We start from the raw sequence: 57,671 nt of genomic DNA, 5'->3' as shown, positions 1-57,671 counted from the left end.
CCGTCGTGGAGAGGGCCGGAGCGGTTGGCGCCCGCCCACCCGGCGAAGTTCGTCCCGCCGTGCGCCATGTAGAGGTTCACGGACGCGCCGCACTCCAGGATCTCGCGCAGCGCCGCCGCCGCTTCGGCCGGATCGCGCGGCACGGGATCGGTACCCCAGTGCGTGAACCAGCCGCACCAGAACTCCATGCACATCAGCGGCCCCAGCGGCTGGTGCCGCCGCAGCGCCGCGAAGGCTTCCCCGGCGCCCGAGCCGAAGTTCGCCGTCGCCAGCACTCCCGGCACCGAACCGCCGGTGAGCATGTGGTCCTCGGGACCGTCGGAGGTGAACAGCGGGACTGTGACGCCGCACCGCACCAGCAGGTCCCGCACCTGCTGGAGATAGACCTGGTCACTGCCGTACGAGCCGTACTCGTTCTCGATCTGCACCATGATCACCGGGCCGCCCCTGTCCACCTGCCGGGCCACGACCTCCGGCAGCAGCCGTGCGAACCAGGCGCTCACCGCTCCCACGAACTCCGGGTCGCGGGTGCGCACCCGTCGGCCCAGCGGACCCGTCACCCAGTGCGGCAGCCCGCCGTTCTCCCACTCGGCGCAGATATACGGGCCGGGGCGCACGATCGCCCACAGCCCGGTAGCGCGGACCGCGTCCAGAAACCGGCCCAGCGCCCCCACATCCCGGAACCGCCCCGGCCGGGGCTCGTGGACGTTCCACGGCACATAGGTCTCCACGCAGTTGAGGCCCATCGCCCGCAGCATCATCAGCCGGTGCTCCCAGTGCCCCTCAGGCACCCGGAAGTAGTGCAGCGCCCCGGACAGCAGCCGCACCGGCCGTCCGTCCAGCTCGAACCGCTCATCCGTGATCACGAACTCCGCCACGCCCCGCCCCCGCCTCTCGCTTCCCTCACACGCAGATCACGATCACCTTCACCCTCTGGCGGGTGGCCGGTCCATGGACAAAGATCGGCGTTCATTGGACGGAGAAGCGCGGAGCAAACGCGGAGAAGGCACAGGGAACAGCACGGGGAAGTACAGAGAAGGCACAGAGAGAGCCCAGAGAAAGCACAGAGAAGGCACAGCGGCGGGCTAAGGAAGGTGCGGGGAAGGCGCGGAGTCGGCCGGCGTACCGTCGTGGACGGTCGGCGATCGGCACGCGGCTCGCAGACGGCCCGACGGCGGTGCCGGGCGGACATCGATGAGGGCGGGGGGCGAACCATGGGAGAGCACGTGTACCAGACCTGGATGCGCTACTTCACACCCAGTCCCACGCATCACCGGCTCGGCCTGGTCTGCCTCGGCGTGGGCCTCCAGCACGGTGCTCTGCCCACGGTCGGACCGCGCACCCTCGACCACCACGTCGCCGTCGTCGTCAGCGCGGGCGGCGGCTGGTTCCAGGCGGCGGACGGTCGCCGCCAGCCGGTCACCGCGCCCGCCCTGATCTGGCTCGTCCCCGGGGTGCCGCACCACTACGCCCCCGACCCGGCCACCGGCTGGGACGAGAGCTTCGTCGACTTCACCGGGCCCGCCGTCTCCGCGTACACCGAACTGGGCTGTATCGACCGTGACCGGCCCGTCGTACCGCTGACGGACACGGTCACCGCCCGCGCCGCCATCGGCCGCATCACCCGGGCCGCCCGGCACGGCAACCCGCTCCTCGAAGTCGAGACCTCCGCCGCCGTCCACGAACTCCTGGTCGCCCTGCGGCGGGCCCGCGCCGATGCGGGCGGTGACGTGGACCCGGTGCTCCAGGCGCTGGCACGGGACGCGTTCCAGCCGCTCTCGGTCGCCGAACACGCCGCCCGGCGTGGCATGACCGCCGCCGAACTCCGGGCGGCCGTGCGCCGCGCGGCGGGCTCCAGCCCCAAGGACTACCTGCTCGGCATACGTCTGGGCCGGGCCAAGGAACTCCTCGTCGGCACCGAACTCCCGGTCGCCGCTGTCGCCCGCCGCGTCGGCTACGACGACCCCGCGTACTTCAGCCGCCTGTTCACCCGCCGCGTCGGCACCGCGCCAGGCCGCTTCCGCGAGCAGCAGGGCCGCGCCGCCCCCGGCGACTGGAGCGATCAGATCCCGGACCCCGGCGACCCACCGATGATCAGCCCAGCGACTTCGCAGTCGCAGTCGCAGCCGTCGCCGCAGCCGGTGGAGTCGCAGACCTTGGGTTCGTAGCTGGTGGTCTCACGGCCGGTGGACTCGCAGCGGGCGGAGTCCCCACACCCGTCGCCCCTCCCCGCGCCCGCCGGTACGTCCCCGCGCCCGCTTCGTACGTCCCCGCACCGCGTCGGTCACGTCGCCTGGTCACGCGGAGGGGTGGCCTGGTCCCGACGGCGGCGGCCATGCGGCCAGGCGGCCGAGGAGGGCGTGGCCGGGGCGGGGGGCCGACGGCCTCGCCAGCCCTGTTAGCGTGGCGCATCGCCGCCCGTGACCCGTGTCGGGAGATCCCCTCGATGACAGACCAGCCTGAGCCGCCCGCGCAGCACACGCGCTCCCCCCAGCCCGACCGGTCAGCGCCGCCGGTGCCGCAGGTTCCTGCCGTTCCGGGCACCGACACCTCACACCTGGACGAATCGGCCGTACACGCCGAGCTGGCCCGGCTGCGCGAGAGCATCGACAACATCGACGCCGCCGTCGTGCACATGCTCGCCGAGCGGTTCAAGTGCACCCAGCAGGTCGGCCGCCTCAAGGCCGACCACAAGCTGCCCCCGGCCGACCCCGCGCGCGAGTCCCGGCAGATCACCCGGCTGCGGGAACTCGCCGAGAGCGCGAAGCTCGACCCCGCGTTCGCGGAGAAGCTGCTCAACTTCATCATCGCCGAGGTCATCCGCCACCACGAGACGATCGCCCGCGGCTGACATTCCGGCCCGGCCCGGCACAGCACGGGGCCCTGCCGCCGCCTCATCCCCGTGCCGCCAGGTACCGCGCGCGCCGCTCCGGGTCGGCCGCCAGGGCGATGCCCGCCCAGGCCATCGCCCGCGCGGCCGCGAGCACCGCGTCGTCGGCCGCCTCGCCGCCGGTCCAGTCGGCGAACTCGCGGGTGTGCGGGACGCCTTGTGCGCCCAGGATGCCCAGGTGGGGGTGGATCGAGGGGAGCGCCTGTGTCACGTTCCCCATGTCCGTGGACGCGCCGAGGCGCCTCGGCTCGCCCGTCGGCTCCGGCACCGTGCGCCCCGCCGCCGTCCGCAGCCCGTCCGCGTAGCGTTCCATCAGCCAGGCGTCGTTGCGCAGGTCCAGGTAGTCCGGCTGCGTCGGCCTGAAGGCGACCTCGCAGCCCGTCGCCAGCGCCGCGCCCTCGAAGCACGCCGTCACCCGGCCCCGCAGCTCTGTCAGCTCCTCCGCCGTGGGCGTGCGCACCTCCCACTCCATGACGGTGCGCTCCGGAATGATGTTCGTGCGCTCGCCGCCGTCGCGGACGATCCCCGCCACCCGGTAGCCGTCGGGCAGCTGCTGCCGCAGCTGCCCCACCGCCACCTGTGCCACCACGGCGGCGTCGGCCGCGTTGACGCCGAGATGGGGTGCCAGCGCCGCGTGGGAGGCCCGGCCGGTGAACGTCACCTCGAAACGCGAGACCGCCGTGGTGGACGAGCGCGGATCGACGTCGTCGTACGGGCCGGGGTGCGCCATCATGGCCACCGTCACCTCGTCGAACGCCCCGCGCTCCAGCATCAGCACCTTGCCGCCGCCGTCCTCCTCCGCGGGCGTGCCGAGCAGCAGGACGCGGAAGCCGAGCGCGTCGGCGGCTGCCGCGAGGCCGATCGCCGCGCCCGCGCTCGCCGCGCAGATCACGTTGTGCCCGCAAGCGTGCCCGATGCCGGGCAGCGCGTCGTACTCGGCGCACACCCCGATCGTCAGCGGCCCGCTCCCGTACGAGGCGGTCAGCGCCGTGGGCAGCTCGTACGGCCCGCGCCGCACCGCGAACCCCGCCGCCTCCAGCAGCTCCGCCAGCCGGTCGGCGGCGCGGTGCTCGGCGAACGACAGCTCCGGGTCCGCGTGCAGGCTCCGGCTCAGCTCCCGCAGCCGCCCCGCGAACGCGCCGATCCGGGCCTGCGCGTCCTCGTTCGCCGCGGCGGCCGCGCCACTGAGGCCGGGGGAGTGCCGGGTGCCCGCTTCGGTGCCGGGGGCTGGGCCGCCGCCCGCCGGGGCGTCGGTACCCATGTCGGTCTCGCTGGCGTCGGCGCGCTTCATTGGTTGCTCCCGGAACGTACGGCAGTGGTCATGTCCCACCCTGCCGTACCGGGACGGATCTCGCGTACCCCCGCCCACCTGCGCGGTGACAGTGGCGTGAGGCAGCATGGCGGCATGTCCGTACTGACGCGCGATGAAGCGCAGACCCGTGCCGGCCGTCTCGGCCTCCGCCGTTACACCATCGACCTCGATCTCACGCGGGGCGCCGAGCTGTTCGGCTCCACGACGACCGTCCGCTTCAGCGCGCGGGAGGCGGGAACCGACAGCTTCGTCCAGCTGGAGGCAGCGGCGGTGCGCCGTGTCGTGCTCGACGGGCGGGAGCTGGACACCGCGGCCTTCGCCGACGGCCGCTTCCCGCTCACCGGCCTCGGTGAAGGCGAGCACGACCTGCGCGTCGAAGCGGACATGCGCTACTCGCGCACCGGCGAGGGCATGCACCGCTTCACCGACCCGGCCGACGGCGAGACCTACCTCTACACGATGTGCTGCATGGCGGACGCCCCCAAGGTGTTCGCCTGCTTCGACCAGCCCGATCTCAAGGCCGTTTTCGAGGTCACCGTCACCGCTCCGCCGGAGTGGACCGTCCTCGGCAACGGCATCGCCGAACGCGTCGGCGACACCGCGGACGGCCGCTGGCGGATCGCCGCCACCCAGCCCATCAGCACCTACCTCATGGCTCTCGCCGCAGGCCCCTGGCACTCCGTGCGCACCCAGCACGCCGGGCTGCCCTTCGGGCTGCACGTGCGCCGCTCGCTCGCCGCGCACCTCGACGCCGACGCCGAGGAGATCTTCGACATCACCCGGCGCTGCTACGACCGTTACCACGAGATCTTCGACGAGCCGTACCCCTTCGACTCCTACGACCAGGCTTTCGTCCCCGAGTTCAACTCCGGCGCCATGGAGAACCCCGGCCTGGTCACCTTCCGCGACGAGTTCGTCTTCCGCTCCGCCGTCACCGACGCGGAACGCCAGACCCGCGCCATGGTCATCGCCCACGAGATGGCGCACATGTGGTTCGGCGACCTCGTCACCATGCGCTGGTGGGACGACGTCTGGCTGAACGAGTCCTTCGCGGAGTACATGGGCTTCCAGACACTCACCGAAGCCACCCGCTACACCGACACCTGGGCCGACTTCGGCATCCGCCGCAAGAACTGGGGCTCGGACGCCGACCAGCGGCCCTCCACCCACCCCGTCGCGCCCGCCCCCGAAGGCGTTCCCGACACCGCCGCCGCCCGCCTCAACTTCGACGGTATCTCCTACGCCAAGGGCGCCTCCGCGCTGCGCCAGCTCGTCGCCTGGCTGGGAGAGCGCGACTTCCTCGCGGGCATCAACGACCACTTCACACGGCACCGCTTCGGCAACGCCACCCTCGCCGACTTCATCGACTCCCTCGCCCACGCCTCAGGACGCGACGTCCACGCCTGGGCCGACGCCTGGCTGCGCACCACCGGCGTGGACACCCTCACCCCCGTCGTCCGCGAGTCCGCCGACGGCTGGGGACTGAGCCTGAAGCACGACGGCAGCCGCCCCCACCAGCTCACCATCGGGCTGTACGACAAGGACCCGGCGGTTCCAGGACGCCTCATCCCGCGCGAACCGCTGCGCTGGACCGCCCCCACCGACGACAGCCACACCGGGCAGGGGCCCCGCCCCGACCTGATCCTCGTCAACGACGGCGACCTCACCTACGCCAAGATCGGCTTCGACGCCAGGTCCTGGGACACCCTCGCCGACGCCCTGTCAGGACTGCCCGACGCGTCCTCCCGGGCCGTCGCCTGGAACGCGGCACGCGACCTCGTACGCGACGGGCAGCTGCCGCCGACCGCCTTCCTCGACGCGCTGCGCGCCCACCTCCCGTACGAAACCGAACTCCCCCTCGTACAGGGTGTCCTCGCCTTCGCCCGCACCCAGATCGCCGACCGCTACCTCCCGCCGCACTGCCGCGCCGCCGCCTTGGCCACCCTCGCCGACACCTGCCGCGACCTGATGCGGCGCACCGATGACGGCTCCGATCCGGGCCTGCGGCTGTGCGCCGTACGCACCCTCGCCGACAGCGCCACCGACCCCGCCGAACTCGGTGACTGGCTCGCCGCGGGCACCGTTCCCGGCGGCCCCGTCCTCGACCCGGAGCTGCGCTGGCGACTGCTGCTGCGCCGCTCCGTCCTCGGCGCCGCCACCCCGGCCGACATCGACGCCGCACTCGCCGCCGACTCCAGCGCCACCGGCCAGGAAGGCGCCGCCCGCTGCCGCGCCGCGCTCCCCGACGCGGAAGCCAAGCAGGCCGCCTGGACCGCGCTCTTCGAGCGGGACGAGCTGTCGGCATACCTGGCCACCGCCACTGCCGAGGGCTTCTGGCAGCCCGAACAGCACGACCTGCTCCGGTCCTACCTGCCGCGCTACTTCCCGGCCCTGGTCGACGTGTCGGCCCGGCGCGGCCCCGCCATCGCCCAGGCCGTCGGCCGCTTCGGCTTCCCCCACCACGCGGTGGACGCCGACACGCTGCGCTGGGGCGAGGACTGCCTGCGCGACAGCGAACCCATCCCGGCGCTGCGCCGCCGCCTCGCTGACGAACTGGACGACCTGCGGCGGGCCCTGCGGGTGCGGCAGGGCGCGGAGGGCTCAGCGCGTGGGCCAGTGGGCGGACCAGCCGGGGCGTAGGTCTTACGGCCGACCCATGCCGGTCCTCGCCGACGATCCGGCGGGCGGATGATCCACCTAGGCTCGTTGATCATGAGCTGATCAGGCGAACCGGTCACCGGGCGCCGCGATCGGCCACCAACGAACGGCCAGGCGGCCCACCGCCCGCCGGACAAGGAGCAACCGTGATCGTCGTGACCGGCGCCACCGGCAACGTGGGCCGCGCCCTGGTGTCCCAGCTCACCGCCGAGGGCCACAAGGTACGAGCCCTCACCCGCGACCCGCGGCGGGCCGACACGCCGCCGGGGGCCGAAGCCGTACGGGCCGACCTCGCCGACACCGCCGGGCTGCACGCCCTGTTCAGTGGTGCTACACGGCTGTTCATCAATCTGAGCGCGGTCGGCGACCGCACGGAGGACCTGCTCGCCGCCGCCGTCCCGGCGGGTGTCGAACGGGTCGTGCTGCTCTCCTCCGGCGCCGTCACGGACGAGGCCGACGAGAGCGACCCGCTCGTCGCCCACCACCTGACGCCCGAACGCGCTGTCCGCGCGAGCGGTGTCGCCTGGACGGTCCTGCGGCCCAACTCGTTCGCCACGAACTCCCTCCAGTGGGCGTCGCAGATCCGCGCCGGTGACACCGTGCGCGGCCCGTTCGCCGAGGTGAGCGCCGCGCCGATCCACGAGGCCGACATCGCCGCCGTCGCCGCCCGGGCGCTCGTCGACGACGGCCACAACGGTGCCATCCACCGCCTCACCGGCTCCGACATCCTCACCACGGCCGAGCAGATCCGGATCATCGGCGCGGCCATCGGCAGGGACGTGCGCTTCGAGGAGATCCCGGTGGAAAGCGTCACCCCGGAGATGTACCCGCACGTTGATCCGCACATCCTGCCCACGATCCTCGCCGCCTTCGCCGAAGCGGTCGGCAGCGTTCCCGAAGTCACCACGACGGTGCGGGAGATCACCGGCCGCCCGGCCCTGACCTTCGCCCAGTGGGCCGCGGACCACGCCGCCGACTTCCGCCGGGACGCGCGCTAGCCGCGTCCGCCGCCGCTACCCACCCCGCGGCTCATCCGCACCGTGCCTGGGCCGGGACCTGGACTGTGGTCCAGGGCCCGGCCCTCGGTGCGGATGGAGTGCGGGGTGAGACTGCGGCACCCGTGCCCGATCCCGGCTCAGGGTATGGCCGGGATACTTCTCTAGCAGATACGGCGCGCACACCAGCAACGCCTTACCACGTATGAGTGGTTTTGACCAGAGGGACGTCGTATTCCGCAACGCCGCAAGTAACTTAAGGCGGCCTCATCCCCTGCGACTTCCTTTTGGAGGGCACACCTGTGCCTGTGCCCGCTGCCGACGCCAGCCCCCTCCTCGCGGGCGGAGCCGAAGGCCCCCGCGCGCTGCGCCCGCTGCTCGACACCGCCTTGGCCGCGCTCGCCGCGGGCGCCGCCGACCGCGCGGGCCCGCTGCCGTCCGGCGGGCCCGACGCCGTCGCCCGGCGGGTACGGGAAGCGATCGGCAACCCGATCCCCCTCCACGGCACCGGCGCGCACGAGGCCCTGCGTGCTCTCATCCACGCCGTCGCCGTGGGCGCCGCGGACCCCGCCGACCCGCACTGCGCGGCCCATCTGCACTGCCCGCCCCTCGCCGTCGCCGTGGCCGCCGATCTCGCCGCCAGCGCCCTCAACCCGTCGATGGACTCCTGGGACCAGGCACCCGCGGCCTCCGAACTCGAAGCCCTCGTCAGCAGAGCGCTCGCCGCCCTCGTCTACGAGAACGCGTCCGCCCCCGACGCCCTCGTCACCACCGGCGGCACGGAGTCCAACCAACTCGCCCTGCTGCTCGCCCGCGAAGCGGCCGCGTCCCACGCCGCGACCCACGCGGCAGGCCGAACGGCCCTGCCCGCGCAGCCGACCGGTTCCCCCGAGCCCGGCCGCGCCACCGCCTCCGAGCCGGAGCGTGCTGCCGACCCCGAGCCAGGCGGCGGCGTCGCCCCGGAAGTCGCCTACGCCACCACCCACCCGCAAGCCACCCACCCCCAAGCCACCCGCGCACCACGGGCAGCACGCGTCGCCCCTGCCCTGGCAACCAGGCCCAGCCATGTCCTTCCGCATCAGCGCGCCCGCCATCCTCAGACCCCACGCGCCCTGCGGATCGTCTGCGGCGCCAACGCCCACCACAGCGTGCACCGCGCCGCATGGCTGCTCGGCCTGCCCGAGCCCCTCGTTCTCGCCACCCCGCGCGGCGTCCTCGACCCCGCCACCGTCCACGCCGCTTTAGCCGAACTCCCCGGCCCCGCCCTCGTCATCGCCACCGCGGGCACCACCGACACCGGCGCCATCGACCCGCTGCCCGAGCTCGCCGACATCACCGCCGCGCACGGCGCCCGGCTGCACGTCGACGCGGCCTACGGCGGCCCCCTGCTGTTCAGCGACGCCCAGCGGCACAAGGTCAGCGGTCTTGAGCGCGCCCACAGCGTCACCCTCGACCTGCACAAACTCGGCTGGCAACCGGTCGCGGCGGGGCTGCTCGTCGTCCCCGCCACGTGCGACCTCGCCCCGCTCGGCCACCGCGCCGACTACCTCAACGCCGACGACGACACCGAAGCCGGGCTTCCCGACCTCCTCGGCCGCTCCCCGCGCACCACCCGCCGCCCCGACATCCTGAAGATCGCCGTCACCCTGCGCGCCCTCGGCCGCAGCGGCCTCGCCGGCCTCATCGACCGCACCTGCGCCGCCGCCCAGCGCCTCGCCGACCTCATCGAGAAGCGGCCCGGCCTCGAACTCCACTCGCGGCCCACCATCAGCACCGTTGTGTTCCGCCCCACCGGAGCGGACGCGCCCGCCATCGCCGAGGTCCGCCGCAGGCTCCTCACCGAAGGCCGCGCCGTCCTCGGCCGCGCCACCGGGCCCGACGGCCTGTGGCTCAAGGCCACCCTTCTCAACCCGCACACCCAGCCCAGCGACCTCGAAGCCCTGGTGCAACTCGTGGAAGGCCACCCCACCGCATGAGAACCACCCCCACCACCAGCCCCGACGAGCCCCTCGACCTCGCGGGCGTCGGCATCGGCCCGTGCAACCTCTCCCTCGCCGCACTCGCCCACGGCATCCCCACCCTCCGCACCGCCTTCTACGACGAGCACTCCGCCTTCCGCTGGCACCCCGGCCTCCTCGTCGACGGAGCCACCCTCCAAGTCCCCTTCCTCGCCGACCTGGTCACCCTCGCCAACCCCGGCAGCCCGTGGACGTTCCTGAACTACCTGCACAGCCGCGAACGCCTCTTCCCCTTCTACTTCGCCGAGCGCTTCCACATCCAGCGCGCCGAATACGACGCGTACTGCCGCTGGGTCAGCGAGAACGTCCCCGGACTCCACTTCCGGCATCGCATCGACGCCGTCCGCTGGAACACCGACCTCGAACTCTTCGAACTCGACTTCTCCCAGGTCGGCGAAGAGGGACAGGCCGACGAGCTCGGCCGCGCCTACGCCCGCAACCTCGCCCTCGGCGTCGGCACCACCCCCCACGTCCCCGACCCCTTGCGCCCCCTCGCCGACGCGCCCGGCGTCCCCGTCGTGCACTCCGCCGACTACCTCCACCACCGCGACGTCCTGCTCGCCGCCGACCACATCACCGTGGTCGGCTCGGGCCAGTCGGGCGCCGAGGTCTTCCTCGACCTGCTGCGCCACCGCCCGCACGGCAAGGAACGCCTGCACTGGCTGACCCGCACCCCCGCCTTCGCGCCCATGGAATACAGCAAGCTCGGGCTCGAGCAGTTCACCCCCGACTACACCCGCTACTTCCACTCACTCCCCGAGGCCGTCCGCGACCAGCTGCTGCCCACCCAGTGGCAGCTCTACAAGGGCATCGACCACGCCACCATCGCGGCCATCCACGAGGAGCTGTACAACCGCAGCCTCGACGGCGGTTGGCCCGAGACCGTCCTCACCCCCGGCGTCCGTGTCCGCACCGCGGGGCGCGTCGCCACCACCCGCGTCGAACTCCACCTCGAACACGACCAGCAGCAGACCCGCAGCCGCCTCACCACCGACGCCGTCGTCCTGGCCACCGGCTACCAGGAGCGCTGCGTCAACACCCTCCTCGCCGACCTCTACCCTCAGCTGGAGCGCGACAGCGCGGGCCGCCCCCGGGTCGACGAGCACCAGCGGCTCGTCCTCAACCCCGGGATCAGCGGCGCCATCTACGTGCAGAACGCCGAACGCCACACACACGGCGTCGGCGCCCCCGACCTGGGCCTCGCCGCCTGGCGCGGCGCCGTCATCCTGAACTCACTCACGGGCGAACCGGCGTTTCCGCTTCCGCGCAGGACCGCGTTCACGACCTTCGGCCTCGAACCCGTCCCCGCCCCGAGCACCGGCCCCGGCACCAGCCAGCTGCGCAAGCTCCCCGATCAGCGCGACCGGCGCCCCGCCGCGCGGACATGACCACACCGCTTCCCCCTGCCGCACCCCGGCGGCCAGCGGATGCGTATCCGGGTGAGTGGGGCACTCGGGCCACACGGCGGGCCCGAGCGCCGCGCAGAGGGCCTCCACCACCGAGGTCTGCGCCTGGTCGGCGAGGTCAGCGGTCTGCTCGGCCCGGTCAAGGCCGAGCATCACGGAAAGGCCCACCCCGCTGCCGTCCTCGTCGTAGAGCATCACTCCGGCACAGCCGTCCTCGGTCAGTCGCCGGGACCAGTCATCCTCGACGAACCGCATCGGCACGGCACACGAAGCGGCCACGTCCCGGCGTACGGGCTCCAGCGCGGCGGCGAACTCCTCATCCATTCCGCCATTGTGCTGGCCCTGCGGGAAACAGCCGAACGGTTTACGCGAAGACCGGCGTACCGTCCCGGGTCAGCTTCCAGTCGACCGAGGCGAACTGGGCGCCGTCGATCGTGCCCTTGGCCCGCACCCACGAAATGATCGTGTTACGGATCTCATCCGAGTCCGACCACACCTGCTTCGCCCCGGCGACATGCGGGAAATTGCCACCGCCGCTCGCCCGGTAGTTGTTCACCGCCAGCACGAACAGCGCGTCGTCAGCGAGCGGCCTTCCACCGAAGCTCAGTTTCGCGATCCGCTTCCCCGGCTCCTTGGCGATATCCACCTCATACGACACCCCACTGACCGCGTCGTAGTTGTAGTCCGGTATGCCGTCCGCGTTCGTCAGCTTCGCCGGATCGACGTCACCGCCCGCCGGAGTACGTACGTAATACCGTGCCGAGAACTCCAGGTATTCCCTGAGCTGCGCGCCGGTCAGCACCCGCGCCTCCAGCGTGTTCTCGAACGGATACAGCCCGGCCACCTCGCGGATCGTCACCTTCCCCGCCGGAACCGCGGCCGTACGCGAGAAACACGACGCCTGCGAGAGCACCGGCAGCTTCGCGTGCTCCGTTCCCGCGAGCGCCGCCTTCACCGTCTCCGCCTGCACATGGTTGATGAAATCGATGATCGGGGTGTCCTTGTACGGCGCCTCAGCCGCCGCCATCCTCGCCGTCGACGTCCCGATGACCTGGTTCACATACGCCACGACCTTGGCGTGCTCATCCGCCAGCAGCCCGGTGACGCTCCGGTCCTCCGCCGCCTCGTTGGAGTTCAGCACCTTCGCCGAGACCGACTCCACCCGCCAGCGCCCCCGGCCCCAGACCAGCGCGAAGTCGAAGAGTGTCAGCCGCTGCCCCCACTTCAGCGGCTCCGACAGGACGACCTCCTGCCCGGTCTCCTTGTTCACCACGCGGTGTTCGGGAATCTCCTTGTGCGCGTGCCCCACCAGAATGGCGTCAATGCCCGGCACCTGCTCGGCCACCAGCGCCGCGGCGTTCTCCACATGCGGCAGCTGGTCACCGTAGGAGGATGTTCCGCTGCTCCCCGAATGCGCGGACACGATCACCACGTCAGCGCCCATCGACCGCAGCCGGGGCACGTACTTCGCGGCCTGCTCCTCAAGCCCGGGAAACGTCATCTTCCCCCGCACATGGGCCTTGTCCCAGATCGCGATCCCCGGATTCGTCAGCCCGAGCACCGCCACCCGCACATCCCGCCCGCACGGTGTACGCAGCCGTGTCATCCAGTACGGCGGGAAAGCGGGCCGCGAGGTCTTCGCGTCCAGCGCGTTCGCGCCCAGCAGCGGGAAGTCACACTGCTCCTCGAACTTGCGCAGCACCGGAATGCCGTAATTGAACTCGTGATTGCCCAGCGCCGCCGCGTCATAGCCGATCGCGTTCATCGCCTGCGCCATCGGATGCACAGGACCGCCGGGCCCGGTGATCGGATCGACCTTCGCGTAGTAGTACGACAGCTGGGTGCCCTGGATGGTGTCGCCCGCGTCGATCAGCAGGGTGTTCTCCCGGCCCTTCGCCGCCCGCACCTCGTTCACCAGTGTGGCGATCTTCGCCAGGCCGACGTCGTTGTGGTCCTTGTCGTCGAACTCGGCGTCGGTGAAGTAGTCCCAGTTGAAGACGTTGCCATGCAGGTCCGTCGTGCCCATGACGGTGAACGAGTACCGCTTGCGCCGCCCGCCCGGGCCCTGTCCCCGCGCCTCGGCCGGAGCTGCGGCCGCCGCCCCCGCCAAGGCCACCACCGCTCCCGTGGCGGCGGAGCGTTCCAGGAACTTCCTGCGGTCGAGTGGCATCTCATCTCCCATGGGTGACTGCGCGGCGCGCGACGCACAGCGCGTAACGCGCGTAGATTCTGCACCGGAGCCCGCCCCTCGCAACACCCCTGTCAGGTTTCGATCACATGACTACCTGACCGCTCACCCGGCTGCGAGAGTGAGGCGCATGACCACATCCACACCCCTGTCCTACGGCACACCCGACACCCCCCGCGTCGCCGTACGCGGCGAGGCTCGCCTCGAAGTCGACCCCGAGATCGCCCGCATCGGCATCACCATCAGCGCCCGTGGCACCGACCGGCGTGCCGCGCTCGACGACCTCACACGCCGGAACGCCCAGGTCCTCGACCTCGTCAAGTCCTACGGGGAGGCCATCGAGAAGCTGGAGACGGGAGCCTTCAGCATCACCCCGCAGCTCTCCGACAAGGGCCGGGGCGAACGCATCCGCGCGTACCACGGCCGTGTCTACCTCACCGTGACCCTGCCCGACTTCAGCGCGCTCGGCGAGCTCACCACCCGCCTCGCCGACCTGGAGCTCACCCGCGTCGACGGCCCCTGGTGGGCCCTGCGCCCCGACTCGCCCGCCCACCGCGACGCCCGCCAGCAGGCCGTACGCGAGGCCGTCAAGCGCGCCAGGGAGTACGCCGAGGCGCTGGGCGCCCGGCTCGCCGCCATCGTGGAACTCGCCGACACCGGCGCGGAGAACTCTCCGGCCATGCCCGCCGCCCCCGGCGGTTTCCGCGGCGGTTACGGCGGAGCCCGCTCCGCGGCGGCCGAACAGGCCCCCGCCCTTGACTTGGAGCCGCAGCGTCAGACCGTGTACGCGCACGTCAACGCGCGGTTCACGATGACGCGTCCCGAACTGTGAGAAGAACGTGCGGAGGGCGCCGAAATCGCTCATCAGAGCGCCCTCGCGCACGTTTCACTAGTTGTCAAGAGCCTTTCATGTAAAGGTTGTTGGGCTGTAAGGAGTCCACGGTTCTCTACCGGCCGGTAGGTCATAGGCTCGGCTCATGCGCCGAGCGAAAATCGTCTGTACTCTGGGCCCCGCCACCGACTCGTACGAGCAGATCAAGAGGCTCGTAGAGGCCGGAATGGACATGGCCCGCCTCAACCTCAGCCACGGCAAGTACGTGGAGCATGAGGAGCGATACCACCGGGTGCGCGAGGCATCCAAGGAGACCGGCCGCAGCGTCGGCGTCCTCGCTGACCTTCAAGGTCCGAAGATTCGGCTCGGCCGATTCCGTGAAGGACCCGTACTCCTTGAACGCGGCGACGACTTCGCCATCACCGTTGAGGACATGGAGGGCGACCGCTACTGCTGCGGCACCACCTACGCGGGGCTGGCCGCCGATGTCACGCGCGGTGAGCGCATCCTCGTCGACGACGGCCGCGTCACCCTCGAAGTGACCTCCGTCAGCGGGCCGCGTGTCCACACCACGGTCATCGAAGGCGGCATGGTCTCCGACCACAAGGGCCTTAACCTGCCCGGCGTCGCGGTCTCCGTGCCCGCCCTGTCGGAGAAGGACATCGAGGACCTGCGCTGGGCGCTGCGCACCGGCGCCGACATCATCGCGCTGTCCTTCGTCCGCAACGCCGACGACATCCGGGACGTGCACCGGATCATGGACGAGGAGGGGCGCAGGCTCCCCGTCATCGCCAAGGTGGAGAAGCCGCAGGCCGTCGACAACCTCGAAGCGATCGTGGACGCCTTCGACGGCATCATGGTCGCCCGGGGCGACCTGGGCGTCGAAATGCCGCTGGAGGCCGTGCCGATGGTCCAAAAGCGCGCCATCAAGCTCTCCAGGCGCAACGCCAAGCCGGTGATCGTGGCGACGCAGATGCTCGACTCGATGATCGACGCCTCCCGGCCCACCCGCGCCGAGGCGTCCGACGTCGCCAACGCCGTCATGGACGGCACGGACGCCGTGATGCTCTCCGGCGAGACCAGTGTCGGCAAGTATCCGATCGAGACGGTCAAGACGATGGGCCGCATTGTCGCGGCGGCCGAGGAAGAGGTCCTGGCCAGAGGGCTTCCGCCGCTGACCGAGCGCAGCAAGCCCCGTACCCAGGGCGGCGCCGTGGCCAGGGCGGCGGCGGAGATGGGCGACTTCCTCGGTGCGAAGTTCCTCGTCGCCTTCACCCAGTCCGGCGACACGGTCCGCAGGCTCTCGCGCTACCGCTCACCCATCCCGGTCCTGGCCTTCACCCCGGACCCGCAGACCTACTCCCAGCTCAACCTCACCTGGGGCGTCGAGACCTTCCTCGGCCCCCGCGTCGAGTCCACCGACGCGATGGTGGCCCAGGTGGACGAGGAGCTGCTGCGCATCGGCCGCTGCCAGAAGGGCGACGTCGTCGTCATCACGGCGGGCTCCCCGCCCGGCGTCCCCGGCTCCACGAACCTGGTCCGCGTCCACCACATCGGTGACGTCGACCCGGCCGCGTAAGAGGGCGGCAACGGGGGATCGGCGAGAGTCAAGCCCTGGCTGTGCCGCCACGTAGTGAAGCGATGTTCGCCTCAGTGAGTGAAGATCGCCAACAGATGACAACCTTAGAAAGGAAGGTAGAGTGCCCCGGGTGGGATTCGAACCCACGCTGGCGGCTGTTTGAGAGCCGTGCCTCTTCCGCTGGGCTACCGGGGCATCCTTCGAAAGGAAGGTTAGCGGAGATCCGCCGTGCATCAAAGATACAGGAGCTAGGTAGGCTCATGGGGCACCACCTGCCTGATCCGAGGAGTCCCGTGAGCGCCGTCGAGCCCGAGCCCGTTGATGACGAGCAGCCGCACGTCCCGCCGCAGACCACACGCGTCGTCATCGCTGAGGACGAGGCCCTGATCCGCCTCGACCTGAAGGAAATGCTCGAAGAAGAGGGGTATTCCGTCGTCGGCGAGGCGGGCGACGGGCAGCGAGCCGTCGAGCTCGCCCGCGAACACCGCCCCGACCTGGTCATCCTCGATGTGAAGATGCCGGTGCTCGACGGGATCTCGGCCGCCGAGCAGATCGCGGCCGACAGCATCGCGCCCGTGCTCATGCTCACGGCGTTCTCGCAGCGCGAACTGGTCGAGCGGGCCAGGGACGCCGGGGCGATGGCGTACCTCGTCAAGCCGTTCAGCAAGAGCGACGTGGTGCCCGCCATCGAGATGGCCGTCTCGCGGTTCACCGAGCTCAAGGCGCTGGAGATGGAGGTCGCCGACCTCTCCCAGCGACTGGAGACCCGCAAGCTCGTGGACCGGGCGAAGAGCGTGCTGCAGTCGCAGTACGGCCTGACCGAGCCCGCGGCCTTCCGGTGGATTCAGAAGACGTCGATGGACCGCCGGATGTCCATGCAGCAGGTCGCCGAGGCGGTCATCGAGGACGCCGCGGAGAAGAAGGCCGCGAAGAGCGCGAAGGAAGCGTAGCCCGCGAGTTCGCGCAGCAGCGGGCAAGCGGCAGCAGACAAGTAACAGCGAAGGGGCCCGCGCCGTCGGCAGGACGGCGCGGGTCCCTTCGTCGTGACCTGCGGATGCACCGGGAGCGCAGTCAGGGAGCGTTCGGCGGATCATGCGTGCCCAGCACCGGGCGGGGCTGTGCCCCGTCAGGGGCGCGGGGAACTGCGCGACCGGCCACGACGCACCCGCACTCCGCGACACACGGACAGGGACACCCCGCCCCAGCACAGCCCGCCGGACGCCGGCCTAGTCCTCGCCCAGATACGCCTTACGTACCGACTCGTCGTGCATGAGGTGTTCGCCGGTACCCGACAGGACGATCCTGCCGATCTCCATCACATGCCCGTGGTCGGCGAGCGACAGTGCCGCCTGGGCGTTCTGCTCCACCAGGAGAATCGTGGTGCCGTCGGCCTTCAGCTCGCGGATGGTGTGCATGATCTTCTGCATCATGATCGGGGAGAGCCCCATCGAGGGCTCGTCGAGCATGAGCAGCTTGGGGCGGGACATCAGGGCCCGGCCCATCGCGAGCATCTGCTGTTCGCCACCGGAGAGGGTGCCCGCCGCCTGCTTGCGGCGCTCGCCGAGGATCGGGAACAGCTCGTACGCCCGCTGGATGTCCTTCTCGATTCCGGCGGTGTCCTTCCGCAGGAACGCGCCGAGTTGCAGGTTCTCCATGATCGTCAGCCGGGGGAAGATGTGCCGGCCCTCGGGGGAGTGGGCGAGGCCCAGTGCGACGATCTTGTGGGCCGGCGTGCCGGTGAGCGGCTTCCCTTCGAAGTGCACCGTGCCCGCCAGCGGCTTGAGCAGCCCGGACAGGGTGCGGAGGGTGGTGGTCTTGCCCGCGCCGTTGGTGCCGATGAGGGTGACGACCTCGCCCGCCTCGACACTGAACGAGATGCCCTTGACGGCCTCGATCTTGCCGTAGGCGACCCGCAGATCCTCAACTTCAAGGAGTGCCGTCACTGTCCGTCCTCCGTACGTGCGGTGTGCTGCTGCGCCTCGGCGGCTTCGACTTCGGCGGCTTCCTCATCCCCGGGGGCTCCCTCGAACGGCGTACCGAGGTAGGCGGCGATGACGCGCTCGTCGGCCTGGACGACCGCCGAGGTGCCTTCGACGAGTTTCTCGCCCTGGACGAGGACGGCGACGCGGTCGCACAAATTGAAGATGAACCGCATGTCGTGCTCGATGACGAGGACGGCCGTGCCCTGATCGCGTACGGCGAAGACGAGCTCCTCGGTCGCGCGGGTCTCCTGGGGGTTCATGCCGGCCGTGGGCTCGTCGAGCAGCAGCAGCCCCGGTTCGCTGGCGAGCGCCCGGGCGATCTCAAGCTTGCGCTGTTCGCCGTACGGGAGGTTGCGCGCCAGGTGGTCGCATTTGGCGGCGAGGCCGGTGAACTCAAGGAGTTCCATGGCGCGCGCCGTGGACTCGTTTTCGGCGCGCCGGAAGGCGGGCAGCCGCAACAGCGCCGACCACAGGCCCTCGTTGGTGCGGGTGTGACGGCCGACGAGGACGTTTTCGAGGACGGTCATGTTGGCGAAGAGGCGGATGTTCTGGAAGGTGCGGGCGATGCCCGCCTGGGTGACGAGGTGCGGTTTGGGCGGGAGTACCTTGCCCTCGTAGGAGACCTTGCCTTCGGTGGGGACGTACAGCCCCGTAAGGCAGTTGAAGAAGGTGGTCTTGCCCGCGCCGTTGGGGCCGATGAGGCCGACGATCTCGCCGGCGCCCACGGTGAGATCGACGGAGCGTACGGCGGTGAGTCCGCCGAAGCGCATCGTGACACCGGTGGCACTGAGGACCGGCTTGGCGGGGGCATCGCTCTTGGTGAGGCTGGTGGTCGTCATCTGTCTTACGCCTCCGCCTTGGTGACGCCGATGCCCTGGCCGGGGAGGCCGTCTTCGGGCACGTCCAGTTGGCCGGTCTCATGGAATTCGAGTTGCTTCCTGCGGTCGGCGACCAGGCCCTCGGGGCGGAAGCGCATGAGCAGGACGAGCGCGATGCCGAAGAGGAAGAGCTGGTAGTCGGCCATGAACTCCATCTTGGCGGGGATGAGGTAGAGCAGCGCCGCGCCGATGATGGGCCCGCTCAGGGTGCCCATGCCGCCGAGGATGACGGCGGCGAGCAGGAAGGCGGAGTTGGGCGGTACGGGGCCGGCGAACTGGTACTGCTCGGGCGTGACGGTGGTCGTCACATGGGCTTGTACGGTGCCGGCGAGTCCGGCGAGGGTGGCACCGAGGGCGAAGGCGAGCAGCTTGAGCCGGAAGCTGTTGATGCCCATGGCCGTGGCCGCTGTCTCGTCCTCGCGGATGGCGATCCAGGCACGGCCGATGCGGGACTCCGCGGCGCGCCGGAAGACGAGGACGACGACGGCGGTGACGAGCAGCATCAGCAGGTAGTAGTTGCCGAAGGGCCCGATGGGATAGCCGAGGATGTCGTGGTTCTCGCCGAAGTCGAAACCGAAGATGTTGAGACTGGGGACGTTGGGGATACCCATGGCGCCGTTGGTGACGTCGGGTCCCGTGGTGCCGTTGAGGTTGAGCATGGAGATGCGGAAGATCTCGCCGAAGCCGAGGGTGACGATGGCGAGGTAGTCGCCACGCAGCCGCAGGGTGGGGGCGCCGATGAGGACGCCGAAGACGAGTGAGGCGGCGGCGCCGGTGAGCATGGCGGCCCAGAACGGGAAGTGCACGCCGATGGAGGACTCCGGGGAGCCCGAGACGAGCGCGGCCGCGTAGGCGCCGACGCCGAGGAAGGCGACGTAGCCGAGGTCGAGGAGCCCGGCGAGGCCGACGACGACGTTGAGGCCGAGGGCGACGGTCGCGAAGATCAGGATGTAGGCGCCCACGGAGGTGTAGGTGTCGTTGTCCTGGGTGAACGGGAAGCAGGCGGCGGCGACGAAGGCTGCCGCGAGGGCGATGTTGTGGTGCTTGGCGGTGAGGGCGGAGAGCCGGGCGACGAGTCCGGCGCGGCTGAGGGCGGCGAACCCGAAGCCGGTGAGGATGAGGTAGCCGACGAACAGTTCGGCGTACTCGGTGTCGATGCCGTACGTGAAGAGGTAGAGGCCGATGCCGAAGGCGACGGCGATGATGATGATCTCCAGCCAGGTGGGGATCTTCTGGGCCCGCCCGGGAGCGGCGGCGGTGAGGGCGCGGCGGAACCGGTGCCAGACCGCCGGTCCCGGTGCCGGGACCGGCGTGGGCTCGGCGGCGCAGTCGGTGCGCAGCCCGAGGGCGCCGATGACGGCGATGAGCGAGGTGACGGCGGCGGCGTAGGCGCCGGGTTCGAGGTTGGCCATGCCGCCGAGGTCGGTGGCGATGGCGATCACCGTGTACCAGGTGGTGGCGAAGGTACCGAGGGCCAGCAGGAGGACAGCGGCGCTTGTTCCTGCCGGCGCGAGCCAGCGCAGACCACGGATGCCGTAGCCGACGATGACGTACACGGTGGTGAGGACCGCCCCGGTGAGGGTGATCATCTGGAGGCCGCCGGGGTAGCCGGTGACCGTGAGGTCGCCGGGGAAGGCGGAGGTCCAGGTCCAGGCGAGGAAGGTGGAGATGACGGCGCCGGCGGCGCCGGCGGCGGTGATGATCCGGGCGACGCCGTGCGGCATGGGGAGCGGCGCGGTGTGCTCGGCTGGGGTGGTCTTGGTGGTCATCGACATCACGCCCGATCCGCGACGCGTTCGCCCAGCAGGCCCTGGGGGCGCAGGAGCAGTACGAGGATGAGGAGGACGAAGGCCCAGACGTCCTTCCAGGAGCCGCCGCCGAACTGGGTCATACCGGGGATCTCCTCGATGTAACCGGTGGCGAGGGCTTCGGCGAGGCCGAGGACGACGCCGCCGAGCATGGCGCCGTAGATGTTGCCGATGCCGCCGAGGACGGCCGCGGTGAAGGCCTTGAGCCCGAGGATGAATCCCATACGGAACTGGACCTCACCGGTGCGCAGTCCGTACGCGACGGCGGCCACGGCGGCGAAGGTGGCGCCGATCGCGAAGGCCATCACGATGATGCGGTCGGTGTTGATGCCCATGAGCTTCGCGGTGTCCGGGTCCTGCGCCGTCGCCTGCATGCCGCGCCCGGTGCGGGTCTTGGCGACGAACAGGCCGAGGGCGAGCATGCACAGGGGTGCGGCGATGAGGACGAACAGGTCACCACGCTGGATGGTCATGTTCCAGAATTCGAAGGACTCGCCCTTGAACTGGGGGAACACCCGGGCTTTCTTGGCGTCCGGGTACCACTTCCATATCGCCTGCTGGAGCGCGATGGACAGGCCGATCGCGGTGATCAGCGGCGCGAGGCGGGGTGCGCCGCGCAGCGGGCGGTAGGCGAACCGTTCGGCGGCGACGCCGACGACGACGGAGGTGGCGATCCCGCCGAGGAGCATCAGGGGCAGCGCCAGCATGAGGGCGGTGTCCCCGGGAAGTGCGAGGTAGACGGTCAGCGCGCCGAAGCCGCCGACCATGAAGATCTCACCATGGGCGAAATTGATGAGCTGGACGATGCCGTAGACCATCGTGTAGCCGATCGCGATGAGTCCGTACATCGCGCCGAGGATGAGTCCGTTGGCCAGCTGTTGCGGCAGTTCGTGCACCGCAGGGCCTCCGTGGAGTGGGAAGGGCGTGGCAGGGCGGCCGGCCGGGCCGCGCGGATCGGTTGTGCCGGGCCGCGCGGCCGAGCCGGTGATGCGGTTGCTGGTGAGCGGATCAGTCCTTGTACTGCTCGCTGAACTGGGACTTCCAGGTCTTGCCCTCGACCTTGTACGCGGTGATCATCGTGTTGGTCGTGTCGCCGTACTCGTCGAAGGAGACGGGGCCTGTGACGCCGTCGAACTTCACGGTGCTGAGCGCTTCGACGATCTTGTCGCGGGGGTCGTCGGGAAGCTTGCCGTCGTTGTCGGCGACGACGGACTTCACGGCCTGGATGAGGGCCCAGGTGGCGTCGTAGGTGGAGCCGCCGTATGCCTCGTAGCGGTCCTTGTAACCGGCGGCCTTGTAGTCGGCGATGAACTTCTTGGCCGACGCCAGCTCCTCGACGGGCTTGCCGACGGAGGTGGCGTAGTCGCCCTGCGCCTTCTTGTTGAGGCTGATGAAGTCGGCGCTGTACATGCCGTCGCCGCCCATCAGCGGCACGTTGACGCCGCCTTCCTTGAGCTGCTGGCTGAGCGGCGCGGACGCCGGGTACTCGCCGCCGTAGAAGATCAGGTCGGGCTTGGCGCTGCGGGCCTTGGAGACGATGGCCTTGAAGTCCCGGTCCTCGGGGTTGACGTGTTCGGTGCCGACGACCTTGCCGCCGAGCGAGGTGAACTTCTCCTGGAATGCCGTGGCGAGACCGACGCCGTACGTCTTCTGGTCGTCGATGACGTAGACCCGCTTGGCCTTGATCTTCTCCCAGGCGTACTTGCCGCCGAAGGCGCCCTGCACCTCATCCGTGGTGGCGGTGCGGAAGTACGTCTTGAACTGGCGCTTGCGATCGTCTTTCTTCCAGTCCTTGCCCTGGGAGAGGTCGGGCGTGGTGTTCGCGGGGGAGATCAGCGGCACGCCATTGGTGTCGGCGACCTTCTGCATCGACTGGGCGACGCCGGAGTTCAGCGGGCCGACGACACCGACGACCTTGTCGTCACCGGCGAGCTTGGTGACGTTCTGCTGGCCCGCGCTGGGCTGGGCCTTGTCGTCGAGAGCCCGTAGTTCGAACTTGACGCCCGGGACCTCGCCTATCTTGTTGGCGTTCTTGACGGCGAGGTCGCCGGAGTTCTTGATGCCCTGCCCCAGGGCGGACAGTTCGCCGGTGAGCGGCGCGTCAAGACCGATGACGACGGTGGTTTTGCCACCGTCTTCGTCATCGTTGTTGTCGTCGTCGCGTGATCCGCACGCGCTCAGGGTGAGTGCCCCTGTGGTGAGAACGGCGGTGAGTGCAAGCAAGGAACGGTGACGCACGATCAGTCCTTTCCCCTGGCGCGGCCGCTTCGGCGTAAGCGGCCGTGTCGCGCGCCGGGCCGTACAGGGGTCGTACAGAGTCCGTGCTGTGTCGGCGCCCGGCGGCGCGGTGACTGGCGGTGACTCTAAGCCGGTGGGCGTGCGGTCGGCAGAGGTGCTGGCCAGGATGTGACGCTCTTGTTATGACGTGCGTGTCTCTGTAGCGTCGAAGAGTGTGTAAAAGGTGCGTATGCTGACAAACCCCATCGTCCGGATAGTGAGAACTCGCAGTTCCGCTAAGGGGTTGACGGGCTCTCCATATGCGGAGCGTGGCGTGTCACTTGTCTTTCGGTGGCGTAGATCACTAATGACCGAACCGTGCTGTGACGCCTGTCATAGCCAAGATCACATCGGCGTTACGCAGTGTTACGGCCGGAAAATCGCGGCTGTCGGCCGCTTGTTCGTCCGGGCCTTGGTGATCTCGCTGGAGAGGCGGGAGGTGGTTTTGGGCACGGGTGGGGTTCGGTCGCGGGCCCCGGTTGCGGGCCGGGGGGCGTGGTGGGGGTGCGGCGGTGTCGGCCGGGTGGTGTGGGGGTGCGGGCCGGGCGGAGCGGGGTGTGGTGGTGCGGGTCGGGGCGGAGCGGGGTGTGGCGGTTGCGGGCCGGGGCGGAGCGGGGTGTGGTGGTGCGGGCCGGAGCGAAAGGGTCGGCGCCGAGGGCTCCGAGGGGGCGCGGGACCGGATATTTACGGCCCGGTGCCCCGATGCGCGGAGTTGGCCTCTCGTTGGCCACAAATATCCGATAGCGTCCCGACCCCCTCTGCGCCCTCGCCGCCTTCCGTCTGTTCGGCTGAGCCGAGCGCCGAGCGCCGAGCGGGGAGCGGGGAGTGGGTGGCGTGCGGGTGGGTGGCGTCCCCGTCCCCTCTGCGTCCTTGTCGCCTTCCGTCGGCGTCGGCTGAGCCAGCGCGCCACGGCGGGGAGTGGGTGGCGGGGCTGTGGCGGGTGGAGGCCCGGTGGTGGCGCCGTCCCGTGCCTCTGTGCCCTCGTCGCCTTCCGTGCGGGTCGGCTGAGTCGGTCCGTCGTGGGGGTGGCCGGGTGGGGGTGGGGCCGGCGAACCCCTCTGTGCCCTCGTCGACTTCCGTGCGGGTCGGCTGAGCCGGTTCGTCGTGGGGGTGGCCGGGCGGCCGGGTGGCGTGTGGGTGGGGGGAGGGCGTGTGTGGGCTGGCTCGCTGTGCTCGGGGGGCTGTTGTGGCATCAGTTGGCGAGTCGTCAGGGTGACTCGCCGTCAAATGAGTCCAGGCCGCGAGAAGTCACTTCGCAAGCGGGTGGTCAGCGGGTTTCCGGCGGTTCACTCGTGCCCGGCATCGGGCTGCGCGTGGAGCCTCCTCAGGCCGCCAGGCCCAGAGGAGCAGCCCTGGCACAGCGAAGGGGCGCGCCCTGTCGGGGGCGCGGGGAACTGCGCCACCAGCCACAGCGCACCCGCAGAATGCGATGCACGGACAGGAGCTCACCCTCGCTGGCGTGACCCGCCGGACACGGTCCAGGTAAAGAACAGGGGTGCGGCGGGCTGGCCGCCGCCCCCTGCGGAGCCGGTGGCGTCCTCAGCTGGCGGCTTGGGTCACGTCGACGTCGCGCAGCAGGCAGGTCAGCCGGGCGGTGCACACCCGCTTGTCGTGCTCGTCGGTGATGACGATCTCGTACGTGGCGGTGGTCCGGCCCCGGTGTACGGGCGTGGCCACGCCGGTGACCAGGCCGGAGCGGACGCCACGGTGATGCGTGCAGTTCAGGTCGACGCCGACCGCGATCTTGTGCGGTCCCCCGTGCAGCATCGAGCCCACCGAACCCAGAGTCTCGGCCAGCACGGCGGACGCCCCGCCGTGCAGCAGGCCGTACGGCTGGGTGTTGCCCTCGACGGGAAGGGTGCCGACAACGCGGTCGGGCGCCGCCTCCAGAATGGTCAGCCCCATGCGCTCGCCCAGGTGCCCGGCGGAGAAGAGGGCGGGCAGGTCGAGGCCGAGCCCCGCGTACTGGTCGAGAATTTCCTGCGGGAACGTGGTCTTGGTGTGCTCGCCCATGGCGTCCGGCTCCGATCAGCGGCTTTCGTACATTCGCGGTGCACCGTCTTACCTATCAGGTGCCTGAGCGAACGCTTAGACGGGGGCCATCTGTTCCAGGCGGATCACCACGGACTTGCTCGCGGGCGTGTTGCTGGTGTCCGCCGTGGCGTCCAGGGGGACGAGCACGTTGGTCTCCGGGTAGTAGGCGGCGGCGCAGCCGCGGGCTGTCGGGTAGTGGACGACGCGGAATCCGGGGGCGCGCCGCTCGACACCGTCCTGCCATTCGCTGACCAGGTCCGCGTACGCGCCGTCCGCCAGGCCCCGCTCCCTGGCGTCCTCGGGATGGATCAGGACGACGCGACGGCCGTTCTTGATGCCCCGGTAGCGGTCGTCGAGGCCGTAGATCGTGGTGTTGTACTGGTCGTGCGAGCGGAGCGTCTGGAGCAGCAGCCGGCCCTCGGGCAGCCGCGGGTACTCCACGTCGGCGGCGGTGAAGTTGGCCTTGCCGGTGGTGGTGGGGAAGCGGCGCTCATCGCGCGGGGCATGCGGCAGGGTGAACCCGCCGGGGGCCCGGACCCGGGTGTTGAAGTCCTCGAAGCCGGGGATGACGCGCGCGATACGGTCGCGGATCGTCCCGTAGTCCCGCTGGAACTCCTCCCACGGGGTGCGGCTGGTCTCGCCCAGGACCTGCCGGGCGAGGCGGCAGACGATGGCGGGCTCGGACAGCAGCTGGGGCCCGGCCGGGGCGAGCCTGCCGTGGGAGGCGTGCACCATGCCCATGGAGTCCTCGACGGTGACGAACTGGTCACCGCCCTCCTGGGTGTCCCGTTCCGTGCGGCCGAGGGTGGGCAGGATGAGCGCCCGCGCGCCGGTGACCACATGCGAGCGGTTGAGCTTGGTCGAGACGTGCACGGTGAGCCGGGCGCGGCGCATCGCGGCCTCGGTGACCTCCGTGTCGGGTGAGGCGGCGACGAAGTTGCCGCCCATCGCGAAGAACACCTTGGCTTCCCCGTCACGCAGCGCGCCGATGGCCCGTACGACGTCGTAGCCGTGCTCGCGCGGCGGGGCGAACCCGAACTCCTTCTCCAGCGCGTCCAGGAACGCGGGCGCGGGCCGCTCGAAGATGCCCATGGTGCGGTCGCCCTGCACGTTGCTGTGCCCGCGCACGGGGCACACCCCGGCGCCGGGACGGCCGATGTTCCCGCGCAGCAGGAGGAAGTTGACGACCTCCCTGATGGTGGACACCGAGTGCTTGTGCTGGGTGAGGCCCATGGCCCAGCACACGATGGTGCGCCGTGAGGCGAGGACCATCTTCAGCGCCTGGTCGATCTCGGCCCGCCGCAGGCCGGTGGCGCGCAGCGTCTCGTCCCAGTCGGCGCGCCGGGCGGCTGTCGAGAACTCCTCGAACCCGTGCGTGTGCGCGTGGACGAACTCCTCGTCGACGGCGCCCTCCGTCTCCAGGACCAGCTTGTTCAGGGCGCGGAACAGAGCCTGGTCGCCGCCGATGCGGATCTGGAGGAAGAGGTCGGTGAGAGGGGTGCCGCCGCCGGCGAGGCCGCGCGCGGTCTGCGGGTTCTTGAACCGCTCCATCCCCGCCTCGGGCAGCGGGTTGACGGTGATGACGCGCGCGCCGTTCGCTTTCGCCTTCTCCAGGGCGGTGAGCATGCGCGGATGGTTGGTGCCCGGGTTCTGCCCGGCGACGATGATCAGGTCCGCCTGGTAGAGGTCGTCGAGCAGCACGCTGCCCTTGCCGACGCCGAGCGTCTCGGTGAGCGCGGAGCCCGAGGACTCATGGCACATGTTGGAGCAGTCGGGCAGGTTGTTCGTGCCGAATTCGCGGGCGAACAGCTGGTAGAGGAACGCGGCTTCGTTGCTGGTGCGGCCCGAGGTGTAGAAGACGGCTTCGTCGGGGGAGGCGAGGGCGCGCAGCTCGTCGGCGATGAGGCGGAACGCGCGGTCCCAGGAGACCGGCTCATACCGCTCGGCGCCCTCGTCGAGCAGCATGGGCTGGGTGAGGCGGCCCTGCTGGCCCAGCCAGTAGCCACTGCGGTTCGCGAGGTCGGCGACCGGATGCGCGGCGAAGAACGCGGGGGTGACGCGGCGCAGCGTCGCCTCCTCGGCGACGGCCTTCGCGCCGTTCTCACAGAACTCCGCCGTGTGGCGTTTGTCCCCTTCGGGCCAGGCGCAGCCGGGGCAGTCGAAGCCGTCCTTCTGGTTGACCTGGAGAAGGGTGAGCGCGGTGCGGCGCACGCCCATCTGCCGCTGCGCGGCCAGCAGCGAGTGGGCGACGCCGGGCAGCCCGGCCGCGGCCTGCCGCGGCGCGCTCACCTCGGGCGCGTCCTGAACCGGATCACCTGCGGGTGGCTTGGCTGCCATGGCGCGCTCCCCTTTGAGCGGTCGGTCTTCACTGCGAGCGGTCGGGTCCGCGCTGCCGGGCGGTGAGCGGTCGGCCCGCACCGCCCGCCGGTACGGGGTCGGTATACGTAAATCCTGTCATGAGGCTCTGACAGCGCGTTCTGCGCACTCACGGGAGCGGCCGCGCTGGAGCGGCCTCACCGCAGCACGTGGCTCGGGATTGTCAGTGGGCCGTGGCAGGATCGGGGGCGTGGCAGAGAAAGCATCGAAGAAGACAGCAGCGCGGCCCTCCAGCGAGCCGGGCGATCACCCTCGCCTGCTCCTGCTCGACGGCCATTCCCTGGCCTATCGGGCGTTCTTCGCGCTGCCCGCGGAGAACTTCAGTACCACCACCGGGCAGCCGACCAACGCGATCTACGGCTTCGCCTCGATGCTGGCGAACACGCTGCGTGACGAGCAGCCCACGCACTTGGCGGTCGCCTTCGACGTCTCCCGTAAGACGTGGCGCTCCGAGGAGTTCCCGGAGTACAAGGCGACCCGGTCGAAGACCCCGGATGAGTTCAAGGGCCAGGTGGAGCTGATCGGTGAGCTGCTGGACGCCATGAGCGTCACGCGTTTCGCTGTCGACGGCTTCGAGGCCGACGATGTGATCGCCACCCTCGCGACCCGGGCGGAGGCCGAGGGCTTCCACGTCTCGATCGTCACCGGTGACCGGGACGCCTTCCAGCTGGTCTCCGACCAGGTGACCGTGTTGTATCCGACGAAGGGCGTCTCGGAGCTGACGCGCTTCACCCCGGAGAAGGTGCAGGAGAAGTACGGACTGTCGCCGCAGCAGTACCCGGACTTCGCGGCCCTGCGCGGTGACCCCTCCGACAACCTGCCCGGCATCCCGGGGGTCGGCGAGAAGACCGCCGCGAAGTGGATCAACCAGTTCGGTTCGTTCGACGGGTTGGTCGAGCGGGCCGAGGAGGTCAAGGGAAAGGCCGGGCAGAACTTCCGGGACCACCTGGAGTCCGTGAAGCTCAACCGGCGGCTCACCGAGATGGTCAAGGACGTGGAGCTGTCCTGCGGCCCCGCCGACCTGGCGCGTGCCCCGTATGACCGGCAGGCGCTGACGGTCGTGCTCGACGCCCTGGAGTTCCGCCACCAGAACTTCCGCGAGCGGCTGCTGGCCGCCGACCCCGGCGTGGTCGAGGAGGAGACGGCGCCCGCCGCGGGCGTCGTCGTGGACGGGGTGGCGGTGGGTGCCGGCGAGCTGGCGCCCTGGATCGCCGAGCACGGGGTGACGCCTCTCGGCCTGGCGACGGTCGACGCGTGGGCGTTCGGCGCGGGCAGCGTCAGCGAGATCGCCCTGGCGACGGCCGCCGGACCGGCCGTCTGGTTCGAACCGGCCCAGCTCGACGAGGCCGACGAGCGGGCGTTCGCCGAGTGGATCGCGGACGCTGACGAGCCCAAGGTGCTGCATGACGCCAAGAGCGTGATGCGGGTCTTCGCCGAGCACGGCTGGCCGGTCGCCGGGGTACGGATGGACACGGCGCTGGCCGCCTACCTCGTCAAGCCGGGGCGCCGCTCGTTCGCGCTGGACGCGCTGTCGGTGGAGTACCTGGGCCGTGAGCTGGCCCCGGCCGCGGCCGACAGCGGCCAGCTCGCCTTCGGCGCGGACGACCAGGCCGAGCAGGACACGCTGATGACGCAGGCCCGCGCCATCGTCGACCTCGGTGAGGCGTTCACCGGGCGGCTCGCCGAGGTCGGCGCAGCCGACCTGCTCCAGGACGTGGAGCTGCCCACGTCCGAGCTGCTGGCCCGGCTGGAGCGGGCCGGGATCGCGGCGGACAAGGACTGGCTGGAGCGCATGGAGCAGCAGTTCGCCAGCGCCGTGCAGCAGGCGGTGAAGGAGGCGCACGCCGCGGTCGGGCACGAGTTCAACCTCGGCTCGCCCAAGCAGCTCCAGGAGGTGCTGTTCGGGGAGTTGGGCCTGCCGAAGACGAAGAAGACGAAGACCGGTTATACGACGGACGCCGACGCGCTGGCCTGGCTCGCCGCGCAGACCGACCACGAGCTGCCGGTGATCATGCTTCGGCATCGTGAGCAGGCCAGGCTGCGCTCCACCGTCGAGGGCCTGATCAAGACCATCGCCCCCGACGGCCGCATCCACACCACCTTCAATCAGACGGTGGCGGCCACGGGACGGCTCTCGTCCACCGACCCGAACCTGCAAAACATCCCCGTGCGCACGGACGAGGGCCGCGCCATCCGCCGCGGCTTCGTCGTCGGCGAGGGCTACGAGTCGCTGATGACCGCCGACTACAGCCAGATCGAGCTGCGGGTCATGGCCCATCTCTCCAAGGACGAGGGGCTGCTGCAGGCGTTCACCTCCGGTGAGGACCTGCATACGACGGTCGCCTCCCAGGTCTTCGGCGTCGCCAAGACCGACGTCGACCCGGAGATGCGCCGCAAGATCAAGGCCATGTCGTACGGCCTGGCGTACGGCCTGTCCGCCTTCGGACTCTCCCAGCAGCTGTCCATCGCGCCGGATGAGGCGCGCAAGCTGATGGACACCTTCTTCGAGCGGTTCGGCGGCGTGCGCGACTATCTGCAGCGTGTCGTGGAAGAGGCGCGGGCCACGGGCTACACGGAGACGATGCTGGGCCGCCGCCGCTATCTGCCCGACCTCAACAGCGACAACAGGCAGCGCCGCGAGATGGCGGAACGCATGGCGCTCAACGCACCCATCCAGGGCACCGCCGCCGACATCGTCAAGATCGCCATGCTGCGCGTGGACCGCGCCCTGCGGAAGGAGAAGCTGACCTCCCGGATGCTGCTCCAGGTCCACGACGAAATCGTGCTGGAGATCGCGCACGGTGAGCGGGAGCGGGTGGAGGAAGTAGTGCGCCGCGAGATGGCGGGAGCCGTGCGGTTGAGCGCGCCGCTGGGAGTGTCCGTGGGCGCGGGCTCCGACTGGGAGTCCGCCGCCCACTGAGCCCCGCCCCGCCGGGCCGCCCCGGGCGACCGCCGCCTGACTGGGCGGTGAGGGCCGCCGGCTGCCAGGGGCGGGACCCGACGGCCGGGTCGGGCAGGCGGCGTTGTGGGCGTGACGCCCGGCCGCCCGCTCCGCCGGCCCCCTGGCCTTGGCCCTCCTCCGCCCCGGCTTCGGCCTGGGCGCAGACCGGTTGCTCCCCCGGGGCGGGGGCCCGCCGCCCGGGCCTGGGCCTGGCGCCGGCCGGTCCCGAAGGGCGCCCGCACGTCCACCGGTCGCCGTCGCGCCGGAACCAGGCACCGGCCGGAGCCAAGCACCGGCCCGGATAGAACAACGCGAGACCGACGGGCAGCAGGCGAATGAACAGCCTGTGCGGCCTGGTGTTCGTCGTGCGCCGGGGGAACGCCGATCGCCTCTGTTCCGTCGTACAAGTGAAGGCTGTGTCAGCTGCCGGACGTGTCCCGATCAATGCCGAGCTGTCCTCGTCATTTCTGATCAAAAAGACACGCATTGCGCCGGTAGCTGCGGGCCATAAGTTGCCGTAGTGTCACGAGCGTTGTCGCGCGGGGGAGCGCGTCACGGTCGATCGGGAGGGATGGACGGGATGACAGCGCACATCAGCCGGCGGCTACGCAAGGGAGCGGCCACGACCGCGGTGGCGGCGGTCGCGATGGCGGCGCTCACTGCCTCTCAGGCGCCCGGATTCGCGGGCACCCACCGGGACGGCGCCCGTGAGGCGACCCCGCCCCCCGGCGACCCCATCAGCGGAGACTCCTCGTACCACACGGACCTCCCGCCTCTGAGGACTCCCGGGAAGCCGGACACCTCCGTCGATCTTCCCGGCGCCGGCAAGCCCGGGGCGGACGGCCCCGGCGACCTCGCCGACTCCGGCATCCCGGCGACCGTCCTCGCCGCGTACAAGAAGGCGGAGGCGTCGGTCCAGCGGAACGACCCCGGCTGCGAGTTGCCGTGGGAACTGCTCGCCGCCATCGGCAGAGTCGAGTCCGGGCAGGCGCGCGGCGGCGCGGTCGACGCGGACGGCACCACGCTCAAGCCGATCCTCGGCCCGGTCCTCAACGGCAACGGCTTCGCCAGGATCACCGACACCGACGGTGGCGCCTACGACGGCGACACCAAGCATGACCGGGCCGTCGGTCCGATGCAGTTCATTCCGTCGACGTGGGCGAACTGGGGCCGCGACGGCAACGGCGACGGCGAGAAGAACCCGAACAACATCTTCGACGCGGCGCTGGCGGCGGCCGACTACCTGTGCGCCGACAACCGCGACCTGTCGGTCAAGGCCGACCTGGACCGCGCGATACTCGGCTACAACCACTCGCAGGAATACCTGCGCACGGTGCTCTCCTGGTTCGCCTACTACAAGGACGGCACGCACCAGGTGCCCGACGGCACCGGCGTCCTGCCCGCGGACACCGGTTCGGGCGGCGCGGAGGACAAGCGCGACAAGGGCGGCAAGCACGCGCCCAAGAAGCCCGAAGGCAAGGGCAAGGACGGCAAGCAGCCGCCGAAGAAGCCCGACGACAAGCCGAACACCCCGGACAAGCCGCAGCAGCCCCGGCCGAACGACCCGCCCTCAAAACCCAGTCCCCCCAAGCCGCCGCAGACCCCCAAGCCGCCCCAGACGCCCAAGCCGACTGCCACCAGCCTCACCCACGCGAGCGCCCGGCAGCTGACGGCGACCGAGGGCAAGGCGTTCGACGAGTCGCCGCGCGTCCGCGCCAACGACGCCAAGGGCAAGCCGGTCGCCGGGGTGCGGGTACGGTACGAGATCCGCGGCGAGACCGAGGCCCGCTTCCTCGGCACGGCGCGTCATGCCACCGTGTCCACGCGCGCCGATGGCACCGCCACCGCCCCGCAGCTGCTCGCGGGCAAGAAGGCCGGCGCGTTCACCATCCGCGCCACGATCGTCGGCAAGAGCGGCACCGCCATCGACTTCGGCGCGACCGTCAAGGCCCGGCCCGCGCCCGCCCCGAAGGCCGACGCGCTGACCCGTACGGACACCAAGCCGCTCACCGCGGAGACAGGCGCCTCCTTCGCCGATCCGGTCGAGGTCAAGGCGACCTACCAGGGCAAGCCCGCGGCGGGTGTGGCCGTGACGGCCACCATGGTCACCGCCGACGCGGCCAACGCGCCGCAGAACGACAAGGGCCCCTACTTCGAGGACGCCAAGGGCAACCCTCTCCGCACGCTGGGCGCCCTGAAGACCGATGCGAAGGGGCAGCTCACGCTCCCGAAGATCTTCACGGACGCCACCGCCGGTGACTTCCTGCTCCGGCTGACCACGGCCGACGGCACGTCGCTCACCATCAAGCTGACCGTCACCAAGGCGGCGGCTCAGTAAGAGGACAGCACCGCCGCCCGCCGTCCCGGTCCGCTGACCGAGCCGACGGGAGAGCGGACCGGCACAGCAGGCCAGTGCCCATGCGTGCCAACAGCGCCGCCCCTGGACCCACGACGGGTCAAGGGGCGGCGCTACGTGTTCTCATCTCCGCTCCCCATTGCTACGGTGCCCCACACCTGACGGTGCATCAGGTCGAGGCGCCGTCGCTTCGCACTGGGAGGCCGGAGGCCACACATGCGCGTCCTCGCCGCCGCCGCCATCGGGCTTGCCGCCGCCCTCGCCCTGGTGTTCGCCGTGACCACCCTCGGCTCACCCAGCGGTGAGACCTCCCCCAAACCACTGCTGACGACCATCCCCGACCACCCCTGAGCCCTGCCGCCGCACCCCGAGCCCCGGAGGGAGGCCGCCCATGCGCCGAAAGGCCAGCCTGGTCCTGCTCGCCATGGCCGTGTTCTGCGCGGCCCTGGCCCCGCTCACGCGCTGGTACGCCTTCCCCAGACTGGCCAAGGTCCCGGCGAACGAGTACCAGACCGCTGTGCTGGAGGCCAAGAACGCGACGCTGCTCAACTACAGCACTCTGCGCCCCCGCCAGGTCTCCAAGGTCAGCTTCGTGCAGACGCTCAAGGGCAACGTCGAGGAGTCCGAGCGGGTGGAGAAGACCACCGGGCGCGACGTCGTCGTCTGGGACGCCTTGTCCTACGTGGCCGGACCCGACGGCAAGATGGTCTCCCAGATCCCCGAGCGCTACCTCTTCGACGCCCACTCCCAGGAACCGGTGCACGCGGAGGGTGAGCACGTCGACGGAGACCGGGTCCGCCGCGACGGCATCGCGTACAAGTGGCCCTTCCTGACCGAGAAGCGCGACTACAGCTACTTCGACGCCCAGACCAGGACGTCGGCGCCCATCCACTACAAGGGCACCCGCGACTTCCGCGGCCTGAAGGTCTACTACTTCGAGCAGACCATCCCCTGGACCAGGGTCCCGGTCCCCAAGAAGCTGCCGGTGGACGGCGTCAGCCCGCAGGCCATCGAACGGGCCGGTACCTCCCGCTGGTACACGACCAAGCGCATGTTCTGGGTCGAGCCCGTCACCGGCGCTCCCGTCAACGGCGAGGAGATCCACCGCGAGGAACTGCGTGGCGGCACGCTCCTCGGCGACCGGGACAAGGTGACCGCCTTCGCCGGGCACGTGAAGATGCGCGAGGACTACGTCGAGCACACCGTCGACCTCGTCACCTCCCAGCGCCGGCTGGTCCTGCTCCTCACCAGCTACCTGCCGTGGGGCTTCCTGACCCTCGGCGGCGTCCTGCTCACCCTCTCCCTCTATCTGGAGGCCCGAGGCCGCCGCAGCCCGGCAAAGCCCCCACCCAGGCACCGACGGCTCACCCCGCGGCGGCCGTCAGCGCGTACCGGCGACCCGCCACCACCGGAACCCGCGGGCCTCGCGGCCGAGGGGGCAGGCCGATGGCGCCCGCGGTCGTGGTGGTGAGCGCGTCCCCCGCGGCCCGTCGCGTCCGCCGGTGACGGTGCCGCCGGGGCCACCGCCGGTGAGGTCAGCCCCGTGAGGAGCGCGCCTTCGTGTGGCATGTCGGGGCCGCGGTCGCCGGGTCCTCCGGCCACGGGTGCTTCGGGTAGCGGCCGCGCAGCTCCGCGCGTACGGAGCGGTACCCCTCGCGCCAGAACGACGCCAGGTCGGCGGTGACGGCGGCGGGGCGCCCGGCGGGCGACAGCAGATGGACGACCACGGGCACCCGCCCGCCCGCGATACGGGGCGTCTCCTGCCAGCCGAACAGCTCCTGCAACTTCACCGCGAGCACCGGCCGCTCCTCGCTGTAGTCCACGCGTACGCGCGACCCGCTCGGCACCTCGATCCGCTCGGGCACCAGCTCGTCGAAGCGCGCGGCGTGGCCCGTCGCCCACGGCAGGAGGCGGGCGAGCGCCTGCCCCGCGTCCACCCGTTCCAGATCGGCCCTCCCGCGCGCCCGGTCCAGCGCCCCGGCCAGCCACTCATCCGCCCGGTCCAGCAGTCCCGCGTCGGAGACATCAGGCCACGGTTCTCCCAGCACGCGATGGGCGAACGCCATGCGCTGCCGCAGCGCCCGCGCCTCCGCCGACCAGCGCAGCAACCCGAAGCCCTCACGCCGCAACCCGTCCAGCAGACCGGCCCGTACGAGACGGGGAGAGGGGGCGGTCAGCTGTCGTGCCCGCAGCTCGATCCGGCCCAGCCGCTCCACCCGGCGCGCCACGAGGTCCCGGCGCTCGGTGGACCAGCCGACCTCCTCGGCCTGCGTACAGAGCGCAGAGGCCGCCGTCCGGGCGGTGTCCTCATCGATGACGGCGGCGAGCCGTACCCGGGCGGAAGCCGAGGCCACGGGGCGGTCGGCGACCGCGATGGCCAGCCACGGGGCTTCGCGCAGCCGCGACCCGTCGGCGAGTTCGGCGCCCGTCCCCGACGCCATCAGAAGGGCCCCCGCGCCCCGCGCCCGTGCCACGCGCTCAGGAAAGGCGAGCGCGGCGATCATCCCGGCCACCGCGTCATCCGGGCCCGGCGAGGCCCCGCCCGGTGCGGAGCGTGCGCCGTCGCGCAGTGAGCCCTCCAGCCGGCGGGCCTCCTGCCGCCAGCGTGCCGCGTAGGCGTCACCGCCCCGCCGGGCGGTACGCCACGCCACCGTCAGGTCGTCTCCGTACTCCCGTGGCGGCTCCTCGCTCAGCAAGGCCACCACCTCCGCCGCCCGGCGTGAGCCGACCTCCCGCGCGCCGTCGATGAGCGCCCGCGCGAGACGCGGGTGCAACCCGAGCCGGGCCATACGGGCGCCACGATCGGTCGCGCGGCCGTCCGCGCCGACGGCGCCGATCGCGGTCAACACCTCGTGCGCCGCCGCCATCGCCCCGCCCGGCGGCGGATCAAGCAGCGCGAGACCGGTGGCTCCGGGGTCGCCCCAGCACGCGCACTGCAAGGCGAACGCCGCGAGATCGGCGACCGCGATCTCCGGCGAAGGCCAGCGCGGCAACCGCCCGTCATCGGCCTCCGACCAGCAGCGGTACACGGTCCCCGGCGCCTCGCGTCCCGCGCGCCCGGCCCGCTGCCGTGCGGCGGCCCGTGCGGCTCGTACGGTCGCTAGCGCGCTGAGGCCGCGCGCGTGGTCGGTCCGCGGCTCCCGCGCCAGCCCCGCGTCAACAACGACGCGGACCCCTGGCACGGTCAGGCTCGACTCGGCGACCGAGGTGGCCAGAACCACCCGCCGCGGCCCGCTGCCTCCCGCCAGTACCGCGTCCTGCTCGGCGGCAGGCGCTCGCCCGTGCACCCGCAGCACCTCGGCGCCCAGCGTGTCGGCCCCGCCGAGCTGTCCGGCCACCCGGGAGATCTCGCCGACGCCGGGCAGGAACACCAGAACGTCGCCGTCCTGTTCGCGCAGCGCCCGCCGCACGACCGCGGCGACGTGCTCAAGCAGCACCGGATCGACCCGCATCCCATGCGGTGGCCGCACAGGCCGCGACGGCGGCGCCCACACCACCTCGACCGGGTGCGAGACGCCCTCCGCCGTGACGACGGGCGCGTCGCCACCCTGTCCAAGCGGGGCGGCACCACCATGGTCACCGTGATCAGCGCGGTCACCGTGATCGGCACGGTCGGCACCGAGCGCGCCACCACGGTCAGCACCAGCCTCGCCAGCACCGTCTGTCTCGCCTGCATGGCCAGCACCGCCAGCACTGCCTGCCTCAGCCGCTACGGAGCCAGCGGGCCGTGTACCGCTGCCGTCCGCGGCCGAGGCGGTCGCGCCCCCGCCACCGGCCCCACCCTCGCCGAGCAGCCGGGCCCAGCCCGCCGCGTCCGTGGTCGCCGAGGCCGCGACGAGCCACAGCTCGGGTCGCAGCGTCGCCCGTACGTCGAGGAGGAAGGCGGCGGCCGTGTCGGCGTCGAGATGCCGCTCGTGGCATTCATCGAGCATGACGACGTCGGTCCCGGCCAACTCCTGGTCGCGTTGCAGCCGTTGCAGAAGCACACCGGTCGTGACCACTTCCACGACGGTCCGACGACCGACCTTGCGTTCGCCACGCACCGTGAAACCGACGCTCTCCCCGACGTCCTCGCCGAGCAGCCACGCCATCCGGCGCGCGGCCGCCCGCACCGCGATCCGCCGTGGCTCGGCGACGAGCACCCGGCGCCGCGGCCCACCCGGCCGCAGCAGTCCGGCCAGCTCCAGCGGCACCAGCGTGGTCTTCCCCGTCCCGGGTGGCGCGCACAGCACGGCCGCGCCACGTGTCTCCAGCGCGTGCCGCAACTCGGGCACGGCGGTGCGTACGGGCAGCTGGTCGAGCGCGTCAGTCCGGATCGTCACGGGCCCCATCCTCGCAGCGCCCGCCCCGCCGCCGCGGCGCGGTCATGACACCCCGCACCGGCAGCGTCATGACGCCGAAAGAAAGTAGAGAGAAAGAGAGAGAAGGAGAGAGGGGGAGAGGGGAGAGAGAAGTGTGGAGAGAAGGAGAAAGAAGGGGGCGGAAGGAGAGGGGAGAGACGCCGTCGCGTGCCGCGCGGGAAACAGTGCGCGAAGCGGGCTCCGGGGAAGCGCCCGCGTCCGTACTGGGGCACCGGTAAAGAGGAGCGCCGGTCAGGAAGGGGACACCGCCGAGCCGAACGGGTCAGGCGCGCTCGCAGACGAAAATGGCCGTACCGGGGATCAGCTGTCCGCGCAGCGGTGACCAGCCGCCCCACTCCTGCGTGTTTCCTTCCGGCCATTCCGGTTCGACGAGGTCGATGAGCCGGAACCCGCCCGCCACGACGTCCCTGACGCGGTCACCGAGGGTCCGGTGGTGTTCGACGTACACGGCGTGTCCCGTTTCGTCCTGCTCGACGTACGGCGTGCGGTCGAAGTAGGAGGCGGAGACCGACAGCCCTTCCGGGCCCGGTTCGTCGGGGAAGGCCCAGCGGATGGGGTGGGTCACCGAGAACACCCAGCGGGCGCCGGGCCGCAGGACCCGGTGCACCTCACGCATGACCCGGACCGGGTCGGCGACGAAGGGGATCGCGCCGTACGCCGAGCAGGCGAGGTCGAAGGAGCCGTCGGCGAAGGGCAGCGCCCCGGCGTCGGCCTGGACCAGCGGCACCGTGGCCGACCGGGGGAGCTCCTCGCCGATCCGCAGCGCGTGCTGCAGCTGTCGGTGGGAGAGGTCGAGGGCGATCGGCCGCGCGCCCTGCGCCGCCAGCCAGCGGGAACACTGCGCGGCGCCCGCGCCGATCTCCAGCACGCTCAGTCCGCTGAGTCCGGCCGCCGGTCCGAGCAGGGCGGCTCGCGCCTCGTCCAGACCCTCAGGCCCCCAGATGAACCGGTCGTCGCCCAGGAACGCTCCGTGCTCGTCCTGATACTCGTCGGCGTTCCGGTCCCACCAGCCCTTGCTGGCCCGGTTGCTTTCGGTGTCTCCCGCTGGGCGCCGGGTGGCGGTGGCGTCGTCGTCCACCCCAACGGCCTCATCGGCCTCATCGATCATCACGTCTGCCATCGCGGCCCCGCTGGCGCCGGCTACGGGGGCGTGTGGGAAGGCGGGCGTGGTGGGCGCGGGGTGCTGGGGACGCTGCGCGAGCGGGTCGGACGCGTTCTGGGCCTGGCGGTCTTGGCTCATCGTCGGTGTCGTCGTACTCTCTGACTCGGCCTGCGGCTGGGGGCACCATGAGTGTTCCTCAGCGGCGGTGTGGACCACGCACGTGCCGGGTATGCGGCCCTCGTCCCCACGTGCGCTCTTCGCGCATTGACCGTGCCCGGCTGCCCCCGTATGCTACAAGTTGCGCTGCGGGCCTGCGAACCTCAGACGGAGCAGGTTGCGCTTGCATCTGTTGTATGTCCCCTCGGTTGTCGAGGCGCTTGTGGCTTCCCTTCGGGGAGGCGGCAAGATCACGTCTCCTAGGCTGTCCGGCTTCGGCAGTGTGCGATACGGGCTCCCGGCGTAGCATTACCTACGATTTCAATGTCCGTACCGGAGCCCTTTCCCACATGACGAGCAGCACCGAGACCACCGCCACCACCCCGCAGGTAGCGGTCAACGACATCGGTAACGAGGAAGCCTTCCTCGCCGCGATCGACGAGACGATCAAGTACTTCAACGACGGCGACATCGTCGACGGCGTCATCGTGAAGGTCGACCGGGACGAGGTCCTGCTCGACATCGGTTACAAGACCGAAGGCGTCATCCCCTCCCGAGAGCTTTCGATCAAGCACGACGTCGACCCCAATGAGGTCGTCGCCGTGGGCGATGAGATCGAGGCCCTGGTTCTCCAGAAGGAGGACAAGGAAGGCCGTCTCATCCTGTCCAAGAAGCGCGCTCAGTACGAGCGGGCCTGGGGCACGATCGAGAAGATCAAGGAAGAGGACGGGATCGTCACCGGTACCGTCATCGAGGTCGTCAAGGGTGGTCTCATCCTCGACATCGGCCTCCGTGGCTTCCTGCCGGCCTCCCTGGTCGAGATGCGTCGTGTCCGCGACCTCCAGCCCTACGTGGGCAAGGAGCTTGAGGCCAAGATCATCGAGCTGGACAAGAACCGCAACAACGTGGTTCTGTCCCGCCGCGCCTGGCTGGAGCAGACCCAGAGCGAGGTCCGTCAGACCTTCCTCACCACCCTCCAGAAGGGTCAGGTGCGCTCCGGCGTCGTCTCCTCCATCGTCAACTTCGGTGCCTTCGTGGACCTGGGTGGCGTGGACGGCCTGGTGCACGTGTCCGAGCTGTCCTGGAAGCACATCGACCACCCCTCCGAGGTTGTCGAGGTCGGCCAGGAGGTCACGGTCGAGGTCCTCGATGTCGACATGGACCGCGAGCGCGTCTCCCTGTCGCTCAAGGCGACCCAGGAAGACCCGTGGCAGCAGTTCGCCCGGACCCACCAGATCGGTCAGGTCGTCCCGGGTAAGGTCACCAAGCTCGTCCCGTTCGGTGCGTTCGTGCGCGTCGACGAGGGCATCGAGGGTCTGGTGCACATCTCCGAGCTGGCCGAGCGCCACGTGGAGATCCCGGAGCAGGTCGTCCAGGTCAACGACGAGATCTTCGTCAAGGTCATCGACATCGACCTGGAGCGCCGCCGCATCAGCCTCTCGCTGAAGCAGGCCAACGAGTCCTTCGGCTCCGACCCGGCCTCGGTCGAGTTCGACCCGACGCTCTACGGCATGGCCGCGTCGTACGACGACCAGGGGAACTACATCTACCCCGAGGGCTTCGACCCCGAGGCCAACGACTGGCTGCCGGGCTACGAGAAGCAGCGCGAGGAGTGGGAAGGCCAGTACGCCACGGCCCAGACCCGCTTCGAGCAGCACCAGGCGCAGGTCATCAAGTCCCGCGAGGCCGACGAGCAGGCCGCTGCCGAGGGCGCTGCCGCCCCGGCCGCCGGCAGCACGAGTGGCGGCGGTGGCGGAGGCGGCAACGTCTCCGGCGGTTCGTACTCCTCGGAGTCGGACGACAACTCCGGCGCCCTGGCGTCGGACGAGGCCCTGGCCGCGCTTCGCGAGAAGCTGGCGGGTGGGCAGAGCTGAAGCTCCGCCGAGCGCGACACGACGGCCGGCTCGCCCGGCGCACGTAGCGCGTAGCTTGTAGTGCGACGGTGAGGCCCGTCCCCCGAGAAGGGGGCGGGCCTCACCGCTGTTTCCGGGGCGAGCTGATGGCCCGCGGACACCGCGAACCCGGGCATCCGAGAGCACCGGAGGTGGCCGCGAGATCCCGGGGGCTTGCCCGTGACTGCCCGGACGCCCCCCTCGCGCGCTCCCGCACCCCATTGAGATCGGCGACCGGGAATGCGCGTATCTCACTGAGCGTTGGCCCCAACAAGAACAAGGAGGAGCGCTCACGGTGTTGCAACCGCAGGATTTGTACGCATGGGAGCCGAGCGGGCTCGCGGCAGTGGACGCGATAACGTCTCGCGACTCGGCCGGGCTGGTGCTGCTCTACCACTTCGACGGCTATATCGACGCGGGCGAGGCAGGTGACCAGATCGTGGAGAAGCTGCTGCACGGCCTGCCGCATCAGGTCGTCGCCCGCTTCGACCACGACCGGCTCGTCGACTACCGGGCCCGGCGTCCGCTGCTGACCTTCGAGCGTGACCGCTGGACCGCCTACGAGACGCCCGCACTTGAACTCCACTTGGTGCGAGACGCCACCGGCGCCCCGTTCCTGCTCCTCACCGGTCCCGAGCCGGATGTGGAATGGGAACGCTTCGCGGCGGCGGTGGGACAGCTCATCGAGCGCCTGGGCGTGCGGCTCGCGGTCAACTTCCACGGCATCCCCATGGGGGTCCCGCACACCCGCCCCGTGGGCGTCACCCCCCACGGCAACCGCGTTGACCTGACGCCCGGTCACCGTGGCTTCTTCGACGAGGCGCAGGTCCCGGGCAGTGCCGAGGCACTGGTGGAGTTCCGGCTGAGCGAGGCGGGACACGACGTGCTCGGCGTGGCCGTACACGTACCGCACTACGTCGCCCGGTCGCCCTACCCGGACGCCGCTCTCACGGCTCTTGAGGCGGTCACCGCCGCGACAGGGCTTGTGCTGCCGGGAATCGCCCATACGCTGCGCACTGCGGCGCTCAAGACCCAGGAGGAGATCGAGCGTCAGATCTCCGAGGGCGACGAGGAGCTGGTGGCGCTGGTGCGCGGCCTGGAGCACCAGTACGACGCGCTGGCCGGTGCTGAGACGCGCGGCAGCCTGGTGGCCGAGCCGGCCGAATTGCCGTCGGCGGATGAACTGGGCGCCGAGTTGGAGCGGTTCCTCGCGGAGCGTGCGGAGCGAGACGGCGACGTCTGAGGCCGGGTGCCCAGCCTCGGGGAGCCCGGCCCCCGGACGGCCGAGGGCGGCGGATGAGGACCGGCCGCCGGTCAGGTCCATGACCCCGAATCCGGCCGCATAGGCTGGTCCCATGCTGAAGCTGGGGCTCACGGGCGGAATCGGTGCGGGCAAGAGCGAAGTGTCGCGCCTGCTGTCCTCGTACGGTGCGGTGCTGATCGACGCCGACAAGATCGCGCGCGAGGTGGTGGAGCCGGGGACACCGGGACTCGCCGCCGTGATCGACGAGTTCGGCGAGGAGGTGCTCGCCAGTGACGGCCGTCTCGACCGCCCGAAGCTGGGGTCCATCGTCTTCGGCGCCCCCCAGCGGCTGGCGGCACTGAACGCGATCATCCACCCCCTGGTCGCGGCGCGCTCCGCGGAGCTGGAGCAGGCGGCGGGGGAGGGGGCGATCGTCGTCCACGACGTACCGCTGCTCACCGAGAACGGCCTCGCCTCCCTCTACGACCTGGTGCTGGTCGTAGACGCCTCCCCCGCGACGCGACTGGACCGGCTTGTCCGGCTGCGGGGTATGACGGAAGAGGAAGCCCGCTCCCGGATGGCGGCGCAGGCGTCGCGGGAGCAGCGGCTGGCGGTAGCCGATGTGGTCATTGACAACGACGGCCCGCTGGAATCGCTGGAGCCACAGGTCAGCAAGGTCTGGGAGGACCTCAAGCGGCGAGCCGGGGCCGCCTGACCGGCTTGCCTCGTAGCGGATTGGACTGCTCCGGTGTGCGGCCGCTCAGGTAGCGGCGGGCTGAGCGCGCCGTGACGGACGGGTGCCTCGTAGGTGGTTGGGGTCGCAGGTGCGGACGCGACGCGTGAGTGAGACGCGGGCGGCGAGGGAATACGGATGCCGGGATCAGATGTTCTGGCCCCCGTAGGAGCGCGCCACGCCAGGCGGCGCGGTCCGCGCGGTCCGAGGCCGTGGCGCGACCGTGGCTCGCAGGCATCAGCCCGGGAGAGGAGACGGCAGTGAGTAGTCAGCCCACGCCCGAGACACATGTGATCGACTTCCGCGCCGCTGAGCAGCTGCTCGCCGCGCGTGATCCGCGTGGCGCGGTGAAGCTGCTCGACTCCGTCATCACCGCCCACCCGGAGAACACCGCTGCCCGTCTGCTGCGAGCCCGCGCCTTCTTCCTGGCGGCCCAGCTTCGTTCGGCTGAGCTGGAGTTCCAGCTGGTCCTGGAGCGCGAGCCGGACAACGCGTTCGCCCACTTCGCGCTGGCCCGCACCCTGGAGCGGGCCAACCGGCCCGACGAGGCCAAGCGCCACTTCCGGCTGGCGGCGGCGCTCGACCCGCGTCCCGATTTCGTGGCGGCGGCCCGCTTCGGAGAGGGCGCCTGAGCCGGAGCCTCAGCGTCCCGTAGCGGCTCGTGATCTCAGCGGCGATGCGCCTGCCGCGCACTGCCGCGGCACACTCCTTACGGGGCGGGGTGGGCGCCCGCGCCGACGGCAGGTCTCATGGCTCATCGCGAGCGTCCGACCGGAAACGCCTGGCGGGAAGCCCTGACCGGCAGCGCCTGTCTGGCCGGTGCTCGCGGCGTCGCTGCCCTACCGCCGAGCGATCACCCCTCCGATGCTACGGGGGCGAGTGATGGCTACGGCGGTTGCTACGAGGAATGACTACAGGGATGGTGGCGAGGGATGGCTACGGGACGGGGCCGTGATGTCGCAGGCCGTGACGGCGGCGTTGGCGTCCGGGGTCGCTGCCGCTGACCGGCGCGTACGGTGGGACGTCCTTGCCGGGCTGATAATGCGGCCCTTGCCGTAGATGCCGTATGACGAGGACCACGTCGGTCACGGTCACCAGCACGACCACCGCGCAGGCGGCAGCCCAGCCCGGCCTGTCGGCGACCGCAAAGGCCACGGCCCCGCCGAGGGCCCAGACCAGCCCCCACAGCGCGAGGCCGAGGCGCAGCCGCAGCGGGCTGCGCGCGTGCAGCGGTTCATCTCCGGTACGCAGCATCTCGACGCATCTCCCACTACCGAATCTACTCCTGTGGATACCCGGCGGCCCACTCCCACCGACCGCCTGTGGATAACCCCTCGGTGCGCGCATGCGGTCCTGTTAATGTTCGACGCGTGGCGAAACTCAATCAGATCATCGCAGTGGAGAAGGGCGTCAAGTCCAAGGCGCAGCAGGACCTGACCACGGCTCAGCATGGCTTGCAAAAGCCCGCGCTGCTCGCCGGTATATCCCGCACGTATCAGCCGAAGGACGAGGAAGGCGAGCAGCTGCCTCCCGAGTCGACGCGCGTCCAGGTCAAGGCCGAGGATGTACTGCGGGATACGGCGACCACCCTCACGCGTCTTTTCGACGTCACCGCCACCAAGGACTGGTCGAACTGCAGCGCGCGCGCCGACGTCACCGTCGACGGCCGCACGTTGCTGCGTGAAGTGCCGGTCTCCTATCTGCTCTTCCTCGAAAAGCAGCTGACCGACCTCAACACCTTCATCCGTAAGCTGCCGGCGCTCGACGCGGCCGAATTCTGGGCCCTCGATCCGTCGACGGACAGCTGGAAGACGGAGCCGGTCCGCACCGTCCGTACGAAGAAGGTCCCCCGCAACCACGTCAAGGCGGAGGCGACCGACAAGCACCCGGCGCAGGTCGAGGTCTACTACGAGGACATTCCCGTCGGCTACTGGACGACGGTGAAGTTCTCCGGAGCCCTCCCGGCCCGACGCGTCAACGAACTCCTCGACCGCGTGGAAAAGCTCCAGCAGGCGGTCAAGTTCGCCCGCGAAGAGGCCAACGCCGTCGAGGTCACCGATGAGCGCGTCGGTGATGTGGTTTTCGGCTACCTCTTCGGGTAGCGTCATGTACTCCCCGGCCGCCTTTCCGCGGCTGGGGTGCGCGAGGTGCGCAAGCTGAACCTGAAGCTTGTCGTGACAGCGCGGTCCCAGTGGGGGTTCAAATCCCTCTCCCGGCCCTCATTCTCTCTTCGAGCCGGGATAGCCCAAGTCCGGCAGAGGCAGACCGCGATGAATCTCAGACTCTTGCTCCAGTCTCAGCATTCGCCGCCGATCGCCGGATCGACCAGGCCGGGCTTGGTCGTTGGATGCCGGTTCAAGTCCGGCCCGCGCAGCCATTTACCTTCCGATGCGCGGTAGTTCAAAGGCAGAACACGACGACATGATGACTGACCCGCGTCCTTGACTGTTCCGGCGTGCGCAATTGGGCGGCAAAACTGAGCCCGGGGGCAGGCTACGCCCCCGGGCTACCTTCTTTTCACGGACATCAGTGCCGCTCACGTGGCGGCCATGACCGACCGGCAGTCACAGGGCGCGCACCTCGCTGGCGAATTGGCGGATGTCCTCGATGAGTTCGGTGGCGTTCTCAGTCGGCACTGCTTCGTCGGCCCTGTTGGCGCACCACCTCATGAGCGCGCCCGCTCGCTCTCCGTACCGCGCTTCCAGATCATCGATGACGCTGGGGAAGCGGGCCGCGTCGCCGTACAGGGCGAGGGCCGCCAGTTCGGTGAGCCGGCGCGCGCGAGATCTCCCGTTCGACCGCCGCGTGGTCGGCACCGCTGCGCAGTAGACGGCGCCGGGCCGGAACGAGGAACGCCGCCTCAAGGGCGGTTCTGCACAGCCCGGGCAGCACAGTGGCCACGATGTCGGTGGGCACGTTGCGGGACTTGGCCAGCGCCCGGGCGTCGTGGAGCGTCTGGGACACCGGGTCGTCGGCCTCCTTCACCTGGACGACCGACCGTTCGCCGCGTACGACTTCCATGACGGTGACGGGAAGACGCAGGTGCTTCATGGCCTGCGACAGGCGCGTGTCGTGGGTGAAGGCGATCACCTGCCGGTCCGCGGCCAGGTCGGAGAGCACCTTGGCCGGTCCGTCCACCTTGGCAGGGTCCATGGACTGCACCGGGTCGTCGATGATGAGGAACCGGAACGGGTTGTCGGGCAGCAGCGTGCGCGGCAGGAACAGCGACAGCGCGAGGGAGTGCGGTTCGCCCTGACTCATCACCCCGAGCGCGGGGGCCTCGATGTCATCGACGGAGACACCCAGGACGACTTTGCGCAGGTTGCCGCTCCCGCCCAGCACCGGGCCGAGGGAGACGTTGCTCTGCTGGCGCAGTGCGGCCCGGATCTGCTGGGCACGGTCGGCGATGCCGTGCGCCCTCCTTCAGCCACTTCCGCGCGGCCTTCACCTGAGCCAGCCGAGGCCCATGGCGATCCGCCCGGCGCGGCGCAGCCCGAGCCGACCTCCGGAATCGGCCTCATGTCCTGTCGGGGAGCTGGATACTTTCGTTGCCGGCGAGGCCGTGGCATACCGCGCGGACAGCCTGTCCGTCGACGAAAGCGGCAATTCGGTGCGTACCTCAGCAGACGCACGTCCCATGACGGCATGCCAGGAGGAACCGTGAGATCTCACAGCACTGCCATACGTTCAGCGCACTTCTACGTTCTCTGCGTTGTGCTCGCCGTCCTGGCGGGCCTCTGCGCCGCGGTCGCCCCCGCCGCCTCGGCAGCCGGTCAGCAACTCGCCGTCCGGGGCGGCGATGTGATCTACGGCAGCGGCGGCGGCAGGTGCACCGTCGCCTTCAACGCGCAGTCGGGCACCAACACCTACGGCCTCATGCTCGGGCGCTGCGCGAAGACCAGCACCACGTGGTACGCGGACCCGGCCAGGACCGTGGTCATCGGCACGACGGCAGGGGCCAGCTTTCCCGGTGACGACTACGGCGTGATCCGCTACACCAACCCGTCCGTGTCGTATCCCGGGGAGATCAACCTCGGCAACGGTCAGACGAGGGACATCACCGGTGCCGCCGGCCCGAGAGTCGGCCAGTCCGTGTGCCACATCGGACGGGCGAGCGGGCTGCGCTGCGGCACCGTGCGCGCGGTGAACGTCTCGGTGAACTTCCCCGAGGGCACGGTCTCCGGGCTGTTCAGCTCCAGCGTGTGCCCAGAGCCCGGAGACGCGGGTGGGCCCGCCTTCTCCGGCGGCACGGGTCTCGGCGTCATCGTCGGCGGCAGCGGCGGGTGCACCAGTGGTGGTATCACCTACTACCAGCCGATCGTCGAGATCCTCGCCGCATACGGGCTGACCTTGCACTGACCTTGCGCTGACTCGCACTGAGCTGGGCGTGCGGGCGGCGGGGCGGCACTTCTCCGGGCATCGGCCGTCCGCGGCTCCAGCTTCCCCCTGGCGGTGGCGGCGGTGAGCATGATGGTGGCCGACCGCTGTGCTCGTGTCACAGACGCGTGAGCTTGCGCAATCGCGGAAACCGCTCTCGCCCCTCGTGCGAGCTCCGGTCGAGCTCCTCCATCAGGCGCATGGTGCGGTGTTCCATGTCCATCTCGTCCAAGATCCGGTCGACCTCCGACAGCAGGGCTCCCTGCAGTTGCCACTGGCCGGGGTGCTCCTGGACGCGTCGAAGGAGCAGGTGCGCGGCACGGTCGCGGCTGATGGCCGCTTCGTCCAGCGCCGCCGTCAGCCGGGCTTCGGCTTCTTCCGCGTTCGCGCTGACCTGGGTGGTGACGAGGATGGCGAAGCTCTCCACCGCTTTGGAGACGTGAACGAACAGCTCCTCCAGAGCCTTGGCGACATCGGGCGGGAACAGTGCCTCGTCCGTGCGGTGCTTGGCGAGGTCGGTCAGCGTGCGGGCCAGCACGCGGACGACCACCGTGCAGATCTCCAGGGTGTCAAGACCGGTCCGCAGGACGACGCGGTGGAGCAGACCCTCCTTGACTCGCGGGTTGAGCCGCAGGCTGTCCTCCGCCTGGCGGAGGGCGGCGTCCACCTGCGCGACGTCGTTGTCCAGGCGTCGCGCCTCGTGCAGGCGGGCCGCGGCGCGGTCGACCGGGGTGTGGGTGGCCAGTTCCTCGCCGATGCGTTGCAGGAGGTCGCGGAGACGCCGGGCCAGGTCCTCGATGCACTCACCGGCGCTGTGTACCCATACCGGCGGGGCGAACAGAAAGTTGAACAGCAGGCCCACCACGGCACCGATGAGCGTTTCCAGCACCCGGTCCCAGGCCGTGTTCGCCACGCGGGTCACTCCGAGGACGAGCATGGCGCTGATCGCCACCTCGGGGACGAACTCGTTCACCTTCACCAGGTGCCCGGCCGCCAGCGATGCCAGGATGATCAGACCCAGGCTCCACCAGGACAGCCCCACGAGCGCGCTGAACCCGATCGCGATGAGCACTCCGGCCACCACCGCGTTGACCCTCCGGATGCCGGTGGTCAGCGTGGCGTAGAACGTGACCTGGACGACGAGCAGGGCGGTGAGCGGCGCGGTCAGCGGTACGGGTTCGCTGCTGAGCCGCAGGGCGACGGCGTAGGCGAGCGTCGCGGCCACCGCGGACCGCAGTGCTTGCACGACGGTGGGATGGCGGCCGCGTTTCGTCAGTTCTGTCACTGGGTCGGTTACATCACGCACTCCCTGCCTGTCCCGCTCCACGACCGCCCCGACACCGGAAAGCCCTGTCTTCCACCTGCCTGGTGGTAGCCGCCCCGGTCGTTCCGGCGCCGGTCTGCCGGGTGGTTTCCGGGTGGCGCGGACGGCTTCTCACGCGGGAGGCATGATGGGCGGTGTGCGACTGGAAGCGATCTCCTGGGAACGGCTCACCGAGGCACTCGCCGACCGGGTGGCGGCGCCCCGAGCGGCGGACGGCGGGCCGTGGTCGCGAGTGGCCATCGACGGGGCTCCGGCCGCGCACGGTGAGCGGCTGGCGCAGCGGCTCGCCAAGGCCCTGCGGGTGCGGGGACGGTCGGTGCTCGTGGTCGGCACTGCCGGATTCCTGCGGCCTGCCTCGCTGCGGTACGAGTACGGGCGGCAGGACGTCGACGCGTACTACGACACGTGGACCGATACGGGCGCCCTGTGGCGTGAGGTCTTCAACCCGCTCGACGCCGATGGCACGGGCCGCGTGCTGCCCGACCTGTGGGACCCGGTCACCGATCGTGCGACCCGCACCCCGTATGCGCGGTTGCCGCCTGGTGGTGTGCTGCTCGTTCACGGGCCGCTCCTTCTCGGGCACTGGTTCCCCTTTGACCTCTCCGTACATCTGCGGCTGTCTCCGGCCGCGCTCGCCCGGCGTACGGCTGAGGACGAGCGCTGGACGCTGCCCGCCTTCGCCCGGTACGAGGACGAGGTACGGCCCGCCGAAAACGCGGACGTCGTCGTACGCGCGGACGATCCCCTGCATCCGGCATGGAACGGCTCCACCGCCGCCTGACCACTCCGCCGCCTGACCACTCCACCGTCCGGCGGCCACCCCGCACGGCCTCTCGGCGCGGGGCGAGCCGCCGTCGTTCCCGACCGCGACACACGACCAGCGCCCCCCGGGCCCGGCGGGCCCCAGGGCAAGGACCGGCCTAGAACAGAGGCTGAGGCAGGACTCCCTCCAGGGCCAGCAGGACGCGCTTCGTCTCCAGGCCGCCGCCGAAGCCGCCTATGCCGCCGTCGCTCTCGACGACCCGGTGGCAGGGCACGACGACCGGCAGTGGATTGGACCCCATGGCCACGCCGACCGCCCGCGCCGCGCCGGGTTCGCCGACCCGGACGGCGAGATCCTGGTAGCCGACGACAGTGCCGTACGCGACATGAGCGGCCAGCTCCCGCAGCACCTGACGGTTGAAGCCCGAGGTCAGCGACCAGTCAAGGGGGAGGGAGAAGTCGCGCAGACCCCCGGTGAAATAGGCGTCGAGCTGGCGGACCGCCTCGGCGAGGAGCGGGTGGTCCGGAGACGGAGCGGGGGAGGCGGCGGCGCCCAGGCGGCGAGCGAGCCGGGCGAGGGATTCGGCGGTCCGCTTCGCGTCGGCGTGGAAGACGACCTGGACCAGGCCGTTGTCGGTCACCGCGAGCAGCAGAGGACCGATCGCCGTCTCCGCTACGTCCCAGGCCCAGGGCTGGCGATCGCGCTGCTGCTCCTGCTCTGAATTGTTCACGCGTTCAGCGTAGGGGCGGGCACTGACAGTGACACCGAGCTCAGCCCTCACCCGCCCCCGCGCGCCTCCGTGTGGTGTTACATCACCGCCGCCACCCGCTTCTTGGAGCTTCCCACGGCCGAGCGGTCGTCCACCGCGTCGCGGATGAGGTCGGGCTTGTTGGTGATGATGCCGTCCACCCCCATGCCGGCGACCTTCACGGCGTTCTTGGCATCGTCAACGGTCCAGGTGTAGACCTCAAGCCGCTTGTGGTGCGGGCCGCGCAGCGCGTGGACCGCCGCGACGTAGTCGGCGCTGAGCGTCCTGTAGTTCGGATTGATCTGGTCGGTGAAACGCGCGTACGACGGCAGATCGGCGACGGCCGGAGTGCCGAGGAAGCCTGTCTTGACGTCCGGGCGCAGCTTGTGTGTGGTCTTAATCGAGTCGGCGCTGAAGCTCTGGATGATCAGCCGGTGTTTGACGTGCTGGCGGTCCAGCCAGCCCTGGCGGCGCAGTTGACGCAGCGTCTGCCGCTCGATGCCGGGGTAGAGCTCGGGCGCCTTGATCTCCATCAGGAGCCTTTGGCGGTTGGCGCTCACGCGGTTCATGTACTGCTTCAGCGTCGGCACGCGCTCGCCCGCGAAGCCCGGGCTGAACCAGCTGCCGGCGTCCAGCCGCTTGATCTCCTTGAGGGTGAAGTCGGCGACCTTCCACGGGGCGCGGTCGGGGAAAATCTCCTCGACGTTGGTCGTCCGCTTCAGCGTAGTGTCGTGAATGATGATGAGTTTGCCGTCCTTGGTGCGCTGGACGTCGTTCTCCACCCAGTCGATCTTGAGGTCAGCGGCTTCGTCCACGGCGCTGAGGGTGTTCTCCGGAGCGTAGGCGGACGCACCGCGGTGGGCGACGGCGACCGGTCTGTGTGGCCGGTCGGCGGCCTCTGCCGATGCTGTGGGGAGGAAGAGCGCGGACATACCCGTGAGCGCGCAAGTGGCTGCGGCGACAGGGCGGATGTGCATACGGACTCCTCGCGTCATGAGACTCAGAGACGGACAGGACGGGCAGAGAGTCCCAGTCGTTCCGTACCGGAAGATAGGTGCGGGATGGACAGAAACTGAACGGGGAGTGTTCCGTGTCGTTTGCCGAGATTCCGCTGTCGGAGGGGATACGGGAAGTTGTCGCACGTGAATGGGGGATGCGGCTCGGCGACGACGCGCTCCGCTTGTACGGCGGCGAAGAGTCAGCCGCCTACAAGGCGCACGATACGAGTGGTGAGAGCGCGCCGCGCGCCGTAGTCGTCCGGATCGGTCCCGTCTGGCGGCCTTCGGAGGAAGCCGAGTGGTGTCACATGGTGGCGCTGCGAGCGAAGGCGGGTGGAGTGGATGAGGCCGTGGCGCCACTGCGGTCGCGTATGGGCCAGACGGTCATACGGGCGGAGGGGCGGCCAGTCTCGGTCTGGCCGTATGTCGAGGGGCGTTGGGTCAACGCGGACGATCCGGCACAGGCGGAGCAGGCCGCGCGGCTGCTCGCACGGTTGCACCGGGCGCTCGCGGAGGTGTCGATGCCCGGGCGGCCCAGGCCGTCCCACTTGGCGGTGGGGCTACGGGGTGAGGTGGCGTACGAGGACCGGGCGTTGCACGACCCGGAGCTGGACGCGTGGTTGGAGCGGTTCTGTCGGGAGGCGCCGCGACGCCACCCTCTGCATGGCGACTATTACCACGGCAACCTGCTGGCCAACTCGGCCAACCGGGTGATCGCCGTTCTTGACTGGGACGAAGCGCTGGTCGCGCCACCCGAGGTGGAACTGGCGAGTGCGGCCCTTGAGTTCGCCGACGAGTTCGGGGAGGACCCCGTGGCGGCGCGTCACTTCGTGGACGCCTACCTGGCGGAGGGCGGCACAGCGGGGAAGCTCGACGACGAGGCGCTGGCCCAGCTCATGCGGCACCGGCTGCGGCGGGAAGGCGCCTACTTCGCACGCGCGTGCGCGCAGGGTGTGGTGCACGACGCGGAGGACCTTGAGTACCACAGGCGGCGGATGGCCGCCTTCCGGGCGCTCCGGCCCTGAGCGGACTTCCGCGTATCCACGGCGAGGGCCCGTCCCGGGTCGGGCCAGGAGGCGAGGGAAGGGCCAGGCCCGTGAGGCGGGGCCGTACGGCGGCTGAGTCCGTGACCCGGCCGGCCGTATGGCCCCTTGCCGCTCTTCCGCTCGCCTCGTTCCGCGTGGCCCGGCTGCCCCGGACCTCCCGAGCTCCGGCCGTGGGTCAGCGGCGCGGGCGCTCGAAGGTGACCAGCAGGCCCTCGACGCCGCCCGGGCCGACCCTGCCCTTCACATCGGCCGCCGTTATGGCCTTCACCTGCCAGCCGTCGGCCGCGTACTTGTTCAGCATGTCCTCAAGCTTGTCCGGCGACATCTTCCCGCCGATCAGCTTCTCGCGGATCTGGATCACCTTGTATTCGTACATGACCGATTACCTTTCGTAGCGCTCGTTCGGCGGCTGAGCCGTCCGGTGATCGAACCGGCTGGGTCCCCAGGCCGGATCTGCCGGTCGTGCCCGTCCGGACCGTTTCGTTAAGTGGCTGGTCAAACCCCCTTTCGAGGGTCCGGCCAGCGGGTTGCGGGGGCCAGGCTACGGGCCGGAGGACGGACCGTTGTCAGTGGTGAGTCGTACCGTGGTTGCATGCGGCCCGAATCTCACATCCAACGCACGGTGGCGCCTTTCGAGGTCGTCAGTCCCTACCAGCCCAGTGGTGACCAGCCCACAGCCATCGCCGAGCTTGAGCGGCGCATCCGGGCAGGTGAGAAGGATGTCGTGCTGCTCGGCGCGACAGGCACCGGCAAGTCGGCGACCACCGCGTGGATGATCGAGAAGCTGCAGCGGCCCACCCTCGTCATGGCCCCGAACAAGACGCTCGCGGCCCAGCTCGCGAACGAGTTCCGCGAGCTGCTGCCCAACAACGCCGTCGAGTACTTCGTCTCGTACTACGACTACTACCAGCCCGAGGCGTACGTCCCGCAGTCCGACACGTATATCGAGAAGGACTCCTCCATCAACGAGGAGGTTGAGCGGCTGCGCCACTCCGCGACGAACTCGCTGCTCACCCGGCGGGACGTCATCGTGGTGGCCTCCGTGTCCTGCATCTACGGCCTGGGTACGCCCCAGGAGTACGTCGACCGCATGGTGCAGCTCAAGATCGGTGACGAGATCGACCGCGATCAGCTGCTGCGCCGCTTCGTCGACATCCAGTACACGCGCAATGACGTCGCGTTCACGCGCGGGACCTTCCGGGTCCGCGGCGACACCATCGAGATCTTCCCGGTCTACGAGGAGCTGGCCGTCCGGATCGAGATGTTCGGCGACGAGGTCGAGGCGCTGTCCACACTGCACCCGCTCACCGGCGAGGTGATCTCCGACGACCAGGAGCTGTACGTCTTCCCGGCCAGCCACTACGTGGCCGGACCCGAGCGCATGGAGAAGGCCATCGCGCGGATCGAGGCCGAGCTCGCCGAGACGCTCGCCCGGATGGAGAAGCAGGGCAAGCTGCTCGAAGCCCAGCGGCTGCGCATGCGGACCACGTACGACATCGAGATGATGCGGCAGATCGGCACCTGCTCCGGCATTGAGAACTACTCGCTGCACATCGACGGCCGCGAGCCCGGTTCCGCCGCGCACACCCTCCTGGACTACTTTCCGGAGGACTTCCTCCTCGTCATCGACGAGTCCCATGTCACCGTTCCGCAGATCGGCGCCATGTACGAGGGCGACGCCTCCCGGAAGCGGACGCTGGTCGAGCACGGTTTCCGGCTGCCGTCGGCGATGGACAACCGCCCGCTGAAGTGGGAGGAGTTCCAGGAGCGCATCGGCCAGACCGTCTATCTCTCCGCCACGCCGGGAAAGTACGAGCTCGCGCGCGGCGACGGATTCGTGGAGCAGATCATCCGGCCGACCGGCCTGATCGACCCGGAGGTCATCGTCAAGCCCACCGACGGGCAGATCGACGACCTGATGCACGAGATCAGGCTGCGCACGGAGAAGAACGAGCGCGTCCTGGTCACGACGCTCACCAAGAAGATGGCCGAGGACCTCACCGAGTACATGATCGAACTGGGCATCCAGGTGCGCTACCTGCACAGCGATGTCGACACGCTGCGCCGCGTGGAGCTGCTGCGCGAGCTGCGCGCCGGTGAGTACGACGTCCTGGTCGGCATCAACCTCCTGCGGGAGGGCCTTGACCTGCCGGAGGTCTCGCTGGTCGCGATCCTCGACGCCGACAAGGAGGGATTCCTCCGCTCCGGGACCTCGCTGATCCAGACCATCGGCCGCGCGGCGCGCAACGTCTCGGGCCAGGTGCACATGTACGCCGACAAGATCACCCCGGCGATGGCCACGGCGATCGAGGAGACCAACCGGCGCCGCGAGAAGCAGGTCGCGTACAACACGGAGCGCGGGATCGATCCCCAGCCGCTCCGTAAGAAGATCGGCGACATCGTGGCGACGATCGCCCGCGAGGCGGTGGACACCCAGGAGCTGCTGAGCAGCGAGTACCGGCAGGCCGGCAAGGGCAAGGCTCCGGTGCCCGCGCTGTCGGTGCAGAAGCCCGGCGGCAAGAAGGGCTCGCGGGCCGGGGCCAAGGACGGCGCGCTCACTGACCGGCCCGCCGCCGAACTCGCCGAGCTGATCGAGGAGATGACGGAGCGGATGCGGGCGGCGGCGGCAGAGCTGCAGTTCGAGGTCGCGGCGCGACTGCGTGACGAGGTGGGGGAGCTGAAGAAGGAACTGCGGCAGATGCGTGAGGCGGGAATCGCCTGACGGCGCTGGCGCACGTCCTGACCGGAGCCCCGGCGGCGGCGCGCCGGGCAGTGTGTTGCAAGAGCGCCACAAAGCCCGGTGCCGGTAGCCGGACCACTGGTGGCAGTGCATAGGGTTCGGGCAGGTCGTACAGACGGACGGCCGGGGGAAACGTCGAGAGAGGGACAGCGCGTGACGGTCAACATGTCCAAGGGCCAGGCCATCAGCCTTGAGAAGGCGGATGGAGGCAGCCTGAGCGCCGTACGGATGGGGCTGGGCTGGCAGTCAGCGCCGCGCCGTGGACTGTTCGGGTCCCGGACCAAGGAGGTCGACCTCGACGCGTCGGCCGTGCTCTTCGCGGACAAGCAGCCGGTCGATGTGGTGTTCTTCCGGCACCTGACGAGCGATGACGGCTCCGTCAGGCACACCGGTGACAACCTCGTCGGCGGAGTCGGTCAGGGCGGCGATGACGAGGCGATCCTCGTCGACCTGCAGCGAGTGCCGGTGCACATCGACCAGATCGTGTTCACCGTGAACTCCTTCACCGGGCAGACCTTCGCCGAGGTCGCCAACGCCTTCTGCCGTCTGGTGGATGAGACCAACGGCCAGGAAATGGCGCGTTACACGCTCACCGGCGGCGGCCAGTACACCGCTCAGATCATGGCCAAGGTGCACCGCGCGGGCAACGGCTGGCAGCTGACGGCCGTCGGCGCTCCGGCCAACGGCCGCACCTTCCAGGACCTCATGCCGTCGATCGTTCCCCACCTCTGAGTGTCCGAACGCCGGCTACGTGACGGGCACTTGACGTGGCAGGGCTGACCCCAGTCGGCGTCAGCCGGTCGCCTCGGCAGTTCGGGCCCCGGCGCTTCCGTTCCGGCCCGGTGGGACACCGGGCCGGAACCGCCGGAACCACCAGACAGGTGGCGATCGACCGTCCCGGCGCTCTCCGCGCCGTACGGGGGCGTTCCGGCGCAGCCGCTACCAGCCGGGACGGAGCCGCGCAGGCGGCCCGCGCCACCCCAGCACAGACGCACACACAGCACGCAGCACACCACGACGAGAGGGCGCAGTGATGACGGCCGAGCTGGTCCGAGGGCAGAACCACCCGCTGCCTCAGACCCGTTTGGAGATCCGGATCGCGGCGGGCAAGCCCGTCATCGCCGGAGCGACACTCGGAGACGACCAGGGGACCGTGCGTGGTGCCGACTGGGTCGCGCACCCGGCAGCCCCCCATGTCCCCGGACTTGAGGTGTCCAAGCAGGCCGCCGCTGACCACCGCCTCGCGGTCGATCTGGACGCGGTGCCGTCGGCGGTGCACCGGGTGACAGTGCTGCTCGCCTTGCCGACAGGCGGCGGACCCGCACGGTTCGGCGGCCTGCCCGCCCCCTTCGTCGCGGTCACGAGCCTCGACGGGGACGAGATAGCCAGTTACACGATCACCGACCTGGACGCGGAGTCCGCGGTCGTCGGGGTGGAGCTGTACCGCAGGCAGGACGCGTGGAAGGTGCGTGCCGTCGGCCAGGGGTACGCGGGCGGGCTCGCGGCCATGCTGCAGGACCAGGGATTGCCCGAGGCGGTGGTGCTGGCCGGTGAGATCAACGACGCCGTGGCGCGAGGCATGGCCCGCTCCCTCACTCCGCCGCCGTCCTCGGCGCGGACCAACGCCGGGGACGGGCGGGTCCGGACGGCGCCCGCAGGAGCCGGTGACGCCGGTGAGCGCGGTCCCCGTGCCGACTCCCCGGTGAGCGGCGGAGCGTCCGGCCAGATCGGTACGCCGGATTCCGGTGGCACGGTGGGCGGCGCGGACGTGTCAGCTCCGCAGCCGGCGGGCGGGCCGGTCAACTACCAGCACCCCGGTCGTCAGAGCTCGGCGCCGACGCCGCCTCCCGCGGCGGCTCCGCCCGGCCCGGCGGGGCAGCCTCCCGCGCCGGTCGCGGGGGACGCCTCTGGCTGGACGATGGAGGAGCGGCTGTACAACCAGGTCTGGGGCATGTTCGAGGACCTGGCCCGGACGATGGCGGCGTACCGCAGCGCGGTCGACTTCGCGGACTCCCGGATGGAGCAGGAGCTCGACAAGGTGCTCTCCGACCCCCGCAGCCGTGTGGGGCCGCTCGCCGACTCGGCCCGCGCGCAGGCGCGCGCCAAGCACTGCGAGCTGGTGGACAGGGCACGTGCCGTCCTGGACCGCGACCTCGCGCAGCTCGCCGCCGAGGCCGAGGTGGTCGAACCCGCCCTGCCGCCCGCGTTCGCCCGCTGGGAGAGCCCCGTATGGCAGGGCTTCGAGGTCCCGATGGAGATCCCGATGGCCCTGCGCCTCGGTGATCTGAGCCTCCCGGAATGCGCTGACCTGCACATTCCCATGATCGTGCGGCTACCGCTTGAGCGCGGTCTGTGGGTGGACAGCGGGCGTGCGGCTTCGCCGGACTCCGCGATGCTGGACTCCACGGAGCTGCGACGGCTCGCGATGGAGAGCGCCGTCGCGCATGCCGCGCGTCTGCTGGCGGTCTACCCGGTCGGCGAGTTCGCGGTCCATGTGATCGACCCGGCCGGATCGGCCGCGTCCACGCTTGCCCCGCTGACGAGCACGGGAGCCTTGCCCGAGCCGCCCGCGACCGGGGCGCAGGGCGTCTCGGCGGTCCTCGCGAAGCTGACGCAGCGGGTCGACCTCGTACAGATGGCCATCCGCAGCGGCGCCGTGGACGCGCTGCCGCGTGACCTCGACACCGCTCAGCAACTGCTGATCGTCAATGACTTCCCGCACGGTTTCGACGACCGGGCTGTCACTCAGCTGCGCTACCTCGCGGACGAGGGTCCCTCGGTCGGCGTCCACCTGATGATGGTGGCCGACCGGGAGGACGCCCGGGCGTACGGGCCGGTGCTCGATCCGCTGTGGCGCTCTCTGCTGCGTGTCACGCCGGTCCCCGACGACCACCTCGCCGACCCCTGGGTCGGGCATGCCTGGACGTACGAGCCGTCGCTCGTGCCTCGGGGGAGCGATGTGCTGACCCACGTCCTGACACTGGTGGCACGGGCGCGCGAGTCCTACGGCGAGCACGACGTGGCGGAATGATCACTTGACCTTAAAGCCAGCCTGACTTGCGCTTTTATCCTTACCTTTACTCTTCCTTGGGTTTTCCTGTACTCTTCTTTTCGCGGAGGGGAGTACTCCTACTGCGACGTTCCCGTCATCACGGATCGATCTGATCCCGGGGCGTCGGTCTGGGCTCGGCCGGCTTGGCGGCCCAGGCGGAAGAGACCTCCGGCAGCGACGACGCTGATAGATGCCGTACGCAATCTGCCGGAGGAGCAGTGGACGTTTCCTTGACCCTGTGGGTGCTGACCATTCTTGGTCTGTCCGCCCTGATCGCCATCGATTTCTTCATCGGTGGCCGCAAACCACACGAGGTCTCCCTCAAGGAGGCCGGAATCTGGACCGCCGTCTGGATCGCCCTCGCCGGGCTGTTCGGGCTCGGCCTGCTGATATTCGGGGGCGGTCAGCCGTCCGGTGAGTTCTTCGCGGGCTTCATCACCGAGAAGTCGCTGAGCGTCGACAACCTCTTCGTCTTCGTCCTGATCATGGCGAAGTTCGCGGTGCCGACGATCTACCAGCAGCGGGTGCTGATGGTGGGTGTGCTGATAGCCCTGGTGCTGCGCGCCGGGTTCATCGGCGCCGGAGCCGCGATCATCGCGAACTTCG

At 70.4% G+C, this 57,671-nt stretch carries 43 protein-coding genes and 1 tRNA gene (2 of these 44 cut by a window edge); 25 read left to right on the top strand and 19 right to left on the bottom strand.

Annotation, left to right across the window (positions count from 1 at the left end):
- Window positions 1–878: the 5' portion of a glycoside hydrolase family 35 protein gene (locus AC5P1B_RS15840; protein ID WP_493887762.1), read on the bottom strand. It extends 868 nt beyond the left edge of the window; the window shows 878 of its 1,746 coding nt (coding positions 1–878); the start codon lies at window positions 876–878; its stop codon lies beyond the left edge, outside the window.
- A gap of 348 nt (window positions 879–1,226) precedes the next feature.
- Here AC5P1B_RS15840 and AC5P1B_RS15835 point away from each other — a divergent pair, with 348 nt between their 5' ends.
- Together AC5P1B_RS15835 and AC5P1B_RS15830 are read left to right on the top strand one after the other, a co-directional pair.
- Window positions 1,227–2,168: a helix-turn-helix domain-containing protein gene (locus AC5P1B_RS15835; protein ID WP_493887928.1), complete on the top strand. Its 942-nt coding sequence runs from the start codon at window positions 1,227–1,229 to the stop codon at window positions 2,166–2,168.
- A gap of 389 nt (window positions 2,169–2,557) precedes the next feature.
- On the top strand, window positions 2,558–2,851 hold the full coding sequence (locus AC5P1B_RS15830; RefSeq protein ID WP_493887927.1) for a chorismate mutase: 294 nt from the start codon (window positions 2,558–2,560) through the stop codon (window positions 2,849–2,851).
- Between the two features lie 43 nt (window positions 2,852–2,894).
- Here AC5P1B_RS15830 and AC5P1B_RS15825 read toward each other — a convergent pair whose 3' ends face one another.
- Complete coding sequence (locus AC5P1B_RS15825) at window positions 2,895–4,181, bottom strand: amidohydrolase (RefSeq protein WP_493887761.1); 1,287 nt, start codon at window positions 4,179–4,181, stop codon at window positions 2,895–2,897.
- A gap of 114 nt (window positions 4,182–4,295) precedes the next feature.
- Here AC5P1B_RS15825 and pepN point away from each other — a divergent pair, with 114 nt between their 5' ends.
- From pepN to AC5P1B_RS15805, 4 genes are all read left to right on the top strand, one after another.
- Window positions 4,296–6,842, top strand: a complete 2,547-nt coding sequence (gene pepN, locus AC5P1B_RS15820; RefSeq protein ID WP_493887760.1) for an aminopeptidase N — start codon at window positions 4,296–4,298, stop codon at window positions 6,840–6,842.
- Window positions 6,843–7,006: 164 nt separating this feature from the next.
- The gene (locus AC5P1B_RS15815) at window positions 7,007–7,858 is read left to right on the top strand and encodes an SDR family oxidoreductase (RefSeq protein ID WP_493887759.1); all 852 of its coding nucleotides are present in this window, start codon (window positions 7,007–7,009) and stop codon (window positions 7,856–7,858) included.
- Between the two features lie 656 nt (window positions 7,859–8,514).
- Complete coding sequence (locus AC5P1B_RS15810; protein ID WP_493887926.1) at window positions 8,515–9,831, top strand: pyridoxal phosphate-dependent decarboxylase family protein; 1,317 nt, start codon at window positions 8,515–8,517, stop codon at window positions 9,829–9,831.
- Window positions 9,828–11,261 (top strand): lysine N(6)-hydroxylase/L-ornithine N(5)-oxygenase family protein, encoded by a 1,434-nt coding sequence (locus AC5P1B_RS15805; RefSeq protein ID WP_493887758.1) that lies wholly within the window; start codon window positions 9,828–9,830, stop codon window positions 11,259–11,261. Before AC5P1B_RS15810 ends, AC5P1B_RS15805 begins: the two co-directional genes overlap by 4 nt.
- A gap of 382 nt (window positions 11,262–11,643) precedes the next feature.
- Here AC5P1B_RS15805 and AC5P1B_RS15800 read toward each other — a convergent pair whose 3' ends face one another.
- Window positions 11,644–13,449 carry a bifunctional metallophosphatase/5'-nucleotidase gene (locus AC5P1B_RS15800; protein WP_493887757.1) on the bottom strand — a complete coding sequence of 602 codons (1,806 nt, stop codon included), beginning with the start codon at window positions 13,447–13,449 and terminating at the stop codon, window positions 11,644–11,646.
- Between the two features lie 148 nt (window positions 13,450–13,597).
- Here AC5P1B_RS15800 and AC5P1B_RS15795 point away from each other — a divergent pair, with 148 nt between their 5' ends.
- Entirely contained in the window at window positions 13,598–14,299 is a 702-nt protein-coding gene (locus AC5P1B_RS15795; RefSeq protein ID WP_493887756.1) for an SIMPL domain-containing protein, read from the top strand.
- Window positions 14,300–14,444: 145 nt separating this feature from the next.
- Window positions 14,445–15,878, top strand: coding sequence for a pyruvate kinase (gene pyk, locus AC5P1B_RS15790; RefSeq protein WP_493887755.1), 1,434 nt, complete (start codon window positions 14,445–14,447; stop codon window positions 15,876–15,878).
- A 122-nt stretch (window positions 15,879–16,000) separates the two neighbouring features.
- Here the strand turns inward: pyk and AC5P1B_RS15785 are convergent.
- A tRNA-Leu gene (locus AC5P1B_RS15785) sits at window positions 16,001–16,073 on the bottom strand.
- A 98-nt stretch (window positions 16,074–16,171) separates the two neighbouring features.
- On the opposite strand from AC5P1B_RS15785, the gene AC5P1B_RS15780 reads away from it, so the two are divergent.
- Entirely contained in the window at window positions 16,172–16,828 is a 657-nt protein-coding gene (locus AC5P1B_RS15780; RefSeq protein WP_493887754.1) for an ANTAR domain-containing response regulator, read from the top strand.
- A 276-nt stretch (window positions 16,829–17,104) separates the two neighbouring features.
- On the opposite strand, the gene AC5P1B_RS15775 is transcribed toward AC5P1B_RS15780, so the two are convergent.
- The 7 genes from AC5P1B_RS15775 to AC5P1B_RS15745 form a co-directional block, all read right to left on the bottom strand.
- On the bottom strand, window positions 17,105–17,821 hold the full coding sequence (locus tag AC5P1B_RS15775; RefSeq protein WP_493887753.1) for an ABC transporter ATP-binding protein: 717 nt from the start codon (window positions 17,819–17,821) through the stop codon (window positions 17,105–17,107).
- On the bottom strand, window positions 17,818–18,699 hold the full coding sequence (locus tag AC5P1B_RS15770) for an ABC transporter ATP-binding protein (RefSeq protein ID WP_493887752.1): 882 nt from the start codon (window positions 18,697–18,699) through the stop codon (window positions 17,818–17,820). Before AC5P1B_RS15770 ends, AC5P1B_RS15775 begins: the two co-directional genes overlap by 4 nt.
- Before the next feature lie 5 nt (window positions 18,700–18,704).
- Window positions 18,705–20,507 (bottom strand): branched-chain amino acid ABC transporter permease, encoded by a 1,803-nt coding sequence (locus AC5P1B_RS15765; protein ID WP_493887925.1) that lies wholly within the window; start codon window positions 20,505–20,507, stop codon window positions 18,705–18,707.
- A gap of 5 nt (window positions 20,508–20,512) precedes the next feature.
- The gene (locus AC5P1B_RS15760) at window positions 20,513–21,442 is read right to left on the bottom strand and encodes a branched-chain amino acid ABC transporter permease (protein WP_493887751.1); all 930 of its coding nucleotides are present in this window, start codon (window positions 21,440–21,442) and stop codon (window positions 20,513–20,515) included.
- A gap of 112 nt (window positions 21,443–21,554) precedes the next feature.
- Window positions 21,555–22,769 carry a branched-chain amino acid ABC transporter substrate-binding protein gene (locus AC5P1B_RS15755; protein ID WP_493887924.1) on the bottom strand — a complete coding sequence of 405 codons (1,215 nt, stop codon included), beginning with the start codon at window positions 22,767–22,769 and terminating at the stop codon, window positions 21,555–21,557.
- A 1,593-nt stretch (window positions 22,770–24,362) separates the two neighbouring features.
- Window positions 24,363–24,836, bottom strand: coding sequence for a PaaI family thioesterase (locus AC5P1B_RS15750; RefSeq protein ID WP_493887750.1), 474 nt, complete (start codon window positions 24,834–24,836; stop codon window positions 24,363–24,365).
- A 75-nt stretch (window positions 24,837–24,911) separates the two neighbouring features.
- Complete coding sequence (locus tag AC5P1B_RS15745; RefSeq protein ID WP_493887749.1) at window positions 24,912–27,194, bottom strand: FdhF/YdeP family oxidoreductase; 2,283 nt, start codon at window positions 27,192–27,194, stop codon at window positions 24,912–24,914.
- A gap of 229 nt (window positions 27,195–27,423) precedes the next feature.
- Here AC5P1B_RS15745 and polA point away from each other — a divergent pair, with 229 nt between their 5' ends.
- From polA to pgfA, 4 genes are all read left to right on the top strand, one after another.
- Entirely contained in the window at window positions 27,424–30,153 is a 2,730-nt protein-coding gene (gene polA / locus AC5P1B_RS15740) for a DNA polymerase I (protein ID WP_493887748.1), read from the top strand.
- A gap of 601 nt (window positions 30,154–30,754) precedes the next feature.
- The gene (locus AC5P1B_RS15735) at window positions 30,755–32,512 is read left to right on the top strand and encodes a lytic transglycosylase domain-containing protein (protein ID WP_493887747.1); all 1,758 of its coding nucleotides are present in this window, start codon (window positions 30,755–30,757) and stop codon (window positions 32,510–32,512) included.
- A gap of 234 nt (window positions 32,513–32,746) precedes the next feature.
- A complete protein-coding gene (locus AC5P1B_RS15730; protein WP_493887746.1) occupies window positions 32,747–32,881 on the top strand; it encodes an SPW_0924 family protein in 135 nt (44 codons plus the stop codon).
- A gap of 40 nt (window positions 32,882–32,921) precedes the next feature.
- Entirely contained in the window at window positions 32,922–34,001 is a 1,080-nt protein-coding gene (pgfA, locus tag AC5P1B_RS15725) for a cell envelope lipid trafficking protein PgfA (protein ID WP_493887745.1), read from the top strand.
- Window positions 34,002–34,065: 64 nt separating this feature from the next.
- Here pgfA and hrpB read toward each other — a convergent pair whose 3' ends face one another.
- Both hrpB and AC5P1B_RS15715 read right to left on the bottom strand, forming a co-directional pair.
- Window positions 34,066–36,852: an ATP-dependent helicase HrpB gene (hrpB, locus tag AC5P1B_RS15720; protein ID WP_493887744.1), complete on the bottom strand. Its 2,787-nt coding sequence runs from the start codon at window positions 36,850–36,852 to the stop codon at window positions 34,066–34,068.
- A 301-nt stretch (window positions 36,853–37,153) separates the two neighbouring features.
- Complete coding sequence (locus tag AC5P1B_RS15715; RefSeq protein WP_493887923.1) at window positions 37,154–38,011, bottom strand: class I SAM-dependent methyltransferase; 858 nt, start codon at window positions 38,009–38,011, stop codon at window positions 37,154–37,156.
- A gap of 488 nt (window positions 38,012–38,499) precedes the next feature.
- On the opposite strand from AC5P1B_RS15715, the gene rpsA reads away from it, so the two are divergent.
- The 4 genes from rpsA (at window position 38,500) to AC5P1B_RS15695 (ending at window position 42,649) form a co-directional block, all read left to right on the top strand.
- Window positions 38,500–40,023 (top strand): 30S ribosomal protein S1, encoded by a 1,524-nt coding sequence (rpsA, locus tag AC5P1B_RS15710; RefSeq protein ID WP_493887743.1) that lies wholly within the window; start codon window positions 38,500–38,502, stop codon window positions 40,021–40,023.
- 313 nt (window positions 40,024–40,336) lie between these two features.
- Complete coding sequence (locus AC5P1B_RS15705) at window positions 40,337–41,284, top strand: PAC2 family protein (protein ID WP_493887742.1); 948 nt, start codon at window positions 40,337–40,339, stop codon at window positions 41,282–41,284.
- Window positions 41,285–41,396: 112 nt separating this feature from the next.
- Window positions 41,397–41,999: a dephospho-CoA kinase gene (coaE, locus tag AC5P1B_RS15700; RefSeq protein WP_493887741.1), complete on the top strand. Its 603-nt coding sequence runs from the start codon at window positions 41,397–41,399 to the stop codon at window positions 41,997–41,999.
- A gap of 278 nt (window positions 42,000–42,277) precedes the next feature.
- Window positions 42,278–42,649, top strand: coding sequence for a tetratricopeptide repeat protein (locus AC5P1B_RS15695; protein ID WP_493887740.1), 372 nt, complete (start codon window positions 42,278–42,280; stop codon window positions 42,647–42,649).
- Window positions 42,650–42,953: 304 nt separating this feature from the next.
- Here the strand turns inward: AC5P1B_RS15695 and AC5P1B_RS15690 are convergent, their stop codons facing one another.
- Entirely contained in the window at window positions 42,954–43,271 is a 318-nt protein-coding gene (locus AC5P1B_RS15690) for a DUF6343 family protein (RefSeq protein WP_493887739.1), read from the bottom strand.
- 116 nt (window positions 43,272–43,387) lie between these two features.
- Here AC5P1B_RS15690 and AC5P1B_RS15685 point away from each other — a divergent pair, with 116 nt between their 5' ends.
- On the top strand, window positions 43,388–44,119 hold the full coding sequence (locus tag AC5P1B_RS15685) for a DUF7873 family protein (RefSeq protein ID WP_493887738.1): 732 nt from the start codon (window positions 43,388–43,390) through the stop codon (window positions 44,117–44,119).
- 604 nt (window positions 44,120–44,723) lie between these two features.
- Here the strand turns inward: AC5P1B_RS15685 and AC5P1B_RS15680 are convergent.
- A complete protein-coding gene (locus AC5P1B_RS15680; protein ID WP_493887736.1) occupies window positions 44,724–45,359 on the bottom strand; it encodes a hypothetical protein in 636 nt (211 codons plus the stop codon).
- Window positions 45,360–45,677: 318 nt separating this feature from the next.
- On the opposite strand from AC5P1B_RS15680, the gene AC5P1B_RS15675 reads away from it, so the two are divergent.
- On the top strand, window positions 45,678–46,376 hold the full coding sequence (locus AC5P1B_RS15675) for a S1 family peptidase (RefSeq protein ID WP_493887735.1): 699 nt from the start codon (window positions 45,678–45,680) through the stop codon (window positions 46,374–46,376).
- Window positions 46,377–46,512: 136 nt separating this feature from the next.
- On the opposite strand, the gene AC5P1B_RS15670 is transcribed toward AC5P1B_RS15675, so the two are convergent.
- A complete protein-coding gene (locus AC5P1B_RS15670) occupies window positions 46,513–47,679 on the bottom strand; it encodes an aromatic acid exporter family protein (RefSeq protein ID WP_493887734.1) in 1,167 nt (388 codons plus the stop codon).
- Window positions 47,680–47,854: 175 nt separating this feature from the next.
- Between AC5P1B_RS15670 and AC5P1B_RS15665 the strand changes: the two genes are divergently transcribed.
- Window positions 47,855–48,499, top strand: a complete 645-nt coding sequence (locus tag AC5P1B_RS15665; protein WP_493887733.1) for a nucleoside/nucleotide kinase family protein — start codon at window positions 47,855–47,857, stop codon at window positions 48,497–48,499.
- Window positions 48,500–48,638: 139 nt separating this feature from the next.
- Here AC5P1B_RS15665 and AC5P1B_RS15660 read toward each other — a convergent pair whose 3' ends face one another.
- A complete protein-coding gene (locus AC5P1B_RS15660; protein ID WP_493887732.1) occupies window positions 48,639–49,211 on the bottom strand; it encodes a methylated-DNA--[protein]-cysteine S-methyltransferase in 573 nt (190 codons plus the stop codon).
- 77 nt (window positions 49,212–49,288) lie between these two features.
- Window positions 49,289–50,206 (bottom strand): glycerophosphodiester phosphodiesterase, encoded by a 918-nt coding sequence (locus tag AC5P1B_RS15655; protein ID WP_493887731.1) that lies wholly within the window; start codon window positions 50,204–50,206, stop codon window positions 49,289–49,291.
- Window positions 50,207–50,319: 113 nt separating this feature from the next.
- On the opposite strand from AC5P1B_RS15655, the gene AC5P1B_RS15650 reads away from it, so the two are divergent.
- A complete protein-coding gene (locus tag AC5P1B_RS15650; protein ID WP_493887730.1) occupies window positions 50,320–51,252 on the top strand; it encodes a phosphotransferase enzyme family protein in 933 nt (310 codons plus the stop codon).
- A gap of 196 nt (window positions 51,253–51,448) precedes the next feature.
- Here AC5P1B_RS15650 and AC5P1B_RS15645 read toward each other — a convergent pair whose 3' ends face one another.
- Entirely contained in the window at window positions 51,449–51,649 is a 201-nt protein-coding gene (locus tag AC5P1B_RS15645; RefSeq protein ID WP_493887729.1) for a DUF4177 domain-containing protein, read from the bottom strand.
- Window positions 51,650–51,865: 216 nt separating this feature from the next.
- On the opposite strand from AC5P1B_RS15645, the gene uvrB reads away from it, so the two are divergent.
- From uvrB to AC5P1B_RS15625, 4 genes are all read left to right on the top strand, one after another.
- Window positions 51,866–53,995, top strand: a complete 2,130-nt coding sequence (gene uvrB / locus AC5P1B_RS15640) for an excinuclease ABC subunit UvrB (RefSeq protein WP_493887728.1) — start codon at window positions 51,866–51,868, stop codon at window positions 53,993–53,995.
- A gap of 171 nt (window positions 53,996–54,166) precedes the next feature.
- A complete protein-coding gene (locus AC5P1B_RS15635) occupies window positions 54,167–54,745 on the top strand; it encodes a TerD family protein (protein ID WP_493887727.1) in 579 nt (192 codons plus the stop codon).
- 301 nt (window positions 54,746–55,046) lie between these two features.
- Window positions 55,047–57,044, top strand: a complete 1,998-nt coding sequence (locus AC5P1B_RS15630; protein WP_493887725.1) for a TerD family protein — start codon at window positions 55,047–55,049, stop codon at window positions 57,042–57,044.
- Window positions 57,045–57,283: 239 nt separating this feature from the next.
- A protein-coding gene (locus AC5P1B_RS15625) for a TerC family protein (protein ID WP_493887724.1) crosses the window boundary here: on the top strand, window positions 57,284–57,671 show its start. It continues 608 nt past the right edge of the window; the window shows 388 of its 996 coding nt (coding positions 1–388); its start codon is at window positions 57,284–57,286; its stop codon lies off the right edge, out of view.

This window comes from Streptomyces sp. A01, from assembly GCF_059026195.1.
Note: the sequence above shows the minus strand (reverse complement) of the source record. Positions and strands in the feature narration are given on the sequence as shown.

Coding starts and splice junctions, on each gene's coding strand:
- AC5P1B_RS15765 (WP_493887925.1), bottom strand. CDS start 20,507: ATGACCACCAAGACCACCCCAGCCGAGCACACCGCGCCGCTCCCCATG.
- AC5P1B_RS15690 (WP_493887739.1), bottom strand. CDS start 43,271: ATGCTGCGTACCGGAGATGAACCGCTGCACGCGCGCAGCCCGCTGCGG.
- AC5P1B_RS15745 (WP_493887749.1), bottom strand. CDS start 27,194: ATGGCAGCCAAGCCACCCGCAGGTGATCCGGTTCAGGACGCGCCCGAG.
- AC5P1B_RS15630 (WP_493887725.1), top strand. CDS start 55,047: ATGACGGCCGAGCTGGTCCGAGGGCAGAACCACCCGCTGCCTCAGACC.
- uvrB (WP_493887728.1), top strand. CDS start 51,866: ATGCGGCCCGAATCTCACATCCAACGCACGGTGGCGCCTTTCGAGGTC.
- AC5P1B_RS15730 (WP_493887746.1), top strand. CDS start 32,747: ATGCGCGTCCTCGCCGCCGCCGCCATCGGGCTTGCCGCCGCCCTCGCC.
- AC5P1B_RS15770 (WP_493887752.1), bottom strand. CDS start 18,699: ATGACGACCACCAGCCTCACCAAGAGCGATGCCCCCGCCAAGCCGGTC.
- coaE (WP_493887741.1), top strand. CDS start 41,397: ATGCTGAAGCTGGGGCTCACGGGCGGAATCGGTGCGGGCAAGAGCGAA.
- AC5P1B_RS15655 (WP_493887731.1), bottom strand. CDS start 50,206: ATGCACATCCGCCCTGTCGCCGCAGCCACTTGCGCGCTCACGGGTATG.
- AC5P1B_RS15645 (WP_493887729.1), bottom strand. CDS start 51,649: ATGTACGAATACAAGGTGATCCAGATCCGCGAGAAGCTGATCGGCGGG.
- AC5P1B_RS15750 (WP_493887750.1), bottom strand. CDS start 24,836: ATGGGCGAGCACACCAAGACCACGTTCCCGCAGGAAATTCTCGACCAG.
- AC5P1B_RS15715 (WP_493887923.1), bottom strand. CDS start 38,011: ATGGCAGACGTGATGATCGATGAGGCCGATGAGGCCGTTGGGGTGGAC.
- pepN (WP_493887760.1), top strand. CDS start 4,296: ATGTCCGTACTGACGCGCGATGAAGCGCAGACCCGTGCCGGCCGTCTC.
- AC5P1B_RS15810 (WP_493887926.1), top strand. CDS start 8,515: ATGGACTCCTGGGACCAGGCACCCGCGGCCTCCGAACTCGAAGCCCTC.
- pyk (WP_493887755.1), top strand. CDS start 14,445: ATGCGCCGAGCGAAAATCGTCTGTACTCTGGGCCCCGCCACCGACTCG.
- rpsA (WP_493887743.1), top strand. CDS start 38,500: ATGACGAGCAGCACCGAGACCACCGCCACCACCCCGCAGGTAGCGGTC.
- AC5P1B_RS15735 (WP_493887747.1), top strand. CDS start 30,755: ATGACAGCGCACATCAGCCGGCGGCTACGCAAGGGAGCGGCCACGACC.
- AC5P1B_RS15795 (WP_493887756.1), top strand. CDS start 13,598: ATGACCACATCCACACCCCTGTCCTACGGCACACCCGACACCCCCCGC.
- AC5P1B_RS15800 (WP_493887757.1), bottom strand. CDS start 13,449: ATGCCACTCGACCGCAGGAAGTTCCTGGAACGCTCCGCCGCCACGGGA.
- pgfA (WP_493887745.1), top strand. CDS start 32,922: ATGCGCCGAAAGGCCAGCCTGGTCCTGCTCGCCATGGCCGTGTTCTGC.
- AC5P1B_RS15825 (WP_493887761.1), bottom strand. CDS start 4,181: ATGAAGCGCGCCGACGCCAGCGAGACCGACATGGGTACCGACGCCCCG.
- AC5P1B_RS15805 (WP_493887758.1), top strand. CDS start 9,828: ATGAGAACCACCCCCACCACCAGCCCCGACGAGCCCCTCGACCTCGCG.